Origin of the sequence: Streptomyces sp. NPDC005435, assembly GCF_040703155.1 — a bacterium.
In the GTDB taxonomy this organism is placed as follows: Bacteria; Actinomycetota; Actinomycetes; order Streptomycetales; family Streptomycetaceae; genus Streptomyces.
The window spans coordinates 337,567-395,237 of sequence record NZ_JBEXEQ010000002.1; the positions used below are offsets into that span (position 1 = coordinate 337,567).

Consider the following 57,671-nt stretch of genomic DNA (forward strand, 5'->3'; position numbering starts at 1 on the left):
GGGGCCGGGGCGGGGCTGACGCGGGCGCTGCCCCCGAGCGGAGCCCGGAGCTGGGAGTTGGGGCCGGGGGGGCGGGAGCTGGGCCCGGGAGCCGGGAGCCGGGAGCCGGGAGCTGGGGACCGAGAGCTGGGGCCGGGGCGGGCCTGACGCGGGCGCTGTCCCCCAGCCGGGCCCGGGACTGGGAGCGGGGTCGGGGGAGGGCTGACCCGGGAGCCGGGAGCCGGGAGCCGGGAGCCGGGGACCGAGAGCTGGGGGCTGGGGGTTGGTGTGGGAGTGACGTGGGCGTTGGCCCCGAGCGGTGGCTCAGGGCCGCTCCGGGAAAACCGGTACCGCCCCGCGACCCCCGCTGTTAGCTTGATCCACGTGTTCCTCCTCTTGGCATAGCGCGCGCCCCTGCCCGCGCGAGCGCCCGGCACACGGCCGGCACCTCGCGCGGCGCACCGTCGCGCCCTCGTCCCGCCTTCCGTGAGGAACCCCGCGCATGTCAGCGCCCGCTCCCGCGCGCCCCGCCGCGCCCTCGTACGCCGCTGTCCTCCGCGCCCCGCACGCGCGCCGCACCTTCGCCGCCGCGCTCACCGGCCGCTTCTCCTACGGCGTCGCCCCGCTCGCCATCCTGCTCTCCGTCAACCGCGCCACCGGGTCCTACGCCGTCTCCGGCGTGGTCATGTCCCTGTTCGGCGGCGCGGCGGTCTTCCTGATGCCGCTGCGGGCGTCCCTGGCCGACCGCTACGGCGCGCGCCGCGCCCTGCTGCCCATGGCCACGCTGTACGCCGTCCTGCTCTGCGTCCTCGCCGCGCTCGCCTGGCGCCCGGGCGCCCCGGCGGTGCTCATCGGCGCGGCCGCCGCGCTCGCGGGCGCCTGCGCGCCCCCGCTGGGGCCGGTCATGCGCGCGCTGTGGTCCGAGCTGGTCACCGACCGGCAGCTGCGCCACCGCGCCTACAGCCTCGACGGCGTCGCCGAGGAACTGCTCTTCGTCTCCGGCCCGGTCCTGGTCGGCGTCCTGGTCACCTGGGCGCCCCCGGCCTCCGGCATCCTGCTCGGCGCGCTGCTGGTGGTGGCCGGCACCGCCGCGTTCGTCACGTCCCCGGCGATGACGGGGCCGCGCCCCCGCTCGGGCCGGACGAGGCTGGGCGGGGTGCCCGGGCTGACGGCCCCGGTCGTGGTCGCCGCGGGTGCCGGGCTCGCGCTCAGCGGCGTGGACCTCCTGGTCACCGCCTACGTCGCACAGCGCTCCGACGACACCGCCCTCGTCCCCTGGATCCTGGGTGCGCTCTCGGTGGGCAGCGTCCTGGGCGGTCTCGCCAACGGCGCGATCGACTGGCGCCGGTCCGCCCGGGCCCGGCTGGCCTGGTTCGCGACGGGTCTGGGCCTCGTCAGCGCGGCAGCGGGCCTCGCCCCCGGCCTGTGGACCCTCACGGCCGCCATGCTCTGCACCGGCGCCTTCGTCGCCCCCACCCTGACGACGGCCTACCTCCTGGCAGACGAACTGTCCCCCGAGGCCACCCGCACCCGAGCCGGCGCATGGGTCAACATGGCGGTGAACGGCGGCAGTTCGACCGGCGCCCTACTGACCGGAGCCCTGATCGGCCACCTCCCCCTCCCCCTGTGCTTCGCCCTGACCGGCGCGGCATCCCTGACCACAGCGGGCGTCGCCGCAGCGGTACGCCCGGGCGGAGCGCCCGTCACCGGGGCCGGGGTGTCGGGCGCGCCCGCCGACGGGTCCGGGACGCCAGGCGAGCCCGCCGTGCGACAGCCGGAGGGGGTGTCCGTCACCGGGCCTCGGGCTTCAGGGGCGTCCGCCGACGGGGTCGGGGCGTAAGGGGGTGCCCGCCGGTGGGGCCCGGGGTGTCAGGGGCGCCCTCCGGCGGGGCCGGGTGTCCGGCGTGCCTGTCGTGCGACGGCCGGGTGGGGGGTCCGCCACCGAGCCCGGCCCCCGTCGACGCGGCCGCCAGCGAGGTCGGGTCCCGCCGGTGAGGCTGGGGCGTAAGGGGTGCCCTCCGGCGGGGCCGGGGCGCCGGGCGTGCCCGCTGGTTGGGCCGTGGTGTCACGTGCGTGCGCCGGTGGGGCCGGGTGTCGGGCGTGCTCGCCGTGCGGTGGACGGGCGGGGGTGCCCGTCACCGGGCCCGGGGCGTCAGGGGCGTCCGCCAACGAGGTCGGGCCCCGCCGGTGAGGCCGGGGTCGTAAGGGGTGTCCAGCGGTGGGGCCGGCGTGCCCGCCGTGCGACGGCCGCACGGGGTCTCCGTCGCCGAGCCCGGACCGTCAGGGATGCCCGCCAGAGAGGTCGGGCTGTCAGAGGTGCCCGCCGGTGGGGCCGTGGTGTCGGGTGCGCGCGCTGGTGGGGCCGGGGCGTCGGGCGTGCTCGTCGTGCGACGGCCGGGCGGGGTCTCCGTCACCGGGCCTGGGGCATCGGGGGCGTCCGCTGGTGAGGTCGGCCCGTAAGGGGTGCCCTCCGGCGGGGCCGGGCGTCGGGCGTGCTTGCCGTGCGACGGCCGGGCGGGGTGTCCGTCACCGGGCCGGGGCGTCAGAGGTGCCCGCCGGTGGGCCGGAGTCCTTCGGCGCGGCTGCGGGGCGACGGCTGAGGACGCCGGGGGGCGAGGCGCGGGCCGGTGGTTGGTCTGGGCCGCGCCTCGCCCTGGTCGCTCTGGGGGTGTCAGAGGCGGCCGCGTTGGGTGCGCAGGTGTTCCGCGACGGGCTTGAGGGCCTTGTTCAGGTCCTGGAGGGCGTCGGGGGAGAGCAGGTCGATGAAGTGGCGGCGCACCGAGGACACGTGGTGGGGCGCGACCTTCTTCATCAGCTCCAGGCCGTGGTCGGTCAGCACGGCGTAGAGGCCGCGCCGGTCCGACTCGCAGTTCTCCCGGCGCACCAGGTCCGCGTTCTCCATGCGGGTGATCTGGTGCGAGAGCCGGCTCTTGGACTGGAGGGTGGCGGTGGCGAGATCGCTCATCCGCATCCGCATGTCCTCGGACTCGGACAGATTGACGAGGATCTCGTAATCGTTCATCGTCAGTCCGAACGGTTGCAGATCCTTTTCGAGCTGGTACGTCAACAGCCTGTTGACCTCCAGGTGGGTGCGCCAGGCGCACTGCTCCGCATCGGTCAGCCAGTGCGTGGCCGTCTCGGTCTCCATGAATGAAGTCTACCTAAGATGTTGAATGGCGAACTACTCTGGGTGATGTGACTGTGCGCACGCGTTCGACGTCACACTCCGCAGACTACCGCTCACAGCCCGAAGCGACGCTGGAGGTCTCCCAGCTGTCCGGGAAGGCGCGGTACCCCTGAGGCCCCTGTGACGGGGCCGCCGGGCCCTGCTCCACCCCCTCCGGGTACCCCCGGTTCGGACGGAACCGCACCCGTCTCCCGCTCCGCCATCAGCGTCTCGGTGGACTGCAGCAGCACCGTCCCCGCGCCGACGAACTCGAACTGGTGCTCCTCCCCGGAGGCGCCCCCCAGACCCGTCATCGCACGTAGACCGCCCAGTACACCGGTCATGTAGCCGTGGTCGTAGTGATGGCAGGGGGACGGGCAGTCGGCCCAGCCGACCAGCGCCTGGGGGTCCACCCGGATCGGGGGCTCCATGAACACGACCGGCCCGTTGGACGCGGCCACGAACTTTCCCGTGCCGATCAGTGTCAGAAAGCCGGGCACGATCGACTGTTTGAGTGCCAAGCTTGGCTGGAAAGCGATCAAGTTGCCTGCGCGAACGGTCAGGTTGCCCTCGTCCAGGTCGTACGAGTTCACGTCGAACGCCCGGTCCGCGAGCAGCATCTTGCCCGAGCCCTCCGCCACGACCCAGTCGCTCGCGTGCAATGGCGAATGGAACGAGGAACGCACCAGCCGGTCCAGCCGCCCGTGCCCGATCCCGTTGAACTCGATCGCCCCGTAGTAGGCGATCATCTTCCCCTTCTGCAGGAACCACTGACTGCCCTTGAGCTCCACGCAGAACGTGTACGGGTTCACGTTGTCGTCGGCCGGCAGGGTCACGGGGTCGAACACCACCGGCCCGCCGGCGCCCGCGTACGCGCTCACAGCTTTTCCTCCGATGCCTGGACGTAGACCGTGCCGTTGCCGCTCAGCTCCAGCTGGAAGGCCTCGCCGGAGCCCCGCCCCACCATGTCGCGCCAGCCGAGCGCGCTGGAGAGCCGGTTGCGCACCTCGCCGTGATGGGCGACGTACGCCTGGGGGTCCACATGGACCGGGCGCTGCGGGGTGATCGGTATCGCGAAGACACCGCCGTGCGCCATCACGGCGACCGCGCCCTGGCCCTGGAGCGTGGTGGTGAACAGTCCCTGCCCGGTCGCCTGGCCCCGGACGATGCCCATGACACCGCCCTGCGAGCCCATGAACATCGTGCCCTGGCGCAGCGAGCCCTCGAAGGCCAGCAGCCGGTCCGCCTCCACGTAGAGCGTGTCGCCGGTCAGGCTGATCACCTGGACATGGTGGCCGCCGTGCCCGAAGAACACCGTGCCGCTGCCCTCGACCGACATCAGCGGGGCCGCCTCGCCCGCCACCCGGCGCCCGAGCATCGACATGATGCCGCCCTGGCCGCTCTGGACGCTGGGGGTGAACGACACGTCCCCCCGGTAGGCCAGCATCGCCCCGCGCTGGCTGAACAGCCGCGCGCCGGGCGAGACCGTCGCCTCGATCATCTTCGAGTTGATCTCCCGGAAGCCCATGTCACAGATCCCCCGCGATCGTGTTCCGCTCGCTCGGCTGGACGTACACCAGCCCGTCGCCCTCGAAACGGATCTGGAACGCCTCGCCGCCGCCCTCCCCGAGGAGCGTGCGGAACGTCACGCCCGACTGGAAGGACTGCCGGACATCACCCTGGTGGGCGATGTACGCCCCCGGGTCGACCGTCAGCGGGTACTGCGGGGAGACCCGGAGCACCACCGCCGGGCCGTCGGACAGCACCGCCGCCTGACCGCTGCCCTCGACGGTCGTGGTGAACAGGCCGTTGCCCTGCGAGGCGCCGCGCAGGCCCGTGAACGCCGTGCCCGTGCGCAGCCCCGCGTCCGTCGCCAGCAGATTGCTCGACTCCACCCAGAGCTTGTCGCCCCGCAGCGTCACGAGATTGATCTCGGACGCCCGGTCCGCGAACCAGCAGGTCCCCTGCCCCCTCACCTCCATCACCGTCATCTGCTCGCCGGTCAGCCGCCGGGTCACCATGCCGCGCAGACCCTCGCCACCGCCGCTCAGCTTCTTGAAGGCCATCTGCCCGTCGTACGCGACCATCGAGCCGTTCTTCGCCTTCACGGCATCCCCGGTCATGTCGACGGCGAGCACCTTGCCGCCCTGTAGTCGGAACGTCGCCACACCGCGAAAGTAGCCCGCCGCCGGGTGGAGAGAACAGGGCCCACGGGTGGAGAACGACCCTGAGCGCACCCCTAGGGGCACCGTTTGCCACAATGGGCGGCGCTTGTGCTTTCCTTCACAAAGGATCATGAGCCCGTAAAGGATCATGAGTCGCTCACCGAGCGGCCGCGACCGAGCCCCCAGCGACCTCCCCCACCGAAGGTGACCCGTGGACCTCAAGACAGCATCCGCCATCCGCCGCCTGCGACTGGTCTCGGCGCCCGAGGCCGTGTCCTTCCTGATCCTGCTCGTCTGCTCGGTGCTGAAGCGGACCACGGACTTCAACGCGGTCCCCGTGATGGGCGCCGTCCACGGCGTGCTGTTCATCCTCTACGTGCTCTTCTGGGCCGACGCCTGGAACCGCGCCAAGTGGGGCTTCGGCACCGCCGCGCTCTACTTCGTCCTCTCCGTCCTGCCCACCGGCGGCTTCTTCGCCGAGCGCAAATTGCGCCGCGAGTCCGAGGCCGCCGTCATCGCCGCCCGCGCCCGCCGCGAGGGAGTCGTGAACGCATGATCGTCGCCTTCTCCGTGACGCCCCTCGGCGTCGGCGAGGACGTGGGGGAGTACGTCGCCGACGCCGTCCGCGTGGTCCGCGAGTCGGGCCTGCCGAACCGTACCGACGCCATGTTCACCTCCATCGAGGGCGAGTGGGACGAGGTCATGGACGTTGTCCGGCGCGCCGTCGCCGCCGTCGAGGCCCGGGCGCCGCGCGTCTCGCTCGTCCTCAAGGCCGACATCCGCCCCGGTGTCACCGACGGCCTCACCTCGAAGGTGGAGACCGTGGAGCGTCACCTGCGCGGGTGACCTCCCAGGACGCACCCCCACGGAACCCCGGCCCCTCGCGGCCGGGGTTCCGTCGTCCCCGTACCCGGTGCGGTCGCCACGGCGGCGGGGACACCAAGATCCGCCCGGTAGTTTGAGCGTGAAACACCGCTCCGACGTGGGGGAACACCACATGGGTCTCTACATAGAGACGCACATCCGCACCGATCTGGACGACCTCTGGACCCGCACCCAGGACCCCGCCCACCGCCGGCGCTGGGACCTCCGGCTCACCCGGATCGAGTACCTCCCCCACCCCGACCCGGACACCGCGCCGCGCCCCTTCCGCTGCACCGCGCGCGTGCTGCCGTTCCTCACCGTCCACGGCACCGGCATGGCCGCCGCCGAACGCGAACGCCCCGACGGCACCCGCACCTCAGCCCTGCGCTTCACCTCCCCGCACCCCCTCTCCCCGCTCATCGGGGCCGGCGGCTACTGGCGCTACGTCCCCGACGCCCACGGCGTCCGCTTCCTCACCGGATGCGACCACCGCCTCCGCGGGGGCAGACCCGGCGCCCTCGCCGACCGGCTGCTGCTGCGCCCGCTCACCGTCTGGGCCACCGCCTGGTCCTTCGACCGGCTGCGGCTGTGGCTGGAGCGGGGCATCACCCCCGAGCGCGCCCTCGCCAACTGGCTGGCCGAACTCGCCGTACGCGCCCTCGTCCTCGCCGCCTGCCTCACCGGGCTCGGCCTGGAGCCCATGCTCCCGCTCCTCGGCCCCCTCGCCCCCGTGCTCGCCTTCCTGTGCCCGCTGCTGCTGGTGCTCGTCATCTCCGCCGCGCTGTTCAAGGCCCCGCTCGCCGGCACCCCGGCGGCCCGGCGCTGCCTGCGCTCACCCGTGGTCCAGCCCCGCGTCCCGGGCGTCCTGCGGACCCTGGAGCAGCAGGGGAGCCGACTCAGCCCGCCCCGGCCGCCAGTGCCGTCCCCAGCGGCGTGCGCGCGTACAGCACCTGATGGCCGTGCCGGGCCGCGGTGAGCAGGCCCGCCGCCCGCAGGACCGACAGATGGTCCGAGACCGAGGAGGGGGCGAGGCGGAGCCGGTGGGCCAGGGCCGTGGTCGTCGCGGGCTCCCCGAGCGCGGCCAGGACGGCGGCGCGGTTGCGCCCCAGGAGCCGTACCAGCGCCTGCGGAGTCCGCCCCGCGGGCTCGGCCCACAGACCGCCGATGCCCCGCGCCGGATACACCAGCATCGGCTGCCACGGCGCCTCGAAACCCGTGATCACGTCCGGCCAGCAGAACACGCTCGGCATCAGCAGCAGACCCCGGCCGCCGAGATCGCGCGCGTACCGCCCCTGCGGCAGCGTCAGCGTCCGGCCGTCCCAGGACAGCCGCGCGTCCAGCTCCGGCAGCAGCGCGCCCAGGCCCACCTCGGCCAGCCTGCGCGAATGGAAGGCCACGTCCGCCTCCAGGAGCGCCCGCAGCCGGGGCCACTCCGGCGCCACCAGCACCCGCCAGGCCGCCTCCAGGAGGTCCGCCAGCTCCCGCACCATCCGTACGGGGTCCGCGAGCCACGCCCGGCCGCGCGCCGACTCCAGGGCCCCCGGCGTACAGGCCAGCGAACGCGCCGTCTCCGCCCGCGCCGCCGCCGGATCGGCCGACCGCACCGCCGCGATCTCGTCCTCGAAGGCCGTCAGCGGCCCGAGCGGCGGCGGACTGAGCCAGTCCGGCGAACTGCCCCGGCGCGGCATCAGCAGCCACAGCGGCGCCAGATCGAGCCCGGCAGCCGCCGCGCGCACCCGCCGCAGCCAGGGCCCGTGATAGCCGTGCCGGTCCGGCCGGCGCAGCGTCCGCACCGCGTCCTGCGTCTCCCACAGCGGCGAGATCGCGAACCGGCAGCGCAGGAAGTCCTCCTCGCCGAAGCGGAGCTGCGAGGGCACGGCACCTCCGTCACTGTGGAGCGCGCGCGTTCATGGAGCGCGATTCGGCTGGAGCCGAAACTCTACGGCGCCCCGCCTCCGCCCCGGCACCCTGCCCGTCATGTCCGCACCACCCCAGAACACGGCGCCCCCGGCCCCCGCCGGCTACCGGGGCGTCCTCGCCGTCCCCGAGTTCCGCGCCGTCTTCGTCGCGCACGTCCTCTCGCTGCTCGGCATGATCGTCACCGAGATCGCCCTCTCCGTCCTCGTCTACGACCTCACCGGCTCCCCGCTGATGAGCGCCCTCGTCTTCGCGCTCGGCTTCCTGCCCTACGCCGTCGGCGGCACCCTTCTCGCCCCGGTCGCCGACCGCTTCCCGGCCCGGCGCGTGCTGGTCACCTGCGACCTGGTGTGCGCGGCGTGCGTGGCCGCCATGGTCGCGCCGGGCGCCGGCGTCGGCACCCTGCTCGTCCTGCGCTGCTGCCTCGCCGTCGTCGCGCCCGTCTTCAGCGGCACCCGCATGGCCACCCTCGCGGACGTGCTCGGCGACGGAGAACCGTTCGTGCTCGGCCGCTCCCTGCTGCGGATCGTCTCCCAGAGCGCGCTCCTCGTCGGCTACGGCCTCGGCGGCCTCCTGCTCACCGTCACCGCCCCGCGCCACGCCCTGCTCATCACGGTGGCCACCTTCCTCGCCTCCGCCCTGCTGCTGCGCCTGGGCACCCGCCACCGCCCCGCCCGGGCCCACGACCGGGGAACCGGTACCCAGGGAGGACTCCGCGCCCTCTTCGCGCACCCGCGCGTGCGCGTGCTGCTCCTCGTCTTCTGGGTGCCCGCGCTGTTCTGCGTCGTCCCCGAGGCCCTGGCCGCCCCCTACGCCCACGCCCTCGGCGCGGGCTCCCCGGGCCTCGGCCTGCTGATGTGCGCGCTGCCGGTCGGCACCGTCGCCGGCGAGCTGTACGCCGGAGCCCGGCTCGCCCCGGCCACCCGCGAACGGATCGTGCTGCCGCTGCTCTGCCTCACCCTGCTGCCCTACACCGCCTACGCCCTGCGCCCCGGCCTGTGGCCCTCGCTGCTGCTCCTGGCGCTCGCGGGCGCGGGCTCCGCGTACACCCTCGGCCTCGACCAGTGGTTCGTACGGGCCGTGCCCGAGGAGCTGCGCGGCCGGGCCATGACGGTGCTCAGCGCCGGGCTGATGACCGTCCAGGGCGCCGGGATGGCGCTCGCGGGCGTCGCCGCCGAGGTCACGGGCGTACGCACGGCCGTCGCGGGGGCCGGGGTGCTCGGCGCGCTGTGCTGCGCCGGGCTCGCGGTGGCCTGCCGGGCGACCGAAGGGCGAGACGGGGCTGACCGGCATATGACCGGCCGGTAGTGTCTGATGACGTGCCCAAGCCTCTCGGACTCCCCTTCGACCCCATCGCCCGCGCCGACGAACTCTGGAAGCAGCGCTGGGGAAGCGTGCCCTCCATGGCCGCCATCACCTCGATCATGCGGGCCCAGCAGATCCTGCTCGGCGAGGTCGACGCGGTGGTCAAGCCGTACGGACTGACCTTCGCGCGCTACGAGGCGCTGGTGCTGCTCACCTTCTCCAAGGCGGGCGAGCTGCCGATGTCCAAGATCGGCGAGCGGCTCATGGTGCATCCCACGTCCGTGACGAACACGGTGGACCGGCTGGTGAAGTCGGGTCTGGTGGCCAAGCGCCCCAACCCCAACGACGGCCGCGGCACCCTCGCCGTCATCACCGACAAGGGCCGCGAGGTGGTCGACGCGGCCACCCGCGACCTGATGGCGATGGACTTCGGGCTCGGCGCGTACGACGCGGAGGAGTGCGGGGAGATCTTCGCGCTGCTGCGGCCGCTGCGGGTCTCGGCGCACGACTTCGCAGAGGACTGACCGGCGCCGACAGGCGAGTGACCAGGGCCGATACGGCAGGGCGGACCCGGGGCAAGATCTCCCGGAACGGGTGGTTACGCTCGACGGCATGAAAAAGAGCGTGCTGACCCGCTACCGAGCCCTCGCCTACATCACCGGCGTGCTCCTGGTGCTCCTGTGCCTGGGCATGATCGCGAAGTACGTCTTCCACCTGGACGGCGCCGAGGACTTCACCCGGGTCGTCGCCATCGCGCACGGCTGGCTCTACGTCGTCTACCTGGTCTTCGCCTTCGACCTGGGCTCCAAGGCGAAGTGGCCGGTCGGTCGCCAGCTCTGGGTGCTGCTCGCGGGCACCATCCCGACCGCCGCGTTCTTCGTCGAGCGGAAGATCAGCCGCGAGCTGGAGTCCAAGGTCCAGGGCGCCGCTCCCGCCCCGGTCAAGGTCTGATTCGTACCGCCGTACGGGTGTCGTACGGCGGTCCCCCATCGACATTTACTAGGACGTCCAAGTAAATTCGAGGGTATGGACGCTCACGCGATCGACGAAGGCCGCCGCCGCTGGCAGGCCCGGTACGACGCCGCGCGCAAGCGCGACGCAGACTTCACCACGCTCTCCGGCGATCCGGTCGAGCCGGTGTACGGCCCCCGCCCCGGGGATGTGTACGACGGCTTCGAGCGGATCGGCTGGCCCGGCGAGTACCCCTTCACGCGCGGGCTCCATCCGACCGGCTACCGGGGCCGCACCTGGACGATCCGCCAGTTCGCCGGCTTCGGCAACGCCGAGCAGACCAACGAGCGGTACAAGATGATCCTGGCCGCGGGCGGCGGCGGTCTGTCCGTCGCCTTCGACATGCCGACGCTGATGGGCCGCGACTCCGACGACCCGCGCTCACTCGGCGAGGTCGGTCACTGCGGCGTGGCCATTGACTCGGCCGCCGACATGGAGGTCCTCTTCAAGGACATCCCGCTCGGCGACGTCACCACCTCGATGACGATCAGCGGCCCCGCCGTGCCCGTCTTCTGCATGTACCTGGTCGCCGCCGAGCGGCAGGGCGTGGACCCCGCGATCCTCAACGGCACGCTCCAGACCGACATATTCAAGGAGTACATCGCGCAGAAGGAGTGGCTCTTCCAGCCCGAGCCCCATCTGCGCCTGATCGGCGACCTGATGGAGCACTGCGCGGCGGGCATCCCGGCGTACAAGCCGCTGTCGGTCTCCGGCTACCACATCCGCGAGGCCGGGGCGACGGCCGCGCAGGAGCTGGCGTACACCCTCGCGGACGGCTTCGGGTATGTGGAGCTGGGCCTCTCGCGCGGCCTCGACGTGGACGTGTTCGCGCCGGGGCTCAGCTTCTTCTTCGACGCGCATTTGGACTTCTTCGAGGAGATCGCCAAGTTCCGCGCCGCGCGCCGCATCTGGGCCCGCTGGATGCGGGACGTGTACGGCGCGCAGAGCGACAAGGCGCAGTGGCTGCGCTTCCACACCCAGACGGCCGGGGTCTCGCTGACCGCGCAGCAGCCGTACAACAACGTGGTGCGCACGGCCGTGGAGGCGCTGGCGGCGGTGCTCGGCGGGACCAACTCGCTGCACACCAACGCTCTGGACGAGACCCTCGCGCTGCCGAGCGAGCAGGCGGCCGAGATCGCGCTGCGCACCCAGCAGGTGCTGATGGAGGAGACCGGCGTCGCCAACGTGGCCGACCCGCTGGGCGGTTCGTGGTTTATCGAGCAGCTCACCGACCGGATCGAGGCGGACGCGGAGAAGATCTTCGAGCAGATCAGGGAGCGGGGTCTGCGGGCCCACCCGGACGGCCGGCACCCCATCGGTCCGATCACCTCGGGCATTCTGCGCGGGATCGAGGACGGCTGGTTCACCGGTGAGATAGCCGAGTCCGCCTTCCGCTACCAGCAGTCGCTGGAGAAGGGGGAGAAGCGGGTCGTCGGCGTCAACGCCCACACCGGTTCGGTCACCGGGGACCTGGAGATCCTGCGGGTGAGCCACGAGGTGGAGCGCGAGCAGGTCAGGATGCTGGCCGAGCGGAAGGCCGGGCGGGACGAGGCCCGGGTGAAGACGTCGCTGGACGCGATGCTGGCCGCCGCGCGCGACGGCTCCAACATGATCGCGCCGATGCTGGACGCGGTCCGCGCGGAGGCGACCCTGGGCGAGATCTGCGGGGTGCTCCGGGACGAGTGGGGCATCTACACGGAGCCCGCCGGGTTCTGAACCCCGCCCGCGTGCGACGGGGCCCGCCCGGACGGCTGTCCGTCCCGGCGGGCCCCTGCGCTTCCGTGCCGTACGCGGGTTCCGTACTGCCTCAGAACTCCTGCACGAAGTACGGCTCGACGGTCATCCAGCCGTTGCCCCGGGCGCCGTAGTAGGTGCCGTTGTTGTTCTGCGCCAGGGTGTACCAGGAGTCGACGTAGTCGGGGTCGTCGGTCCACCAGGAGGTCGGGATGGCGTTGAGGATCGCGTCCACCAGCGGGATGTAGGCGCCCTGGTCGGTGATCGTCAGCAGGGCGCCGACGATGGCGACGGCGAGGTCGTGGTAGTTGGTGTCGCCGTCGTCCTCCATCATCACGGCGTCGGCGAGGTTGTACTTGTAGTTCGACCAGTTCACGAGGATCTGGTTGGGCCGGTAGACCGTGCCGTCGTAGTCCAGGTAGGGCATGTCGACGGGGTCGACGCGGACCTTGCCGTCCTGGCCGAAGCCGGAGACCAGGGTGTAGATCTCGGCGGCGCCCTTGATCCAGGGCTCCTCGTCGTCGGACAGCTCCACCGCGTCGATCTTCGTCGTCCAGAAGCCGCCGGCGGCGGCCGCGGAGCGACCCGAGGCCGCGGTGTTCACGGCGGCGGGCGCGGCGGAGCGCACCCCCTTCTTCGCCAGCTCGTCACGGAGCACGTCGAGTCCGGCCGCGAGCGCCTTGGTGCCGTCGATGTCGACGACGTAGACCGGGTGGTCCGGGGCCTTGCGGGCGTCCAGGGTGTGGGCGTCGCCCCGGCTGTCGTAGGCGGTGACGGTCGTGGCGTCGTCGTCGGAGGCGGCCGCGGCGACCCACGGGGTGGTGCCGTCGGCCAGCGCGGCGCGCATGGACGTCGCGCCGAGGCGGAGCTGGAGCAGGGAGCCGACCTTGCCGCTGAGGCCCTTGGCGTCCGCGATGGCGTGGTCGGCGGCGGTGAGGTCGGCGGTGAGGGCGGGGTCGGCCTCGGCGGCGAGCGGGGTGACGGCGACGTCCGGGGACGTGAGGACGGCCGTGCGCAGGCGGGTGCGCCAGCTCTGGTCGCCGAGCGAGCGGGCGATGGCGCGGGCGGCGCGTTCCTGGGCGCCGGTCACCTTCGTGGCGGTGGCGGAGTGGGGGTGGGCGGGAGCGGTGGGCGCGGCGGCGGCCGAGGGGGCGGTGATGAGGGCCTGGGCGGCGGCGAGGGCGAGCAGGGTGGCCGTGGTGACGGCCTGGGCGGCGCGGCGGCGGGGCTGACGGGGTCTCACGGGGATGATCCCTCCGGATGCGAGTGGCCAGGTGGGGGAGTGACGCACTGTCAGGGGGGTGGTGCCGGGACGAGCGCCGGACGTGGGTCCGGGCGAGGTTCTATGCGAGTAGACCTCGCAGCACATGGTGACCTGAACATGTCACGTCCGCAAGACCTTCACACCGTCAACGACCCGCACGTACAGGGGAGTTCGGATCCCGTTCAGCCCTCGGCCGCCGTGACCCCCGCGAGCAGGACCGCGATGAAGCTCCGTACCCACTCCGTGTCCGCCGGTTCCGCGCTCACCAGCATCCGGTGCACGACCGTGCCCGCCACGACGTCGTAGATGAGGTCGATGGCGCGGCACGCCGCCGCCGGGTCGGACTCCGGCGGTATCTCGCCGCGCTCCTGCGCCCGTTCGCGGCCGGTCACGACCAGGTGCTTCTGGCGCTCGACGATCGAGTGGCGGATGCGCTCGCGCAGCGCGTCGTCCCGGTTGGCCTCCGCCACCACCGCGATCAGGCCGTTCCTGGCCTCCGGGCGGGCCAGGATGGCCGCGAACTGGAGCACCACGCCCTCGATGTCGGCGGCGAGACTGCCCCGGTCGGGCACCTCCAGCTCGTTGAACAGCTCGGCGATCGCGTCGACCACCAGCTCGTTCTTGCCGGACCAGCGGCGATAGAGCGTCGTTTTCGCAACCCCGGCGCGCGTGGCCACGTCTCCCAGGGTGAGCCGGGACCAGCCCAGTTCCACCAGGGCCTCACGGGTGGCGGCCAGGATCGCGGTGTCCGCGGCGGCGCTGCGCGGTCGGCCCGTACGGCCTGCTGGGGTGCGGCTCTGCATGTCCCCGACCATAACCGGCCGTCCCGGGGCGGTCGTGAGGGAGATCACCGGAAAGGGGTGTCGCCGCGGCCCCTTCTGCCATTACGCTACGACCCGTAGCGAAAGCTCGCGATGGACGTACGCGGGCGGCGGCCATCAGCGCGGGGTGGGGACCCCGGTGCCGGCCGGCATCGCTTTTTTCCTTCATGCGCGGGAACGGGGGAGGATAGACCCATGCAGCCACGGAACATGTCCATGAGCGGCGTCGTCGACCTCGCCGCGGTGAAGGCGGCCCAGGAGGCCAAGGCCAAGGCGGAGCAGGCGCGCGCCGAGTCCGCCCGGCGCGGCGGCGCGGGGGCGATCTCCCCGGCCGATCTGGTCGTCGATGTCAACGAGGCGGACTTCGAGCGTGAAGTCCTCCAGCGCTCCGCCGAAGTCCCGGTCGTCATCGACTTCTGGGCCGAGTGGTGTCAGCCCTGCAAGCAGCTGAGCCCGGTCCTGGAGCGGCTGGCCGTCGAGTACGACGGCCGCTTCCTGCTGGCCAAGGTCGACGTGGACGCCAACCAGATGCTGATGCAGCAGTTCGGCGTCCAGGGAATCCCGGCGGTCTTCGCCGTGGTCGCGGGCCAGGCGCTGCCCCTCTTCCAGGGCGCCGCCGGCGAGCAGCAGATCCGCGAGACGCTGGACCAGTTGATCCAGGTCGCCGAGCAGCGCTTCGGGCTGACCGGTCTGACCGTCGACCCGGACGCGCAGCCGGGCGCCGCCCCGGCCGAGGAGCCGGAGGGGCCGTACGACGCGCTCCTGGAGGCGGCCGTACGGGCGCTGGACGAGGGTGACCTCGCCGGTGCCGTCCAGGCGTACAAGAACGTACTCGCCGACGACCCGGCGAACACAGAGGCGAAACTCGGCCTCGGCCAGGCGGAGTTGCTCCAGCGCGTGCAGGGTATGGATCCGCAGAAGGTGCGCAGGGACGCCGCCGAGAAGCCGGCCGACGCCGAGGCGCAGATCGCGGCCGCCGACCTGGATCTGGTGGGTGGTCATGTCGAGGACGCCCTCGGGCGGCTCATCGAGACGGTCGCCCGTACGGCCGGTGACGACCGGGACGCGGTGCGGCTGCGGCTGCTGGAGCTGTTCGAGGTCGTGGGTGCGGAGGACCCGAGAGTGGTGGCGGCCCGCAGGGCGCTCGCACGGGCGCTGTTCTGACGGGTCGTCGCCATGTGGCGCGGCGGTGAAGGATTGGCCGATGTGGCGTGGGAACCGCCGCGCTTTACCAAATCTTGGTAATCGACTCAGCTGTTACTGCGAGTAAATCAAGGTCGCTGGTCTGTCCGGCTTCGCCCGGGGATCAGCGACTTTGTTCTGCCCAGTGTTGGCACCGTGCGTCGCCCTTTGAGACCACTGAGTCGTCTTTCGGTTATCCCGCCGTTACTAGGCAGTAACGAAGCCCCTTGTGCGGGCGACGAGAATGCACCACGATCGGCCACGCTCGGTCCATTTCCGTACCCCGGCACCCGGCCGGGTCACGGCGAATGTGTCCCCACCGAGCAGAGCCGGCGGCAGTGGCGCCGGCTCTGGGACAGGGGGGTCTTCGCCGCCGAGGCGAAGCCTGTCCGGAAGGTTGTGCGTGATGTGTGTCAGGCGCGACCAGTGGTTGTCGCTCGGGGGTGAACGCCGGTTGTCCGGGCGCGGGTAGCGCCGTCGGGCGCGGGCGCTCTCCTTCCCGAGGACGTAGCACTTCTCCCATCCCTGTCCGGTCGCAACCCCCCTGGGGCGGTCCGGACCAGGAGATGTACGTCCGAGAAGGAGGAAATATGGAGTCCCAGGTGCGTGGCGGGACCAGATGGAAGCGGTTCGCTGTGGTCATGGTGCCCAGCGTCGCCGCCGCAGCATGTGTGGGTGTGGGCCTGGCGCAGGGTGCCCTCGCGGCGTCCTTCAGTGTCTCCGGCCAGTCGTTCAAGGTCTCGGCGGAGCACCTGCACGGTGACGGCTTCGCCCAGTACGGCGGTATCGACACCGGTTACACGACGACCGACGGTGACAAGAAGACGGTTCACCCCGTCGCCATCTCGTCGTTCGACAAGGCGAGCATCACCAAGATGTGCCAGTCGGTCGCCACCGACATCCCGCTCATAGGCAAGACGGCCTACCTCCGTCTTGACGCCGGCCCGAGCAAGGACCGTCAGGTCGAGGCCACCAACCTCTACATCGACGTCGCCCAGCTCGACGCCGACGCCGAGTTCCGGAACATCGACATCGGCGTCGCGCTGCAGGACAAGACGCGCGGCCCCGCGGTCAAGGACAAGCAGAGCACCATGCCGGGCGGCTTCTCCCAGCAGGCGGAGACGGCCGACCTCTACGGTGTGAAGCAGACGGCCTGGGCGACCACGGCCGGCACGTTCAAGCTGAGCGGTCTGTCGATGAAGCTCGGCTTCGACAAGAACCTGGAGTGCTACTGACGGCTCCGGTCACCGGGTGACCCGGGGCGGCCGAGCCGTCCCCGGGAGGCCGGGCCGGGGGGTGGGGGAGCCGTTGCTTCCCCGCCCCGCGGGCCCCGCCCGACCCCGCGTCGGGCACCCTCACCGACTTAAAGATTCTCCGGCTCCTTGGCGACGGCCGAGCCGGTACGTACTTCCACTGGACCCAGGGAGCTGTTTTCCATGAGTGCCGAGACTCCGGTCCAGAGCGCCGGGAACTTCGCCCGGCTGCGTCTGCGATTCCGTGAATGGCGGGGCACCAGGCCGTTCTGGGCGGGCCTGTTCACCCTGCTCGGCGGGGTGCCGATCGCCTACTTCCCCTACGCCACGCTCAAGCTCGGCACCATGTCGATCGCGATGTCGACCACCGCGGGTGCCGGATCGCTGATCATCGGGGCCCTGCTGATCACACTGGGTCTGACCATGTGGTTCCAGTCGGCCACCCGGATCTTCGCCGGAGTCGCCGCGATCATCCTGGCCCTGGTGTCCCTGGTGGTCTCCAACATCGGCGGATTCCTGATCGGCTTCCTGCTCGCCATGGTCGGCGGCGCGCTCGCCCTCTCCTGGGCGCCGGGCGGCCCCGCCGCGCAGGGAGTGGCGGCCAAGGGCGCCGGTACGTCGGGTCCCGCCGCCGGTGACGGCTTCACGGGCGCGCCGGGCGCCCCCGGTGTCCCGGCCCAGCCGCAGCCGGCGCACGACACCCCCGTACCGCACACGGCCGACGGCGGCGTGGACGGCGAGCGGGCCGAGGGCCCCCACGGGGGGTCCCGTGTCGGCTGACGAGGCGCGCGGCCAGAACCCGGCGCCCACCACCTCCGCGGAGAGAACGGGGCCGCGTCACGCGGCGCCGAGGAAGCCGCTGTTCACCAGGCTCCACATGCCGGCCGGCAAGGCGATAGCCTCCGTGGCGATGCCGACGGCCGTCATCATGGGCATGGGCTTCACGTCCTCGCTCGCCATCGCCGACAGCACCGGCACCAGCCCCGCGTCCAACAGCCAGAAGGCGGCGGACTACAAGGACTGCGTGAGCGCGCTGGACGGCTCCGGGGACGCGACGCCGTCGGCGGGCGCGACGGACACGCCGTCCGCGAGCGCGACGCCGTCCGCGACGGACTCCGCGGGTTCTTCCAACTCCTCCGATTCCTCCGGTACTTCGGACTCCGCGGGCGCCAAGGGATCCTCGGACAAGGGCTCCTCGGAGCAGGGCGGTGCGGACAAGGGCGGTGCGGACAAGGCCTCTTCGTCGGATTCAGGTTCCGACGGCAAGGCCGCGGCGCAGCCGAGCGCCCCGCAGTCCTCCGCCGCCGCCGAGACGCCCGCCGCCACCCCGGCCCCGTCCAAGAGCGAGGGCGGCGGACTGCTCGGTTCCCTCGGGGACACGATCGGTGACGTCCTCTCCGGCGGCAAGAAGTCCGGCGGCACGGCGACGACTCCGGCGCCCGCCGCGTCGTCCGCCACTCCCGCTCCCGCCGCCTCGGCGTCCTCCGCCCCGGCGACGGGCGCGGACCAGGGCGACGGGGACAAGGGCGACGGCGACAAGGCCGGCACGAGCGGCGGTACCGCGACGACGAAGAAGGCGCCGCGCACCGTCCAGGACACCCCGGACAAGGACGAAGCCGCCACGGCCACGCCGTCCGCCACGCAGTCCGCCACACCGGACGCGTCCGCGAGCCCCTCCACGAGCGCGTCGGCCACGCCGGACGACTGCAAGGCGGCCACCGACCACGTGGGCGGTGTGGACAACAAGATCCAGGTGGCGGACGACCCCTGGTACCTGAGCGCCAGCACCCTGCACCTCAAGGGCGCCGACTACCAGGGCATCGTCGAGGTCCGCACGGCGAGCGGCACCACCAAGAAGGTGCTGAAGTACGTCATCTCCGGCGGCACCGACATCGGGGACCTGCACCAGACCGTCAAGGACAAGCAGTCGGGCAAGACCTACCACGTCCAGGCGGCCAGGGGTTCGCACTCCATCATCGACGGCGGCGACACCGTGATGTACACCGAGAAGATCTCCGGAAACCTTCTCGGCCTGCTCCCGGTGACCTTCACCCCCGACAGCCCGCCTCCGCTGAACATCCCCGACATCTTCTTCACCAACGCCAAGGTGACGCAGGCCGGCCAGTTCGGCGGCAACCTGCACATCCCCGGTATGCGGGTCTACACCACGGACTGACCCCTCGGACCATCCCGGGAGCCGCACGACAGTGGCCCGGTCCCCCACACCGCGTGGGGAACCGGGCCACTGTCGATCACCGGGAGCGCGCCGTCAGCCGGCGTCTCCGCCGCCCACGTGGTGCACCCGGACCATGTTGGTGGTGCCGGGGACGCCGGGGGGCGAGCCCGCGGTGATGATGACGGTGTCGCCCGCGCTGAAGCGGTTGAGGCCGGCCAGCTCCTGGTCCACCATGTCGACCATCTCGTCCGTGGTGTTCACGAACGGGACGACGTGCGACTCCACGCCCCAGCTCAGGGTCAGCTGGTTGCGGGTGCCCTCGTCGGTGGTGAAGGCGAGGATCGGCTGGGCGGCGCGGTAGCGGGACAGCCGGCGGGCGGTGTCACCGGACTTGGTGAACGCGATCAGGCCCTTGGCGCCGAGGAAGTCGGCGATCTCGGCCGCCGCACGGGCCACCGAACCACCCTGCGTACGCGGCTTCTTGCCCGGCACCAGCGGCTGGAGGCCCTTGGAGAGCAGCTCCTCCTCGGCCGCCTTGACGATCTTCGACATCGTCTTGACCGTCTCGACCGGGTACGCGCCCACGCTCGACTCGGCGGACAGCATGACCGCGTCGGCGCCGTCCAGGATCGCGTTGGCCACGTCGGAGGCCTCGGCGCGGGTCGGCCGGGAGTTGGTGATCATCGACTCCATCATCTGGGTCGCGACGATCACCGGCTTGGCGTTGCGCCGGCACAGCTCGATCAGGCGCTTCTGCACCATCGGGACCTTCTCGAGCGGGTACTCGACGGCGAGGTCACCACGGGCGACCATCACACCGTCGAACGCCATCACGACGTCCTCCATGTTCTCGACCGCCTGCGGCTTCTCCACCTTGGCGATCACCGGAACACGGCGGCCCTCCTCGTCCATCACCTTGTGGACGTCCTGCACGTCCTTGGCGTCCCGGACGAAGGACAGCGCGACCATGTCGCAGCCCATGCGGAGCGCGAAGCGCAGGTCCTCGACGTCCTTCTCGGACAGCGCGGGCACGTTCACGGCCGCGCCGGGCAGGTTGATGCCCTTGTGGTCGGAGACCACACCGCCCTCGATGACGATCGTCCGCACCCGCGGGCCCTCGACGTCGACGACCTTCAGCTCGACGTTGCCGTCGTTGATGAGGATCTGGTCGCCGCGCGAGACGTCACCCGGCAGGCCCTTGTACGTCGTGCCGCAGATCTGCTTGTCGCCCGGCACGTCCTCGGTCGTGATGACGAACTCGTCACCGCGCTCCAGCTCCACCGGACCCTCGGCGAAGGTCTCCAGGCGGATCTTCGGGCCCTGGAGGTCGGCCAGCACACCGATGGGGCGGCCGGTCTCCTTGGAGGCGGCACGGACGCGGTCGTACCGCGCCTGGTGCTCGGCGTGGGTGCCGTGGCTGAAGTTGAAGCGGGCCACATTCATGCCCGCCTCGATCATGGCGACGAGCATCTCGTGGGAGTCGACCGCGGGGCCGAGAGTACAGACGATTTTCGAACGGCGCATGAGGCGATCCTATCGGTTTGTTTCACTGCGGAATATTCCGCCCTGCGGAGATACAAATGGGCGGACATGCGCTCAGGCGTGTTACTGCGGTGTAATGCTCAGCTGTTCTTTCCGACCAGCGCATAGGTCTGCGTGGCGATCTCCAGTTCCTCGTCGGTCGGCACCACGGCGACGGCCACCCGCGCGGACGCGGGCGAGATCAGCCGGGCCCCGTCGGCCCGTACGGCGTTCAGCTCCTCGTCCACCGCCAGGCCAAGGCCCTCAAGGCCCGCGACCGCCGCGGACCGCACCGCCGCCGCGTTCTCCCCGACCCCGGCGGTGAACGCCACCGCGTCCACCTGCCCGAGTACGGCGTAATAGGCGCCGATGTACTTCTTGATGCGGTGAATGTAAATGTCGAAGGCGAGCGACGCCTCTTCGTCGCCCTCCTCGATGCGGCGGCGGATCTCCCGCATGTCATTGTCCCCGCACAGTCCGAACAGACCGCTCCTCTTGTTCAGAAGAGTGTCGATCTCGTCCATGGACATTCCGCCGACACGGGCCAAATGGAAGATGACGGCCGGGTCCAGATCACCCGAGCGCGTGCCCATGACCAGACCCTCCAGCGGCGTCAGCCCCATCGAGGTCTCCACGCACCGCCCGCGCTCCACCGCCGACGCCGAGGCGCCGTTGCCCAGGTGCAGCACGATCACGTTGACCTCGTCGGGCGCCTTGCCGAGCAGGCGCGCGGTCTCGCGGGAGACGTACGCGTGCGAGGTGCCGTGGAAGCCGTAGCGGCGGATGCGGTGCCGGTCGGCGATCTTCGGGTCGATCGCGTAGCGCGCCGCCGACTCCGGCATCGTCGTGTGGAAGGCGGTGTCGAACACGGCGACCTGGGGCAGGTCCGGGCGCAGCGCCTGGGCGGTGCGGATGCCGGTGAGGTTGGCCGGGTTGTGCAGCGGCGCGACCGGGATCAGCCGCTCGATCTCGGTGAGCACCGCGTCGTCGACGACCGTCGGCTCGGTGAAGAACATGCCGCCGTGCACCACCCGGTGGCCGATCGCGGCCAGTTCGGGCGAGTCGAGGCCGAGCCCGTCGCGGGCCAGCTCCTCGGCGACCGCCTTCAGCGCGGTCTCGTGGTCGGCGATCGGGCCGTTCTGCTCACGGCTCTCGCCGGTGGCGACCAGGGTGTGGACCAGGCGCGAGGTCTGCTCGCCGATCCGCTCGACCAGGCCCACCGCGAGCCGGCTGCTGTCCCGCATGTCCAGGAGCTGGTACTTCAGCGAGGACGAGCCGGAGTTGAGGACGAGGACACGGGTGGGGGTCACTGCTCGGGGGACCTTTCGGAGGCGGTCGGCTGCTGTGCCTGGATCGCCGTGATGGCGACGGTGTTGACGATGTCCTGCACGAGCGCGCCCCGCGACAGGTCGTTGACCGGCTTGCGCAGGCCCTGGAGGACCGGGCCGACCGCGATGGCGTTCGCGGAGCGCTGCACGGCCTTGTAGGTGTTGTTGCCGGTGTTCAGGTCCGGGAAGATCAGCACGCTGGCCTGGCCCGCGACCTCCGAGCCGGGCAGCTTGGTCGCGGCCACGGAGGCGTCCACGGCCGCGTCGTACTGGATCGGGCCCTCGATCTTCAGGTCGGGCCGCCGCGAGCGGGCCAGCTCGGTCGCCGTGCGCACCTTCTCCACGTCGGCGCCCGAACCGGAGGTGCCGGTGGAGTACGACAGCATCGCGATCCTCGGCTCCACGCCGAACTGCGCCGCCGTCGCCGCCGACTGCACGGCGATGTCCGCGAGCTGCTCGGCGTCCGGGTCGGGGTTGACCGCGCAGTCGCCGTAGACCAGCACCTTGTCGGCCAGGCACATGAAGAAGACGGACGAGACGATCGAGGTGTCCGGCTTGGTCTTGATGATCTCGAAGGCGGGGCGGATCGTCGCGGCCGTGGAGTGCACCGAGCCCGAGACCATGCCGTCGGCCAGGCCCTCCTGGACCATCAGGGTGCCGAAGTAGTTCACGTCGGTGACCACGTCGTACGCCAGCTCCACGGTGACGCCCTTGTGGGCGCGCAGGGCGGCGTACTTCTCCGCGAAGGAGTCGCGCAGCGCGGAGGTCGCCGGATCGATCAGCCGGCTCTCGCCGAGGTCGATGCCGAGGTCGGCGGCCTTCTTGCGGATCTGGTCCTCGGGGCCGAGCAGGGTGAGGTCGCACACGTCCCGGCGCAGCAGCACCTCGGCCGCGTGCAGCACCCGCTCCTCGGTGCCCTCGGGCAGGACGACCCGGCGCTTGTCGGCGCGGGCGCGCTCCAGGAGCTTGTGCTCGAACATCATCGGGGTGACCCGGTCGCCGCTCGGCGCCGAGACCCGGCTCGCCAGGCCCGCGGTGTCGGCGTACCGCTCGAACAGGCCGAGGGCCGTCTCCGCCTTGCGCGGGGTGGCGGCCGTCATGCGGCCCTCCAGGGAGAAGAGCTGCTCGGCGGTGGGGAAGCTGGTCCCGGGCACCGAGAGCACCGGGGTGCCGGGGGCGAGGCGGGCGGCGAGGGTGAGGATCTCCTCGCTGGGCACCTCGTTGATGGTGAGCAGCACACCGGCGATCGGCGGGGTGCCCGCACTGTGCGCGGCGAGCGAGCCCACGACCAGGTCGGCGCGGTCGCCCGGGGTCACGACCAGACAGCCGGGGGTCAGGGCGGCGAGGAAGTTGGGCAGCATGGCGCCGCCGAAGACGAAGTCGAGGGCGTCGCGGGACATCCCGGCGTCGTCGCCGAGCAGCACCTTGGCGCCCAGGGCGTGCGCGATCTGGGAGACGGTCGGCGCGGAGAGGGCGGGCTCGTCGGGGAGGACGTAGCAGGGCACGGGCAGCCGGTCGGCCAGGCGCTCGGCGATCTCGTCGCGGTCCTCGCGGTCGACCCGGTTGGCGACCATGGCGAGCACGTCGCAGCCGAGTCCGGCGTAGGCGCGGAAGGCGTTGCGGGTCTCGGCGAGCACGGAGCCGGTGGTCTGCTTGCGGCCGCCGACGACCGGGATCACGGAGGCGCCGAACTCGTTCGCGAGGCGCGCGTTGAGCGCCAGCTCGTCGGGGAGCTGGGTGGCGGCGAAGTCGGTGCCGAGGACGAGGACGACGTCGTAGTCGCGGGCCACCCGGTGGAAGCGGTCGACCAGGACGGAGACCAGCTCGTCGGTGCCGCGCTCGGCCTGGAGGGTGGACGCCTCCTCGTAGTCCATGCCGTAGACCGTCGCCGGGTCCTGGGTGAGGCGGTAGCGCGAGCGCAGCAGCTCGAACATCCGGTCCGGCCCGTCGTGCACCAGGGGGCGGAACACCCCGACGCGGTCGACCTGCCGCGTCAGCAGTTCCATCACTCCCAGTTCGACGACCTGGCGGCCGTCGCTCCGGTCGATCCCGGTCACGTACACGCTGCGCGTCACGCGTGCTCTCCGATCCTTGCTCGTACGGCCGCCACCTGGGGGTCTCGCCGTACGCCGGCACAAAAATCGCCCACCGAGGTGAGCACAACCCTCTTGACAATACTCTGGGCCGTCGATAAGGCGCGTGTCAGCCCCGGGGGCCGCGCGGGGTGCCCGGAGCGCCCGTGGACGGGGGCCGGGGAGGGGGCCGGACGGGGGCTGGCGGGGGGCCGGGAGGGTGGTGGTCGTCGGCCCTTCGGCGGCCGTGAAAGAATCGAAGCGGCTCACCGGTACCCACAGCGAGCAGGAGACACAGCACGATGCGCATCGGAGTTCTCACCGCAGGCGGCGACTGCCCGGGCCTGAACGCCGTGATCCGGTCCGTCGTGCACCGCGCGGTGGCGCACTACGGCGACGAGGTCATCGGCTTCGAGGACGGCTACCGAGGTCTGCTCGACGGCCACTACCGCACCCTCGACCTGGACGACGTCAGCGGCATCCTCGCCCTCGGCGGCACCATCCTCGGCTCCTCCCGCCTGGAGCGGGACCGGCTGCGCGAGGCGTGCGAGCGGGCCACCGACATGGCCGAGGAGTTCGGCATCGACGCGCTGATCCCGATCGGCGGCGAGGGCACGCTGACCGCGGCCCGGATGCTGTCGGACGCGGGCCTGCCGGTCGTCGGCGTGCCGAAGACCATCGACAACGACATCTCCGGCACCGACCGCACCTTCGGCTTCGACACCGCCGTCGGCGTGGCCACGGAGGCCATGGACCGCCTGAAGACCACGGCCGAGTCCCACCAGCGCGTGATGGTCGTCGAGGTCATGGGCCGCCACGCGGGCTGGATCGCCCTGGAGTCCGGCATGGCCGCCGGCGCCCACGCCATCTGCCTGCCCGAACGCCCCTTCGACCCGGCCGACCTGATGAAGATGGTCGAGGAGCGGTTCGCGCGCGGCAAGAAGTTCGCCGTGATCTGCGTCGCCGAGGGCGCCCACCCGCTCGACGGCACCATGGACTACGGCAAGGGCGAGATCGACCAGTTCGGCCACGAGCGCTTCCAGGGCATCGGCACCGCTCTCGCCTACGAGCTGGAGCGCCGCCTCGGCAAGGAGGCCCGCCCGGTCATCCTCGGCCACATCCAGCGCGGCGGCACCCCCACCGCCTACGACCGCGTCCTCGCCACCCGCTTCGGCTGGCACGCCGTGGAGGCCGCCCACCGAGGCGACTTCGGCGGCATGACGGCCCTGCGCGGCACCGACATCGCCCTGGTCCCGCTCGCGGAGGCGGTCACCGAGCTGAAGACGGTGCCGGTGTCGCGGATGGACGAGGCGGAGTCGGTCTTCTAGAGCGCGGTTCTCCCGCCGGCTGTCCGGTCCCCGTCCGCAAGGGCCGCGGCGCTCATCGACTCCGGTGAGTGACGGTGGCCGAGGCGGCGGGGCGGCAGCTCAGCCCGTGACGTCCACCCCGTAGCCGCGCGCCAGGCCGGCCAGGCCGTGGTCGTGGCCCTGGCCGACCGCGCGGAAGCGCCAGAGGGGTCCTCGGCGGTAGATCTCGGAACGCGGGCGGGAGGGCGGCGAGGCCGAGGACGACGGTCTGTTCGGCCGGGCCGTCGGCGAGCAGGCGTACCGTGCCACCCGGGTTCTCGGGAGCGCCGTAGAACACGAAGTCCTCGTCGAAGGTGACCTGTTCGTCCTCGTCGAGCACGAAGGCGACGACGTCCACCTCGCAGTCGGTCCTCGGCGCCCAGGTCGCGGTCACGTGCCACGGTGAGGCGGGCGGCAGGTCGGTGACGCCGCCGCGGGGGAGGACCAGCGGGACCTTCCCGGTGCCGCTGTCCGGCTCCTCCCCGGCGGGGACCGCCGTCCCGGTGAGCCAGCGCGCGTCGCGCAGGGGCAGCACCAGCTCGGCGATCCGGCCATGCGGCCACGCGGACGGCCTCAGCGCCGCCGCTCCACCCCCGGCACCCATCGGTACACCAGCTCCGGACGCCCGACCTGGCCGTACAGCGGGCTGCGGCCCGCGCGGCCCGCCGTCACCAGGTGCTCCAGATAACGGCGTGCCGTGATCCGCGAGATGCCGACCGCCTCCGCCGCGCCCGTCGCCGTCAGGCCGTCGGGGCAGTCGCGCAGGGTCTCGGTGACCCGCTCCAGCGTCGGCGCGCTCAGACCCTTCGGCAGGGCCGCCGGGGCGGGGGCGCGGAGGGCGGCGAGGGCGCGGTCCACGTCTTCCTGGCCGGCCGCCTCGCCGGCGGAGGCGTGGTACTCGGCGTAGCGCAGGAGGCGGTCGCGCAGGGTGGCGAAGGTGAAGGGCTTCAGGACGTACTGGACGACGCCGAGCGAGACGCCCTCGCGGACCACGGCCAGGTCGCGGGCCGAGGTGACCGCGATGACGTCGGCCTGATGGCCCGCCGCGCGCAGGGAGCGGGCCAGCTGGAGGCCGTGGACGTCGGGGAGGTGGAGGTCCAGGAGGATCAGGTCGACCGGGACGCGGTCCAGGAGGCGGAGGGCGTGGGCGCCGGTGGGGGCGCTGCCGACCGCCGTGAAGCCGGGGACGCGGCCTACGTAGAGGACGTGCGCGTCGGCGGCGACCGGGTCGTCCTCCACGACCAGGACCCGGATCGGCCCGCCGGTGTCCGTCATGCCCCGCCTCCCGCCGGGACCGCGCCCCGCAGCGGCAGCCGGGCCTCGAACAGCGCGCCGCCCTCCGCCGCCCGGGTCACCGTCAGGGTGCCGCCGAGCCGGGTCACCGCCTGGCGGACCAGGGCCAGCCCGAGGCCGTGCCCGCCGCCCGGCTTCGTCGACCAGCCCCGCTGGAACACCAGCCCCGCGTGCGCCGGATCGACCCCCGGCCCGGTGTCCGAGACCCGCAGCACCAGGGAGTGCGCGTCGGCGGACGCGTACGCCGTCACCGTGACCCGCGCGCCCGCGCCGCCCCGGGCCGCGTCCACCGCGTTGTCGATGAGGTTGCCGAGGACCGTCACCAGGTCCCGGGCGGTCAGGCCCGGCGGCAGCACCCCGTCGTCCAGACGGCTGTCGGGGGAGACGACCAGCTCCACGCCCCGCTCGTTGGCCTGCGCGGTCTTGCCCAGCAGCAGGGCCGCGAGCACCGGTTCGCCCACCGCCGCCACCACCCGGTCGGTGAGCGCCTGGGCCAGCTCCAGTTCGGCCGTGGCGAACTCCACCGCCTCCCCGGCCCGGTCCAGCTCGATCAGCGAGACCACGGTGTGCAGCCGGTTCGCCGCCTCGTGCGCCTGCGCGCGCAGCGCCTGACTGAAGCCCCGCTCGGAGTCCAACTCGCCCATCAGCGACTGGAGTTCGGTCACGTCCCGGAGCGTCACCACCGTGCCCCGGCGCTCCCCGCCGGACACCGGCGAGGTGTTCAGCACCAGGACGCGGGAGGCGGTCAGGTGCACCTCGTCGACGCGCGGGGACGCGGACAGCAGCGCCTCCGTCAGCGGTTCCGGGAGGCCCAGCTCCGTCACCGGGCGCCCGACCGCGTCCTCGGCAAGGCCCAGCAGCTCGCGTCCGCCGTCGTTCGCCAGCGCCACCCGCCCCTGCCCGTCCAGCATCAGCAGACCCTCGCGCACCGCGTGCAGCGCGGCCTGGTGGTAGTCGTGCATCCGGCTCAGCTCGGCCGCGTTCATGCCGTGGGTGTGGCGGCGCAGCCGGGCGTTGACGACGTACGTGCCCACCGCGCCGAGCAGCAGCGCCGCGCCCGCCACCGCGAGCAGCGCCGTCACCTGGTCCTGGACCCGCGCGCTGATCGCCTCCACCGTGATGCCCGCGCTGACCAGGCCGACGATGCGGCCGCCGTCCCGTACCGGCGTCACCGCGCGCACCGAGGGCCCGAGCGTGCCGGTGTACGTCTCGGTGAACGTACGCCCCTCCCGCGCGGGCCCGATGCGGCCCAGGAACGGCTTGCCGATCTCCCCGGTGTGCGGGTGGGTCCAGCGGATGCCGTCCGGGTTCATGATCGTGACGAAGTCGACGCCGGCGTCCCGGGTGACCTTCAGGGCGTACGGCTCCAGGTCGGCCGTGGGGTCCGGGGTGCGGATCGCCGCGCGCACCGAGGGCGCGTCCGCGACGGTCCGCGCGACCGCCCGCACCTGCCGTACGGCCGCGTCCTCGGCCTGCCGCCGGTCGCCGACGTAGGTGAAGAGCGCGTACCCCGCGACCACGACCGCTATCAGCACGGCCTGCATGGCGAACAGCTGCCCCGCGAGGCTGCGGGGCAGGGGAAGGGCGGGCGGACGCATCCCAGCAGTGTGCCCCGCGTGGGCGGCGTGAACTAAATGAACGCAAGGGTGACCGCCGTCACACGGCGGGAGATAGTACGGCGATCCCCCGCACCGCCCCGGACGTGAGCCGCACGCCGGAAGGTGCCGACGAAGACGTCAAGGAGGGCAGCCGTGGCCGCCAGCACCCCCGATACGGCACCTGCCGCACCCGCCGTGAAGCGGGACCGCACCCACTATCTCTACATCGCCGTCATCGTGGCGGTCGCCCTCGGCATCGCCGTGGGCCTCATCTGGCCCGATGCCGGGGTCGAGCTGAAGCCGCTGGGCACCGGCTTCGTGAACCTCATCAAGATGATGATCTCGCCCATCATCTTCTGCACGATCGTGCTCGGCATCGGCTCGGTGCGCAAGGCCGCCAAGGTCGGCGCGGTCGGCGGCATCGCGCTCGGCTACTTCACCGTGATGTCCCTGGTGGCGCTCGCCATCGGCCTCGTCGTCGGCAACGTCCTGCACCCCGGCGAGGGCCTGCATCTGACCGACGCCCTCCGCCAGAGCGGGCACGCCCAGGTCTCCAGCGACGCGCTGCCGCCCGTCGACTTCGTGCTGTCGATCATCCCCGTCACCTTCGTGTCCGCCTTCACCGAGGGCCAGGTCCTCCAGACGCTGCTGATCGCGCTGCTCGCCGGGTTCGCGCTCCAGGCGATGGGCGCGGCCGGGCAGCCGGTGCTGCGCGGCATCGAGCACGTCCAGCGGCTGGTCTTCCGCATCCTCGCCATGGTCATGTGGGCCGCGCCGATCGGCGCGTTCGGCGCCATCGCGGCCGTCGTCGGCTCCGCGGGACTCGACGCGCTCAAGAGCCTGGCCGTGCTGATGCTCGGGTTCTACGTCACCTGTGTGCTGTTCGTCTTCGTGGTGCTCGGCGCGCTGCTGCGGATCGTCTCCGGGCTCAACGTCTTCTCGCTGTTCAAGTACCTCGCCCGCGAGTTCCTGCTGATCCTGTCGACCTCGTCCTCGGAGTCCGCGCTGCCCCGGCTCATCGCCAAGCTGGAGCACCTCGGCGTCAGCAAGGCGGTCGTCGGCATCACCGTGCCGACCGGGTACTCCTTCAACCTCGACGGCACCATGATCTACATGACCATGGCGTCCCTGTACATCGCGGACGCGCTGGGCACCCCGATGTCGATCGGCGAGCAGATCCCGCTGCTGCTCTTCCTGCTGCTCGCCTCCAAGGGCGCGGCGGGCGTCAGCGGCGCCGGTCTGGCCACGCTGGCCGGCGGACTCCAGTCGCACAAGCCCGCGCTGGTGGACGGCATCGGTCTGGTCGTCGGCATCGACCGCTTCATGAGCGAGGCGCGGGCGCTGACCAACTTCGCGGGCAACTCCGTCGCGACGGTGCTCATCGGCACCTGGACGAAGGAGATCGACGCGGAGCGGGTGAAGCGGGTGCTCTCCGGTGAACTGCCCTTCGACGAGACGACGTTGCTCGACGACGGCGATGACGCTTCGCGGGAGCCGCAGGAGCGTGAGGGCGGGGAGAAGGAGCTGGCCTCCGCGTGAGGGCCGGTTCGCCAACTCCCTGAACGGGCAGGCTCGTTGACCAAGTCCGTTACCCGGCCCGCCCGTTCGTGAACTCCGGACGCCCGGCCCCGCCTGAACCGGGGCCGGGCGTCCGGCTGTCGAGACACCGGGGCCGGGCGTCCGGCCGTCAAGGCGCCGGGGCTACGCCTCGCCCCGCGCCCGTTCGACCAGTTCCGCCGCCCGCTCCGCCGGCACCCCCGCCGCCGTCAGCATCGTCACCGCCGCCGCGCTCCCCGCCTCCTCGGCCGGGAGCGCGCCCACGTTCACGGCCTCCATCACGGCGAACAGCATCTGCTCGTGGACGAGCGCGAGTGCCGGGGCGGGTAGAGGTGAGGTGAACGTGCCGTCGTCCAGGCCCTGTTGGAGCAGCCGCGTCTTCTCCGCGCGCAGCGGGCCGAGCCGGTCGCGGATGCCCTGCACGGTGACCGTGCGCTGGGCGAGGGCCACCAGCAGCCGGTAGCGGTCGGCGATCTCCCAGACCGTGAGCACCGAACGGGCCACCGCCTCCGCCGGGTCCGGCACATCCGTACGGGCGCACGCGTCGGTCTCCGTCAGCACCTGCACCGCCTCGTCCACGAGCGTGCCGATCAGCGCCTCGCGGCTCGGGAAGTGCCCGTACACCGTGCGCCGTACGACACCCGCCGCGCGCGCGATCTGGTCCATCGAGGCCTCGGGGTCGCGCAGCAGTTCGGCGAGCGCGACATCGAGGATGCGGCGCCGGTTGGTGTCGGCGCGGCTGGGGTTACCCGTGGTCATGGCAGTCATTGTGCACATCCTCTCGACTTGCACAGCGCTGTGCAACGACGTACATTGCACATCGTTGTGCAATTGCACGCCCCTGTGCAAATCCATTTCGCGCAGGTTGTCCCGTCGCGCACGCTGTTGAGGAAGGCCACCCCTGCCATGCGACTCGTCATGAACGAACCGGTCGACGGAATGGAGCGCCCGTACGCCCGGCGCTGGTGGGCACTGCTCGTGCTGTGCCTCAGCCTGCTGATCATCGTGATGGCGAACACCGCCCTCACGGTCGCCGCCCCCGACATGACCCGTGACCTGGGCCTGTCCAGCGCCGACCTCCAGTGGGTCATCGACGGCTACACCGTCCCGTACGCCGCGCTGATGCTGCTGCTCGGCGCGATCGGCGACAAGTACAGCCGCCGCGGGGCGCTGATCCTCGGCCTCACCGTCTTCGGCGGGGGCGCGGTCTTCGGCTACTTCGCCGACAGCTCCACCACCGTCATCGCGGCGCGTGCCGTGATGGGCTTCGGCGCCGCGCTGATCATGCCGGCGACCCTCTCGCTGCTCGCGGCGACCTTCCCGCGCGCCGAGCGCGCCAAGGCCATCACCCTGTGGACCGCCACGGCGGGCCTCGCCATCGCCGCCGGACCGGTCGTCGCGGGCGCGCTGCTGCGCGACCACGGCTGGTCCTCCACCTTCCTGATCAACGTGCCGATCGCGGCCGTCGCGATCGTCGCCGCCCTGGTCCTCGTCCCGCCGTCCAAGTCGGGCCACCGCGAGCGGATCGACTACGTCGGCGGACTGCTGTCCGTGATCTGGGTCGGCGCGCTCGTCTACATGATCATCGAGGGCCCGCACTTCGGCTGGGGCACCAAGGCCGTCACCGCCGCGGTCGTCGCCGGGCTCGGCCTGATCGCCTTCGCCGGCTGGGAGCTGCGGCACCCGCGCCCGGTCCTCGACGTACGCCGCTTCGCCGACCGCCGCTTCGCGGGCTCCAACCTCGCCGTCGCCCTCTTCTTCCTGGCCGTCTTCGGCGCCTTCTACTACCTGACCCAGCACCTGCAGTTCGTGCTCGGCTACAACGCCCTGGAGACCGGCGTCCGCATGCTGCCGCTGGCCGGCGCGGTCTTCGTCGGCTCGGCGCTGACCGGCTGGCTCACCCCGCGCGTCGGCATGCGCTGGACGGTCGGCGCGGGCATGCTCGGCGGCACGGTGGCGCTCGCGCTGCTGACCCGGGTGGACGCGGGTTCGACGTACGGCGACTTCGTGGCGCCCCTCGTCGTCCTGGGCCTCGCCATCGGCCTCGCGCTCTCGCCCTGCACCGACGCGATCATGGGCTCCTTCCCGGAGTCCGAGCTGGGCGTGGGCGGCGCGGTCAACGACACCTCGCTGGAGCTGGGCGGCTCGCTCGGCATCGCGATCCTCGGCTCGCTCCTCGCGACGTCCTACGGCGACCACCTGACCTCGGCGACTCGCGGGTCCGGTCTCCCGGCGAGCGCGCTGGACACCGCGCGGGACTCGGTCGGCGCGGGCTACGCCGTCGCGCAGGGCATCGGTGACAAGGCGCACGCCCTGGCCGCGAAGGCGGCGGCCGCGACCGACCCGCAGCAGGCGGCCCAGCTCAAGGCCCAGGCCGGCCAGCTGGCCTCCGGCGCGCACCGGATGGCCGAGGCGGTCGGCGCGTCGTTCTCCGACGCGGTGGCGCACACCAGCCTGATCGGGGCGGTGATCCTGGCGGTGGGCACGGTGGTGGTGACGGTGCTGCTGCCGGGGCGGGGGAAGGCGGGGGTGGCTGAGACGGCTGGGGTTGGCGAGGCCATTGAGGTCAACGGGGGTGCCGAGGCCGGCGAGCCCGCCGGGGGTGCTGAGATTGGCGAGTCCGCCGAGGCTGCCGGCGAGGTGAAGGAGACGGCGGCGGCGGAGTCGAAGCCGGCATCGGAATCGGAATCGGCACCCGCACCCGAATCGGCCCCGGAACCCGCCATGGAACCGGCCGAAACCGCGGCCAAGTGACCGCCCCGACCGACTGACGCACCACGATCCACTAACGTGCCGTGCCGGAACCGCGTATCCGCGGGACCGGCACGGCACGGCACGTCATACGGAGGCACGGGGGATGAAGATCGACTGGAACCGGCGGACCTGCGCGCGCAAGGGCCATGTGACCTACGCGCCGGACGACCCCAGGCTCCGTATACGCCTGCACGCCCGCACCGAACTGGGCGAGATCTGGCGCTGCCTGCGCTGCGGCGACTTCACCCCGGGCGAGCCGCACGGCTCGGGCCCGGCGTCCGAGGCCCCGCTCGTCCCGCGCGGGAAGGTGCTGCGGGACCTGTTCGTCCTGCGCTTCCTCGCGGTGGAACGGGCCCTGCGCGGCGTGTTCATCGTGCTCGTCGCGGTCGCGGTGTGGAAGTTCAGCAACAGCCAGGACGCGGTGCGCCGCCTGTTCGACGAGTACCTCGACGTCTTCCGCCCCGTCTTCCGCCACTTCCACTACGACCTCGACCACTCCCCGGTCATCGGCTCGATCCAGAAGGCGTTCGGCTACCACCACTCCACCCTCCTGGTGGTGGCGGGCGTGCTCCTCGCCTACGCCCTGATCGAACTCATCGAAGCGGTCGGCCTCTGGTACGCCAAACGCTGGGCGGAGTACCTGACCGTCGTCGCCACGGCCGCCTTCCTCCCCCTGGAGATCTACGAACTCACCGAACACATCAGCTGGGTCAAGATCGCCACCCTCACCCTCAACATCCTCGCCGTCCTCTACATCCTCCTGACCAAGCGGCTGTTCGGCCTCCGCGGCGGCCGGAAGAAGTTCGACGAGGAACGCCGGAGCGCTTCGCTGCTGGAGGTGGAGGAGTCGGCGGGGGTGGCCGCGCGGCCGTGAACACCCCTTGCCCTGACCCCCACGTCAACCCCTACCGTCCCTGACATGCGAATCGGCGAGCTGGCCGCGCGGGCCGGTACGAGTACCCGGGCTCTGCGGTACTACGAGGCGCGGGGGCTGTTGCCCGCGCGGCGGGACGCGCTCGGGTACCGGGAGTACGACGAGGGGGATCTGCGGGTGTTGCGGCAGATCCGGACGCTCAGGGACTTCGGGTTCGAGCTGGAGGAGACGCGGCCGTTCGTGGAGTGTCTGCGGGCGGGGCATCCCGAGGGGGACTCGTGTCCGGCGTCGCTCGTGGTCTACCGGCGCAAGCTGGGCGAGCTGGACGAGTTGATCGGGCAGCTGGCGGCGGTGCGGGAGTCGGTCGCGGGGCAGTTGCGGCGGGCCGAGGAGGCGCGGGCGGAGCTGGCCGCCGAGTCGCTGGTTCCGGGGGGTCCGGGACCTTCGTGTGAGCTGGGAGGGCCGCGATGAGCGTGGCGAGCGGACTGGTCGAGGTGACGGACGCGGATTTCGCGGCGGAGGTGGTCGGCTCCGACCTGCCGGTGCTGGTGGAATTCACGGCCGACTGGTGCGGGCCGTGCCGGCAGATGGCGCCGGTGCTGAAGGACATCGCGTTCAGCGAGGGCGACCGGCTGAAGGTCGTCCAGGTGGATGTGGACCGCAATCCGGCGACGGCCCTCGCGCACGGGGTGCTCTCCGCGCCGACGCTGGTCGTCTACCGCGACGGTGAGCCGGTGAAGTCGATGGTGGGGGCGCGCTCCAGGCGGCGGCTGCTGGAGGAGCTGGCCGACGTGCTGTGAGCCCCCGGCGGACGCCCCGCAGCCGCGCGGTCCCGCCGGCATAAGGAAATCCCCCGAGCAATTGCGCTCGGGGGATTTCCTTATGTATATTTGTTGATTCGCGACTTCCATAAGGATGATCGCGGAGAAGTTCAGTGAGCACAGTATATCCGGGCGGGAGCGGAATTGTCAAACACCGAATTTCCGGACGATGAATTGCGGCACGAGCAGGAATTCATCGACGGACTGTACGCACGCGTGGACATGCTGCGCGGCGAGGCCGAGACCTCGGTCAAGGACGCCCTCGCGCAGGGCGACAAGCCCCAGCAGGCGCGGCTGGAGCGGGACATCCTGGTCGCCGAGCGCTCCGGGCTGCTCGCCGCGCTCAACGCCGTCGACGGCTCCCTCTGCTTCGGCCGGATCGACCTGTCCGACGGCACCACGCACCACATCGGCCGCATCGGACTGCGCGAGGAGGACGCCGAGCGCACCCCGGTCCTCATCGACTGGCGCGCCGACGTCGCCCGCCCCTTCTACCTCGCCACCGGCCACACCCCGATGGGCCTGCGCCGCCGCCGGCACATCACCACCGAGGGCCGCGCGGTCACCTCGCTGCACGACGAGATCCTCGACCTCGGCGACCGGGAACGCACCGGACACGAGGACCCCACCGGCGACGCCGTCCTGCTCGCCGCGCTGAACTCGGCCCGCACCGGACGCATGGGCGACATCGTGCGCACCATCCAGGCCGAGCAGGACGAGATCATCCGGGCCCCGCACCGGGGCGTGCTCGTGGTCGAGGGCGGCCCCGGCACCGGCAAGACCGCGGTCGCGCTGCACCGCGCCGCCTACCTCCTCTACGAGCACCGCGAGCTGCTGGCCCGCCGCGCCGTACTGATCGTCGGCCCCAACCCGGCCTTCCTCGGCTACATCGGCGAGGTGCTGCCCTCGCTCGGCGAGACCGGGGTGCTGCTCGCCACCGTCGGCGAGCTGTTCCCCGGGGTCAAGGCCACCGCCACGGACACCCCCGAGGCGGCCGCGGTGAAGGGTGCCGCGGAGATGGCCGACGTGGTCGCCGCCCTCGTACGCGACCGGCAGGCACTGCCCGACCCGGTGATCGCCGTCGAGCACGACCGCGAGGTCCTGATGCTCGACCAGGGCCTCGTAGGCGTCGCCCGCGAACGCACCCGCGCGACCGGGCTGCCGCACAACGTGGCCCGCGAGCACTTCGAGGGGCACATCCTCAACGCGCTCACCGAGCTGTACGCCGAGCGCGTGGGCACCGACCCCTACGACGGCACCAGCCTGCTGGACCCCTCGGACGTCACGCAGATCCGCGACGAACTCGCGGAGAACCCCGAAGTCTGGGCGGCCATCGACCAGTTGTGGCCCCGCGTCACCCCGCGCCGGCTGATCGCGGACTTCCTCGCCGAACCCGACGGATACCTCCCCGAGGCCGACGCCGACGCGGTCCGCCGCCCGGAGACCCGCGCCTGGACCGTCGCGGACGTGCCGCTGCTCGACGAGGCCGCCGAACTCCTCGGCGAGGACGACCGGATGGCCCGCGCCCGCGCGGAACGCGAGCGGGAGAACCAGATTGCCTTCGCGCAGGGCGTGCTCGACGTGTCGTACGCCTCGCGCACCTACGAGTTCGACGACAAGGAGGAGAGGGACGCCGACGCCTCCGAGGTGCTCTCGGCGCACGACATCATCGACGCCGAGCGCTTCGCCGAGCGCCACGAGGAGACCGACCACCGCAGCGCCGCCGAGCGCGCGGCCGCCGACCGCACCTGGGCGTTCGGGCACATCATCGTGGACGAGGCGCAGGAACTCTCCCCGATGGCCTGGCGGTTGCTGATGCGGCGCAGCCCGACCCGCTCCATGACCCTGGTCGGCGACCCCGCGCAGACCGCCGAGGCGGCGGGCGTCGGCTCCTGGTCCGAGATCCTCGCGCCCTACGTCGAGGACCGCTGGGAACACACCCGCCTCGGCGTCAACTACCGCACCCCGTCCGAGATCATGGACCTGGCCGCGGGCGTGGTCCGCGCCACCGACCCGGACTTCGAGCCGCCGGCCTCCGTCCGCTCGACCGGCGTACGGCCCTGGGTGCGCGAGGCGGGCGACGACCTCCCCGGCGCCGTCGCCGAGGCGGCCGCCGAACTCACCCCGGACGAGGGCCGCTTGGCGATCATCGCCCCGCGCGCCCTCCACCCGGCCCTCGCCGCCCGCCTCGACGGCGTCACCGCCGGAGCCGAACCCGACCTGACCCGGCGCGTGGTCCTCCTCGACCCCCGCCAGGCCAAGGGCCTCGAATTCGACTCCGTCCTGGTGGTGGAACCCGGCGACTACGGCACGAGCGACCTCTACGTCGCCCTCACCCGCGCCACCCAGCGCCTGGGCGTCCTGCACAGCGAGAAACTCCCGGCGGGCCTGGTGAGCGCCTGACACACGAGGGGCCCCTGTCCCACCGCCTCCACGGCCGGACAGGGGCCCCGCCCGTCGTCCTACGAGTGCGCCGCCACCAGCACGTACACACACCAGACGGCCATGCCCACCACCCCGATCAGCGCACACCCGAGCGCCCCCACGGTCACGCCGATCGCCCCCCAGCCGAACCGCGTCACCCGCCGGGCCCGCCGGACGGCCCGGTCGTAGTCACCGTCGTCGTTCCAGTCCCGGTCGTCCATGACCCACCCCCTGGCGGGATCCTACGGCCGGGCGCCGGAGCCCCGGTCACGCAGGGCGTAGCCACACCGTCGACAGTGGTGGCAGCGTCAGCCGGACGCTTGCCGGGTAGCCGTGCCAGGGTTGCGGCTCCGGTTTGATGATGTCCGGGTTGGTGACGTCGCTGCCGCCGTAGCGGGCGGTGTCGGTGTTGAGGGTCTCGTGCCAGGCGGGGACGTCGTCGGGGACGCCGAGGCGGTAGTCGTGGCGGACGACCGGGGCGAAGTGGGAGACGGCGAGGAGGGGGGTGCCGTCGGCGTCGCGGCGCAGGAAGGCGAGGACGTTGTCGTCGGCCGCGTCCCCCACCACCCAGGCGAAGCCCGAGGGGTCGGTGTCCCGCTGCCACAGGGCCGGAGTCGCGCGGTACTGGGTGTTGAGGTCGCGCACCAGGTCGCGTACGCCCCGGTGACCGGCGGCGGCGCCGTACGACGGGTCGAGCAGCCACCAGTCCGGGCCGTGCGCCTCGGACCACTCCGCACCCTGCGCGAACTCCTGCCCCATGAAGAGCAGTTGCTTGCCCGGGTGGGCCCACATGAAGGCCAGATAGGCGCGCAGGTTCGCCCGCTGCTGCCACCAGTCGCCCGGCATCTTCGACACCAACGACCGCTTGCCGTGGACCACTTCGTCGTGCGAGATCGGCAGGACGTAGTTCTCGCTGTACGCGTACACCATCGAGAACGTCATCTCGTGGTGGTGGTACTTGCGGTGCACGGGGTCGTGGCTCATGTACTCCAGCGAGTCGTGCATCCAGCCCATGTTCCACTTCAGCCCGAACCCCAGGCCGCCGAAGCCGCTCGGACCCCGGTGATGGGTGGGCCGGGTCACGCCGTCCCAGGCGGTGGACTCCTCGGCGATGGTCACCACGCCCGGACACCGGCGGTACACCGTGGCGTTCATCTCCTGGAGGAACGCCACCGCGTCCAGGTTCTCCCGCCCGCCCCGCTCGTTCGGCGTCCACTGACCGGGCTCGCGCGAGTAGTCGAGGTAGAGCATCGAGGCGACCGCGTCCACGCGCAGCCCGTCGATGTGGAACTCCTCGCACCAGTACACCGCGTTCGCCACAAGGAAGTTGCGCACCTCACGGCGGCCGAAGTCGAACTCCAGCGTCCCCCAGTCCGGATGCGCGGCCCGCAGCGGATCGTGGTGCTCGTACAGCGGGCGCCCGTCGAACTCCGCCAACGCCCACTCGTCACGCGGGAAATGCGCCGGCACCCAGTCCATCAGCACCCCGATGCCCGCCTGATGCAGCTTGTCCACCAGGTACTTGAAGTCGTCCGGGGTGCCGAGGCGGGCGGTCGGGGCGTAGAAACCGGTGACCTGATAGCCCCAGGAACCGCCGAAGGGATGCTCCGCGACCGGCATCAACTCCACGTGGGTGAAGCCGAGATCCTTCACGTACGCGGTGAGCTGGTCGGCCAGTTGCCGATAGGTCAACCCGGGCCGCCAGGACGGCAGATGGACCTCGTACACCGAGAACGGCGCCTCGTGCACCGCCCGTTCACCGCGCCGCGCCAGCCACTCCGCGTCGCCCCACTCGTGGTGCGAGACCTCCACCACCGAGGAGGTCGCGGGCGGCACCTCGGTGCGCCGGGCCATCGGGTCGGCGCGCAGGGTGTGCGAACCGTCGGGCCGGGTGATCTCGAACTTGTACAGCTCGCCCTCCCCGACCCCGGGCACGAACAGCTCCCACACCCCGCTGGAACCCAGCGAGCGCATCGGATACCCGGTCGCGTCCCAGTAGTCGAAGCCCCCCGCGACCCGCACACCCCGCGCGTTCGGCGCCCACACCGAGAAACGGGTGCCGGTCACGCCCTGGTGGGTCATGACCCGCGCGCCGAGCGCCTTCCACAGCTCCTCGTGCCGGCCCTCCCCGATCAGATGCAGGTCCAGGTCACCGAGGGTGGGCCAGAAGCGGTAGGGGTCCTCGGTCTCGTGCACGGTGCCGTCGTAGGTGACCAGCAGCCGGTAGACCGGCGCGTCGGGCAGCGGGAGCAGGGCGGAGAAGAACCCGTCGCCGTCGTCGTGCAGCGGGGCGCGGACCTCCCCTATGGCCACGGTCACCGCCTGGGCGTACGGGCGGAAGACGCGGAAGGCGATCCCGCCGGGGACCGCGTGGGCGCCGAGGACGGCGTGCGGGTCGTGGTGGGTACCGAGCAGCAGCCGCGCGCGGTCGTCCGGGCCCAGGGCGGGGGAGACGGCGGGCGGGGCGGGCGGGGGAGCGGTTTCGGTGCGCGGCGCGGGCACCCGGGGGGCGTCCTGGGGCGCGCGGGCCCTGGGGACGGTCCGGGCGGTCTCCGGCGCCTTCGGCTCGACACGCTCAACCTGCTCGACAGCCTCAACCGGCTTGACAGCCTTGGCAGGTTTCGCGGACTTGGCCGGCTTCGCGGACTTCGCCGCCCCACCGGTCTGGTTCTTGGCGGACTTGTTCTTCGACGTGGCTCGCTTCTTGGGCGTCACGGACGGTTCTCCCGGGCGGGTCGGGTGAGGGGGAGGTCGGTCGGGGCCGGTCAGGTCGGGTCCGGTGCGGCCAGGCGGTGGACGGCCGAGAGCGGGACCGGCAGCCACTCGGGGCGGTGCCGGGCCTCGTAGACGACCTCGTAGACCGCCTTGTCGGTCTCGTAGGCGCGCAGCAGCACCGGATCGGTGCGCGGATCGCGGCCCGCGACCTCGGCGTAGCCGGAGCAGTAGGCGGACCGGCAGGTGTGCGCCCAGCCGGGCGCGGGCGGACGGGCCGAGTGGGCGGCGTAGTCGAAGGAGCGCAGCATCCCCGCGACATCGCGCACCACCGGCTGCGGCAGCCGCCGTTCGGCCAGCGGCCGGGACGGCTCGCCCTCGAAGTCGATCAGCGACCAGGACCCGGACGGCGAGCGCAGGCACTGGCCCAGATGCAGATCGCCGTGCACCCGCTGCGCGGTCCAGGTACGGCCCTCGGCGGCCAGCGCGGCCAGCGCCGCGTAGGCCGAGCGCAGCCCCGGCTCGTACGGCCGCAGCACGGGCACCGCCTGTACGGCCGCCGTCAGCCGCTCGGTCATGCCGTCCACCAGCTGCCGCAGCTGGGCCTGGCCGAGGGTGACCGTGGGCAGCGCGCGGGCGAGCGCGGTGTGCACCTCGGCGGTGGCCCGGCCCAGCGCCCGCGCCTCGGCGGCGAAGTCCTCGCCCTTGGCCAGCTCGCGCAGGGCCAGCTCCCAGCCGTCGGCCGCGCCGCTGACGTAGGGCTGGAGGACGGCCAGGACGTACGGCTCCGCCTCCAGCTCGGTGTGCAGCCAGGCCACCGGCGCGGGCACCCGGGCGCAGCCCTCGCGGGCCAGGGCGAGCGGTAACTCCAGATCGGGGTTGACGCCAGGGGTGACCCGGCGCAGCAGCTTCAGGATGAACGTATCGCCGTACACCACCGAGGAGTTGGACTGTTCGGAGGTCAGCAGCCGGGCCACCAGACCGTCCCGGATCTCCTGCCCCTCCGCCCGCTCGAAGGCGAGGGCGCCCACGCGGGCCCGGGTGCGCAGGGCCTCCAGGAGCACTTCGGCGGGCCGGGGGTCGTGCAGGGCCTCGTACACCGTGCGTCCGGCGAGCGGACCCGAGGCCACATGGCCGATCAGCGCGGGCGCGAGCCTCGGCGGCAGCGCCTCGCGCACGCCTATCAGGAGCTGGTAGCAGTCGCCGGGCTGCGGCGGGGCGCCGGGCGCGGCGGGCTGGTGGACGCGCAGCAGCAGGTGGTACAGGCCCAACCGGCCCTCGGGGGGCAGTAGTTCGGTGGCCGATACGAGGGTGAACCCGGTGACCGGGCGCCCCTTCCCGGCGAACCACCGCTGCCGGGGCAGCCATTCGCGCAGCAGGGGGTCGAGCGAGGCGAGGAGGGGGGCGGTGGTGCCGTGGGGGATGGTGCCGGACGGGGTGGTGCCGGAGGGGGTGGTGCTGGACGGGGTGGTGCCGGAGGGGGTGACCGTTTCCGCCATGGGCGTCACGTCCTTTCCCCGTTCGTCGTCGGGGTGTTACTCAACCGTGCCCCGGGTGGGGCGACGGAAACCGCCCGCCGCCCCACTCCGGCCGCACTACGCGGCGTCCTCGCGGAGCCGGAACCAGTAGAAGCCGTGGCCCGCGAGGGTCAGCAGATAGGGCAGTTCACCGATCGCCGGGAAGCGCACCCCGCCGATCAGCTCGACCGGGTGACGCCCGGCGTAGGCCCGCAGATCGAGCTCGGTGGGCTGCGCGAACCGCGAGAAGTTGTGCACGCAGACCACGAGGTCGTCCTCGTACTCCCGCAGGAACGCGAGGACCGCCGGGTTGGACGACTGCAACTCCGTGTAGGTGCCCAGTCCGAAGGCGAGATTCTGCTTGCGGATCTCGATCATCCGCCGGGTCCAGTGCAGCAGGCTCGACGGCGAGGACATGGACGCCTCGACGTTGGCGACCTGGTAGCCGTAGACCGGGTCCATGATCGTGGGCAGATAGAGCCGGCCCGGATCGCAGGAGGAGAAGCCCGCGTTGCGGTCCGGGGTCCACTGCATCGGCGTGCGCACCGCGTCGCGGTCGCCGAGCCAGATGTTGTCGCCCATGCCGATCTCGTCGCCGTAGTAGAGGATCGGCGAGCCGGGCAGGGAGAGCAACAGGGCGGTGAACAGCTCGATTTGGTTGCGGTCGTTGTCGAGGAGGGGTGCGAGGCGGCGGCGGATGCCGATGTTGGCGCGCATACGCGGGTCCTTCGCGTACTCCGCCCACATGTAGTCGCGTTCCTCGTCGGTGACCATCTCCAGGGTCAGCTCGTCGTGGTTGCGCAGGAAGATGCCCCACTGGCAACTCGACGGGATCGAGGGCGTCTTGGCGAGGATCTCGGAGACCGGGTAGCGCGACTCACGCCTGACCGCCATGAAGATCCGTGGCATGACGGGGAAGTGGAACGCCATGTGGCATTCGTCGCCGCCCGCCTGGTAGTCGCCGAAGTAGTCGACGACGTCCTCCGGCCACTGATTGGCCTCCGCCAGCAGGACCTTGTCGGGATACTGCGCGTCGATCTCCTTGCGCACGCGCTTCAGGAAGTCGTGCGTGGCCGGGAGGTTCTCGCAGTTGGTGCCCTCCTGTTGGTACAGATACGGCACCGCGTCAAGGCGGAACCCGTCGATGCCGAGGTCCAGCCAGAACTTCAGCGCCGAGATCATCTCCTCCTGGACGGCCGGGTTCTCGTAGTTGAGGTCCGGCTGGTGCGAGAAGAAGCGGTGCCAGTAGTACTGCTTGCGTACCGGGTCGTACGTCCAGTTCGACGCCTCGGTGTCGACGAAGATGATCCGGGCGTCCTGGTACTGCTTGTCGTCGTCGGCCCAGACGTAGTAGTCGCCGTAGGGGCCGTCGGGGTTCTCGCGGGACTCCTGGAACCACGGGTGCTGGTCACTGGTGTGGTTCATGACGAAGTCGATGACGACGCGCATCCCACGCTGGTGGGCGGCGTCCACGAAGTCCACGAAGTCCGCGAGGTCGCCGAACTCGGGGAGTACGGCGGTGTAGTCCGAGACGTCGTAACCGCCGTCACGCAGCGGGGACTTGAAGAACGGTGGCAGCCAGAGGCAGTCGACGCCCAGCCATTGCAGGTAGTCGAGCTTGGCGGTGAGGCCCTTGAGGTCCCCGATGCCGTCGCCATTGCTGTCCTGGAAGGAACGGACCAGGACCTCGTAGAAGACGGCGCGTTTGAACCACTCCGGGTCGCGGTCCCGGGCTGGAGTGTCCTCGAACGTGTCCGGGACGGGCTCGTTGACGATCATATGGTGGGTGACCCTCCGATCTGCGGGTTGGACGGTCGCAGAACCGAGAACACATGCGCGGGTCGACGACCCGGTTCGAGTCGCACATAGTTGGCCCTGCCCCAGTGATAGGACTCGCCGGTGAGCAGGTCGCGCACCGGCACCGACTCGTGCCAGTCGAGGCCGAGTTGCGGCATGTCCAACGAGATGGTGGCCTCCTGGGTGTGGTGCGGGTCTAGGTTCGCGACCACCAGAACCGTGTTCGAACCGCTGCGTTTCGAATAGGCGATCACCGATTCCTTGTCCGTCCCGTGGAAGCGGAGGCCGCGCAGCCGGTGCAGCGCCGGGTTCTGCCTGCGGATCTCGTTGAGGCGGGCGACGAGAGGCGCGATGGTGCGGCCCTCACGGGCGGCGGCCTCCCAGTCGCGGGGCTTGAGCTGGTACTTCTCCGAGTCGAGGTACTCCTCGCCGCCCGGCTTCAACGCCTGGTTCTCACACAGCTCGTAGCCGCTGTAGATGCCCCAGGAGGGGGAGAGGGTGGCGGCGAGGACGGCCCGGACCTCGAAGGCGGGGCGGCCGCCGTGCTGGAGGTAGGCGTGCAGGATGTCCGGGGTGTTGGGGAAGAAGTTGGGCCGCATGTAGGCGGCCGCGTCCCCCGAGAGTTCGGTCAGATACTCCGTCAGTTCCTGCTTGCTGTTCCGCCAGGTGAAGTACGTGTACGACTGCTGGAAGCCGATCTGGGCGAGGGTGTGCATCATCGCGGGGCGGGTGAAGGCCTCGGCCAGGAAGAGGACGTCGGGGTCGGCGCGGTTGATCTCGCCGATGACGCGCTCCCAGAAGACGACGGGTTTGGTGTGCGGGTTGTCCACGCGGAAGATCCGTACGCCGTGGTCCATCCAGTGCCGCAGGACACGCACGGTCTCGGTGACCAGGCCGTCCATGTCGGCGTCGAAGGCGATCGGATAGATGTCCTGGTACTTCTTCGGCGGGTTCTCGGCGTAGGCGATCGTGCCGTCGGGGCGGTGGTGGAACCACTGGGGGTGCTTGTCCACCCACGGGTGGTCCGGGGAGCACTGAAGGGCGAAGTCCAGGGCGATTTCGAGGCCCAACTCCCGTGCCCGGCCCACGAAATGATCGAAGTCCTCCAGCGTGCCGAGCTGGGGGTGGACGCTGTCGTGACCGCCCTCCGGCGACCCGATCGCCCACGGCACGCCCACGTCGTCCGGGGTCGCGTTGAGGGTGTTGTTGCGGCCCTTGCGGTGGGTGGTGCCGATGGGGTGGACCGGGGGGAGGTAGACCACGTCGAAGCCCATCTCGGCGATGGCTTCCAGCCGGCGTTCTGCGGTGCGGAAGGTGCCGTGGGGTTGTGCGGGGGTGCCCTCCGAGCGGGGGAAGAACTCGTACCACGACCCGTACAGCGCGCGCTCCCGCTCCACCAGCAGCGGCATCGGATCGGACGCGGTGACCAACTCCCTTACGGGATAACGCTCCAGGACCTCCACGACCTCGGGCTCCAGCGCCGCCGCCAGCCGCCACGACGCGGGGCGGTCCTCAGCGCGAAGCCCCGCCACCGCCTCCAGCACGGCCTTCCGCCACTCCTCCGGCACCCCGGCCGCGGCCCGCTCGTACAGCCGGGCGCCCTCGTCCAGCACGAGGCCGGTGTCGATACCGGCGGGAATTTTGATCCCGGCCGTGTGCCGCCAGGTGGCGATCGGGTCCGACCACGCCTCCACGGTGTACGTCCAGCGCCCCGTCGCGTCCGCGCTCACGTCGGCGCCCCACCGGTCCGTCCCGGGAGCCAGCTCCCGCATCGGCGTCCAGGGGCCGGTACGCCCGTCTGGGCCGCGCAGGACGACGTTGGCGTTCACGGCGTCGTGCCCCTCCCGGAACACGGTGGCACTGACCTGGAACACCTCCCCGACGACGGCTTTGGCGGGCCGCCGCCCGTGCTGCACGACGGGGCGTACGTCCAGGACGGGGATGCGGCCTACGACGGTCGGGGGTTCCTCCGGGTGGGCTTGGGCATCGAAGGCGGGAGGCGGGGCGACTACGGGTTCCGCGTGCGGGGTCGGGGGCTGCGTGGCTACGGGGCCGGTGGGTGAGGCCGGGGGGAGCGTGGTGAGGCTCTCGGCGGACGGGGTCGGGGGGCGCGCGGATACGGGTTCGGCAGGTGAGGCCGAAGGCTGGGCGGCGTCGGTCCCGACGGGCGGGGTCGGGGGGCGCGCGGCAACGGCTTCAGCGTGTGAGTCCGAGGGGCGCGCGGCGACGGATTCGGCACGCGGGGACGAGGGGCGTGCATGCCCGGCCCCCCCTGCCCCCGCCTGCGCGGCGGCGCCGGCCCGTGTCGTCTCCGGCGATCCGGGCTGGGCTCGCGTGGCCTCGGTGCGAGCGGTTGCCGGTCCGCCCCGTCCGGACTCGCTGCGCGTCGTCTCCGGCTCTGCGGGCACCGTCCCCGGCTCCCCGGGCTCAGCCCGCGTCGCCTTCGCCGGTGTGGCCTCCGCGCTCGGCCGCTTGGGCAGCGCGCGTGGCGTTATCGCCTGGTCGGCCTCCGTCATCGGCTGTCCGGCCCCCGCTCCCTCCGACTTCAGACGCCCGGCCGTAGCGCGCTTCAAGCCTGACCGTCCGGCCCCGGCGTGTTCGCTGCCCGGCGGTCCCGGCTGCGCCCGGGTGGCCTTCGGGAGGGCGGTCGTCGGGTCCAGCCGGCCGGGATCGCGGCGCGTCGTCTTCGACTGCGCGGGTCCTGCCTCCGGCTGTCCGGGCTTGGTGCGCGGTGCTTCTGTCTCCCGCCGGGCGGCTCCGGCCCGTTCCGCTTCCGGGTGTCCGGTCTCGGCGCGCTCCGCCGCGGGCGGTTCGGGCCGGCCCCGCCTCGCCTCCGGCCCCAGCCGTTCGCGGTCGGTTCGGGGGGCCTTCTTCGGCGCGGCTTTCGTCTTCGGCCGGGCGGGCGGCGCCGGCTGGGCGGTCTCCGGTTCCGGATGTCCGGCTCCGGAGGGTCCGGCTCCGGAGGGTCCGGGCTCGGTGTGCTCCGCCCTCGGCGGGCCGGGCTCGGGGCGCTTGGGCTCCGCTCGTTCCGTCCCCCTCGCCCCGGCGCGCTGCGGCATCTCCCGTCCGGGCTCGGTGTGCTCCGCGGGCGGCGATTCGTGGGGCCTCGGGTCGTTTCTGGCGGGGGGCTGGGGCGATGGCGTGTGGTGCTTGGCGGGCATGACCGCTCCTGTCCGCGTCAACGTGGCTATGGGCGGATGGACATGGGGAGGTGGGTCCTGCGGTGGTGCTGTGGTGCGCCTGTGGGGTCGTACCGGAGGAGCCTTCCCACCCGGTTCGGGTGGGCAATCCGGCACTTTGTTAACTACTCGCGCGTATGTCTACGTCCAAGACCGGCCCCTTTTCCCCATTCCCGCCCGGCGTGCCTTGACTCCCCAAGAGCTGGTCATCAACCGGCCCTGGCCGCAACAGGGTTGACTCCTGCCCAGGACGCCCCGTCAGACACGCCCACCGGCGGCGCCGCCCGCGTATTCGGCCGGAAGCCGCCGGTGCCCCCGGGTAAAGCCATGTCACCGTTTGCGCCACGTTCCGACCGCTTCACCCGGATGCGTCCCCACCGACCCCCCGGTAACCACTACCGTCGAGGATGACGACGAGACGCACAGCGCTGTGCGTCTCACCTAGCGACGCGTCCGAGGTGGAATGTGAAGGCCATCCGTCGGTTCACCGTCCGTCCCGTTCTCCCCGAACCCCTGCGCCCGCTGAGCGATCTGGCGCGCAATCTGCGCTGGTCCTGGCATGTGGAAACGCGCGATCTGTTCCAGGCGGTGGACCCCGAGCACTGGGCGGCCGCCGGAGGCGACCCGGTGCGGCTGCTGGGGCGGGTGAGTCCCGTGCGGCTCGCCGAGCTGGCCGAGGACCGGAGGTTTCTGCGCCGGCTCGCGGCGGTGGCCGGGGACCTCGGGGACTATGTGAGCGGCGACCGCTGGTACCAGCACCAGGGCGACGGGCTGCCCGCAGCCGTCGCGTACTTCTCGCCCGAGTTCGGCATCACCGCCGCGCTGCCCCAGTACTCCGGCGGCCTCGGCATCCTCGCCGGCGACCACCTCAAGGCCGCCAGCGACCTCGGTGTCCCGCTGATCGGGGTCGGGCTGCTCTACCGGCACGGCTACTTCCGCCAGACCCTCTCCCGCGACGGCTGGCAGCAGGAGCACTACCCGGTGCTGGACCCCAACGAGCTGCCCGTCACCCTGCTGAAGGAGGCCGACGGCACCCCCGCGGGCGTCCGGCTCGCGCTGCCCGGCGGCCGCGCCCTGCACGCCCGGATCTGGGTGGCACAGGTCGGCAGGGTCCCCCTCCTGATGCTCGACTCCGACGTGGAGGAGAACGACCTCGGCGAACGCGGCGTCACCGACCGGCTCTACGGCGGCGGCAGCGAGCACCGGCTGCTCCAGGAGATGCTGCTCGGCATAGGGGGTGTACGGGCGGTGCGGACGTACTGCCGGCTCACCGGACACCCCGAGCCCGAGGTGTTCCACACCAACGAGGGGCACGCCGGATTCCTCGGCCTGGAGCGGATCGCCGAGCTGTGCGAGGGCGGGCTCGACTTCGACGCGGCGCTGGAGACCGTGCGCTCCGGCACGGTGTTCACGACGCACACCCCCGTCCCGGCCGGGATCGACCGCTTCACCCAGGAGCTGGTCGCGCGGTTCTTCGGGCCGGACGGGGAGCTGCCCGGTCTCGATGTACGGCGGATTCTCGCGCTCGGCACCGAGACGTACCCCGGCGGCGAGCCGAACCTGTTCAACATGGCCGTGATGGGGCTGCGCCTGGCCCAGCGGGCCAACGGCGTGTCCCTGCTGCACGGTCAGGTGAGCCGGGAGATGTTCGCCGGGCTGTGGCCCGGGTTCGACACCGAGGAGGTGCCGATCACCTCCGTCACCAACGGGGTGCACGGGCCGACCTGGGTGGCGCCCGAGGTGCTGCGGCTCGGCGTACGGCAGCTCGGCGCGCAGCGGGCCGAGGACGCGCTGGCCACCGGCGGTTCCGAGCGGTGGGACGCGGTGGCCGACATCTCCGCGCAGGAGATCTGGGACCTGCGCCGCATCCTGCGCGAGCAGCTCGTGTTCGAGGTGCGGGACCGGCTGCGGGCCTCCTGGCGGCAGCGCGGGGCGGCCGGGGCGGAGCTGGGCTGGATCGACGGGGTGCTCGACCCGGACGTGCTCACGATCGGGTTCGCGCGGCGCGTGCCGTCGTACAAACGGCTCACGCTGATGCTGCGGGACAAGGTGCGGCTGACCGAGCTGCTGCTGCATCCGGAGCGGCCGGTGCAGATCGTCGTCGCGGGCAAGGCGCATCCGGCGGACGACGGCGGCAAGCGGCTGGTGCAGGAGCTGGTGCGGTTCGCGGACGATCCGCGGGTGCGGCACCGGATCGTGTTCCTGCCGGACTACGGCATGGCGATGGCGCAGAAGCTCTACCCGGGCTGTGACGTCTGGCTGAACAACCCGCTGCGCCCGCTGGAGGCGTGCGGCACCTCCGGGATGAAGGCCGCGCTCAACGGCTGTCTCAATCTCTCGGTGCTGGACGGCTGGTGGGACGAATGGTTCCAGCCGGACTTCGGCTGGGCCATCCCGACGGCGGACGGCGCGGCCACCGACCCCGACCGGCGGGACGACATCGAGGCGGCGGCCCTCTACGAGCTGCTGGAACAGCGGGTCACCCCGCGCTTCTACGAGCAGGGGCGGGGCGGGCTGCCCGACCGCTGGATCGAGATGGTGCGCCAGACCCTGACGCTGCTGGGTCCGAAGGTGCTGGCCGGGCGCATGGTCCGGGAGTACGTCGAGCGGCTCTACGCCCCCGCCGCCCAGGCCCATCGCGCCCTCGACCCCGGTACGGCGCGGGACCTGGCCGGCTGGAAGTCCCGGGTGCGGGCCGCGTGGCCCGGGGTCAGCGTGGACCATGTGGAGACGACGGCGCCCGTGGCGACGGCCGAGCTGGGCACGAGCGTCGGACTGCGGGTGCGGGTCGGCCTCGGCGATCTCACCCCGGACGACGTGGAGGTCCAGGTGGTCTCGGGGCGCGTGGACTCCGGCGACCGCATCACGGACGCGAGCGCGGTTCCGCTGAAGCCGGTCGGCAACCCCGACCTGGAGGGCCGCTGGCTCTACGAGGGCCCCCTCTTCCTCGACCGCACCGGCCCCTTCGGCTACACGGTCCGCATCCTCCCGGCCCACCGCCTTCTCGCCTCCCCGGCGGAGACGGGCCTGGTGACGGTGCCGCCGGAGGACGTGGTGGAGACGACGGGAGTGGTGCTGCGGTAACGGGGTGGGCAGGGAGGGCAGCCGCCGCTAGAGTGTAAAGAACACGTCAAGTAGGCGGCTGCCGTGCGCTGTTCGGCCGGCGGCCCCGGGGGAGGGCGAGCGGCCCATGAGGCGCCTGCGGAACGGGGTGGTGTGGCTGTGGCGGCTCGTGGCGTCGCCCGCCGTCTTCATGACGGTGCCGCTCGTCCTGTGCCTGTGGCTGGCGGCCAAGCCGCTGGGGATGTCCCTCCCTCTCCGTGAGGTTCTGCTGCCCGCGCTGCTGGTCTCCGTGGGCGCGGAACTCGGTGGGCGGCGCCGGGAGCGCGGGGCCGCCCGCGAGAGCCGTGCCGCCCGTCCTTCGCCCGACCCCGCCACGCCCACCTCGGAGCCGCGCACCCCATGACCTGGCAGTGGATCTTCCTCGTCGCGTTCTCGCTCACCGTGCTGCCCCTGGGGCTCGCCCTCGTCACGGACAAGGTGCCGGAGCGCCTGCGGTCCCGGCTCGCGCCGGTGCGACCGCGTGGCTGGGCGTTTCTCGCCCTCTACGCCGGGGTGCTGATCAACTCCGTTCCCCGGCTGGCCGGTGCCCCGTCGTCCGTCCTGATGGCGGCGACGGTCGCCGGGGGGCTTGCGACGCTGAGCGGGCTCGCCCTGATCGCCGTCGCCGGCCGGCGCACCCGAGGGGCGGGCGCGTGAACCGGGCCGTGTGGCCCGCGCTGTCCATGGTCGTCTGGTGGTCGGCGGCCGGGGTGGTGCTGTGGCTGGTGGGGCCGGTGTTCGGGTGGTCCCCGCCCTTCCTCGGCTGTGTGCTCTCCGGGCTGTTCCTCGGCGGGATCGGTGAAGTCGCCGACCGGCTGCGGCGGCTGTGGAAGGGGCGCCGGGCCGCGCGGACGTGAGGGTCTACGCCTCGTCCTCGTCCGTGCACAGCCGCTTGAGGGTCTTGCCACAGCGGCGGGCGTAGGCGTGCTGGAGGGCGCGGGTGGCCGGGCCGGCCGCGTGGGCGTACCACTTGGCGGGGCGGCTGTAGGCGGCGACGGTGAGCCAGACGGTGCCGTCGCCGGTGCGGGAGACGACGAAGGCCTCCTCGCCGTGTTCGGGGTGGCCGGGGAGGGTGCCGTAGGCCCAGCCGACGCGGCGGGGTTCGTCCGTGGTCCAGACGATCCGGCAGGGGGCCTTGATCAGGCCCGCGAGGCCGACCGTGACGTCCACGCCGGGGGCCGCGCGGTCGGCGTCGGTGTCGATGGTGACGCCCATCGCGCGGTGCATCTCCCAGGTGAGCACCGCCTGCGCGGCCCGGTGGAAGAGGGCCGTGCCCTCGCCGATGCGGGTGCGGACGTAGAGGTGGTGGAAGCCGGGCGGGCAGACGGTGAGGTCGTCGCGCGTCGCGCCGACGGGTTCGTACGTGTAGGGCGCCGAGGACATGGGTCACAAGAGTAGGGCGCCCACCGGAAGAGCTCCTTCCCGGGGGCGCCCTGGCTCAAGTGGCCCTGGACTAGCTGACGTTGACCGCCGACCAGGCCGCCGCCACCGCGTTGTACTCGGCGCTGCCGGAGCCGTAGAGGGCCGAGGCGGCGCTCAGGGTGCCGGTGCGGGCCGACTTGTAGTTGGTGGTCGACGTGAAGTACGTCGTGAGCGCCTTGTACCAGATCTGCAGCGCCTTGGCGCGGCCGATGCCGGTGACGGTGGAGCCGTTGGAGGTCGGGGAGTTGTAGGACACCCCGTTGATCGTCTTCGCGCCGCTGCCCTCGGCGAGCAGGTAGAAGAAGTGGTTGGCGACGCCGGAGGAGTAGTGGACGTCCTTGCCGCCGACCGAGGAGGACCAGTAGTCGGCGGAGCCGCCGTCCTTGCTGGGCTTGTCCATGTAGCGCAGCGGGGTGCCGTCGCCGTTGATGTTGATCTTCTCGCCGATGAGGTAGTCACCGGGGTCCGAGGCGCTGTTGGCGTAGAACTCCACGCCGGTGCCGAAGATGTCGGAGGTGGCCTCGTTCAGGCCGCCGGACTCGCCGCTGTAGTTGAGGCCCGCGGTGTTGGCGGTGACGCCGTGGCTCATCTCGTGGCCCGCGACGTCGAGCGAGGTCAGCGGGTGGTTGTTGCCCGAGCCGTCGCCGTAGGTCATGCAGAAGCAGCTGTCGTCCCAGAAGGCGTTGACGTACGAGCTGCCGTAGTGGACCCGGGAGTAGGCGCCGACGCCGTTGTTCTTGATGCCGTTGCGGCCGAAGGTGTTCTTGTAGAAGTCCCAGGTCTCCTGCGCGCCGTAGGCGGCGTCGGCGGCGGCCGTCTCGTCGGTGGTGGAGCTGGAGGCGGTGCCGGTTCCCCACGTGTTCGTGGTGTTGGTGAACAGGGTGCCGGTGCCGGAGCTGGTGGTGTGCTTCAGGTTGTACGTCTTGTGGTTGCCGCGCGAGGCGTCGGTCAGCGAGTACGTCGAGCCCGACAGCGAGGTGGTGAGGCTGACGGTGCCGGAGTACAGCGTCTTGCCGGTGCCGGTGGCGTTCTCGATGCCCTGGTACTCGAAGAGCTTCTTGCCGGTGGCCGCGTCGGTGATGACGTGCAGCTGGTTGGGGGTGCCGTCGTCCTGGAGGCCGCCGACGACGGTCTCGTAGGCGAGGACGGGCTTGCCGGAGCCGGCCCAGATCACCTTGCGGGCGCCGTCGGCCGCGGACTTGGCGGAGCCGAGCGTCCTGGCGGCGCCGACGGCCTGCTTCTCCGCCTTGGCGGGGGTGATCTGCGGCTTGAGCGAGGCCACCTTGATGGTGGTCTTGGTGGCGCGGGTGACGCCCTCGGCCTTGCCGGACTTCGCGGTGTGGACGACGAGGTCGCCGCCGAGCACGGGGAGGCCCGCGTAGGTGCGCTCGTAGCGGGTGTGGACGGTGCCGTCCGCGTCCTTCACGACGTCTCTGACGACCAGCTTCTCCTTGGCGCCGAGGCCTATCCGCTGGGCGGTCTCGGGGGCGTCGGTCTGCGCCTGCTGGATGAGGCCCGTGCGGGCGGAGGCCGACAGGAGGGTGGGGGCGCCGGCCAGGGGCTTGACGGCGGCCACCTCGGTGGGCTGGGCGCTGGCGGTGGTGGCCAGGCCGGTGGAGATGAGGGCACCGGCGGCGACGGCCGTGGCGATGGCGAGGGTGGTGCGCTTGTGACGCGCGTAGAGGGGGCTCACAGTAGCTCCTTCACGTGGGGGAGTCCGGCCGGCGTGGGGTCACCGTCCGGGGTGGTGCGTAGGGAAGTTGCTGTGCTGCTGCGGCGGGTGGGGGAAGCGTGGCACCACGGACGCGTACATGTCAGGACCCCGAGGTGATGTTGGCTGAAAACAGGCGTCCGATAGTTGTTGCGGCCGTGTGAACGGGTGCCGTCCGGGGCGTCGAAACCCCGGACGGCACCGGGTTCACCGGGCCGTCGGCCACGGCCCGGCCGCTGTTTACGGGAAGGTCACCTTCCAGCCGTTGATCCGGCCGGTGTCCTGGGCCGCCTTGTCCTGGACCTTCAACGTCCAGGTGCCGTCGGCCGGTTCGGCGGAGGCGTTCACCACGTAGGTGTCGTCCACGTCGTCCGCCGAGTCGGAGGGACTGGTGTCCTTCAGGCGGTAGGAGGTGCCCGAGGGGCCGAGCAGGTCGATCACCAGGTCACCGCGCCAGGTGTGGGTGATGTCCACCGTGACCCGCAGGTTGGCCGGCGCGTTCCCGCCCCGGCCCGCGACCGTGATGGCCGAGGTGACGGCGGGCCCGTTGTCCGGGATCGCCACCTGCGTGGTGCTCTCGTACGACGTGCCGGTCTCGCCGCCGGGCCGGGTGCCGACCCCGACGCCCGCCCACGCGTCCTGCACCGCCGTGTACTCCGGGCTGTCCGTGCCGTACAGCTCCCCGGCGGCGGCCAGGGTGCCGGTGCGGGCGGCCTTGTAGTTGGTGGTGGAGGTCCACTTGGTGGTCAGCGCCCGGTACCAGATCTGGAGCGCCTTGTCCCGGCCGATGCCGGTGACCGGGAGGCCGTCGGCGGTGGGGGAGTCGTAGCTCACGCCGTCGACGACCTTGGCGCCGCTGCCCTCGCTCAGCAGGTAGAAGAAGTGGTTCGCCGGGCCCGACGAGTAGTGCACGTCGATCCCGCCGAGACCGGAGTACCAACTGTCCTTCGACGCACCGTCCTTGCTCGGCTTGTCCATGTAACGCAGCGGGGTGCCGTCGCCGTTGATGTCGATCTTCTCGCCGATGAGGTAGTCACCGGGGTCGGAGGCGTTGGCCGCGAAGAACTCCACACCCGTGCCGAAGATGTCGGAGGTCGCCTCGTTCAACCCGCCCGACTCACCGGAGTAGTTGAGCCCGGCCGTGTTCGACGTGACGCCGTGGCTCATCTCGTGACCGGCCACGTCGAGGGCGGTCAGCGGGTCGGCGTTGTTCGCGCCGTCGCCGTAGGTCATGCAGAAGCAGGAGTCGCTCCAGAAGGCGTTGATGTACGCATTCCCGTAGTGCACACGGGAGTAGGCGCCCACGCCGTCGTTCTTGATGCCGGTGCGGCCGAACGTGTCCTTGTAGAAGTCCCAGGTGACCGCCGCCCCGTAGTGCGCGTCCGCGCCCGCCGTCGCCGCGTCGGAGATCGTGCCGTTGCCCCAGGTGTCGGAGGACTGGGAGAACAGGGTGCCGGTGCCGGAGGAGCCCCGGTTCAGGTTGTACGTCTTGTGGCCGCCGCGCGCGCCGTCGGTGAGCGTGTACGACGAACCCGACTGGGTGGTGGTGAGCGGGACCTGGCCGCTGTACTGGGTGTTGCCGACGCCGGTCTCTATGCCCTGGTACTCGTACAGCTTCTTGCCGGTGGCCGCGTCGGTGATCACGTGCAGCTCGTTGGGGGTGCCGTCGTCCTGAAGGCCGCCGACGACCGTCTCGTAGGCGAGCACGGGCTTGCCGGAGGCGGCCCAGATCACCTTGCGCACGCGGTCGGCGGCGGACTTGGTGCCGCCCAGGGTCTTCGCGCGGCTCACGGCCTGCTTCTCGGCGGCGGCCTTCGTGATCTCGGGGGTGAGACCGGCGACCTTGAGGGTGGCGCCGGTGGCCCGGATGACGCGCTTCGTCGCGCCCGACTTCGTGGTGTCCACGATCAAGTCGCCGCCGAGCACGGGGAGTCCGGCGTAGGTGCGCTCGTAGCGGGTGTGCGTGGTGCCGTCGCCGTCCTTGATCACGTCGCGGACGGCCAGCTTCTCCTTGGCGCCGAGCCCGATGGAACGGGCGGTGGCGGCCGTGCCGGTGTCGGCGTGGCGGATCAGCTCGGTGCGCTGGGAGGGGGTGAGCCGTACCGCCGTGTGCGCGGGGTCGGCCTTGCGGGGATGCGGGGCGGCCGGGGCGGCGCTCGCCACACCCGACTGGACGGCGGCGGCCAGCAGGGCGGCGACACCGGCGAGGGCGACGACGGCGGTACGGCGGGGGGAGGGGGCGGGACGTCTGCGGGAGGAACTGCTGCTCAACACTGACTCCTTCTGCGCGGCCGCCGGTCGTGCGGCCAGGGGAGACCGGACGTTGGTCGAGCGCCCGGGCAGAACAGGGCTGTGCGCGGAACCTGTACGCGTGCGGGGGCCGGCCCACGTGGTGCGCCACGAGAGCTGTGGGGCTGCTGTGAGCCGGTGCGACAAGGTTGTCAGGCGAGCGGGACGGCTGTCATGACCGCATCGAAAACTTGGCCGGAATGGGCTTCGTGGCGGGGGGCTCGGGGTGGGGCGCTCGGGGTGGGGGCGGGTCGGCGGGTCGGCGAGCCGCGCCCGCGCCGGTCAGCGGTCCGCCAGGCTCTCCCGCCAGGCCCGGTGCAGGTCCGCGAACCTGCCCGTTCCCTCGATCAGCGACTTGGGCTCGCCGTCCTCCACGATGCGGCCGTTCTCCATCACCAGCACCCGGTCCGCGATCTCGACCGTGGAGAGCCGGTGGGCGATGACCACGGCGGTGCGGCCCTGGAGGACGGTCGCCATCGCCCGCTGCACCGCGCGCTCGCCGGGGATGTCCAGCGAGCTGGTCGCCTCGTCCAGGATCAGGACCGCCCGCGCGAAGGAGACCAGTTGGCGCTGCCCGGCCGAAATACGGCCCCCGCGCTTGCGGACGTCGGTGTCGTAGCCCTCGGGGAGGCTGCTGATGAACTCGTGGGCGCCGATCGCCTTCGCCGCGCGCTCGACGGCGGCGCGGTCGGCGTCGGGGCGGCCGATGGCGATGTTGTCCGCGATCGTGCCGGAGAACAGGAAGGACTCCTGGGTCACCATCACGACCGCGCACCGCAGTTCGGGCGTGGACAGCTCACGCAGGTCCACCCCGTCGAGCGAGACCCGGCCGCCGGAGGGGTCGTAGAAGCGGGCGACCAGCTTGGCGAGGGTGGACTTGCCCGCGCCGGTCGAGCCGACGACGGCCACCGTCTGGCCGGCCGGGATCGTGAGGTCGAAGCGGGGCAGCACCTCGCCGCCGGTGCGGTAGCCGAAGCCGACCCCCGCGAAGACGACCTCGCGGCCGGTGAACCCGTCCCGCACCGGCGGGAGTTCACGCGGCGACTCCGGCTCGGGCACCGACGGCGTCTGGGCCAGCAGTCCGGCGATCTTCTCCAGTGAAGCCGCCGCCGCCTGATAGGAGTTGAGGAACATGCCGAGCCGGTCGATCGGGTCGTACAGCCGCCGCAGATACAGCACCGCCGCCGCGAGCACCCCGAGCGCGAGCGAGCCGGTGGCCACCCGGTAGGCGCCCCACAGCACGATCGCCGCGACCGTGGTGTTGGCGACAAGCCGGGAGCCGGTCACGTAACGGGCCATCTCCAGCAGGGTGTCGCCGTTGCGCCGCTCGTAACTCCGGTTCAGCACACCGAAACCGGCGTCGTTCGCGTCCTCGCGGCGGAAGGCGCGCACCGGGCGGATGCCGTTCATCGTCTCCACGAACTTGACGATCACCGAGGCCATCGCCGTCGAACGCGCCCGGTACGCCCGCCCCGCGCGCCGCTGGTAGATCCGCACCAGCACGTACAGCGGGGCGAACGAGCCCACCGCGACCGCGCCGAGGCCGAGGTCCAGCCACAGCAGCAGGGCCGCGATGTAGACGAACGACAGCACCACGCTGACCAGTTCCTGCAAGCCCTCGTCGAGGAGTTCGCGCAAGGCCTCCACGTCCGCCGTGGCGCGGGAGATCAGCCGGCCTGAGGTGTACCGCTCGTGGAAGTCGACGCTCAGCGCCTGCGCATGCCGGAAGATACGGCCGCGCAGGTCCAGCAGCCCCTCCTGGCTGACCCGCGCGGACGCCTCCGTGAAGGCGAACTGGAAGCCGCCGGAGCCGAGCGCGCACAGCGCGTACCCCACCGCGACGGCGAGCAGCGGCCCGTGGTCGTGCCGCCCGAGCGCGGGGACGGCGGTGTCGATGGCGTACGCCACCAGCAGCGGGCCGGTCTGCGCGGCCGCCTGCTGGAGGAGCAGCAGGAGGACGGCGAGGGCGACGCGGCCCTTCATGGGGGCGAGGAGCGAGCGCAGCAGGGCGCCGGTGGCGCCGTCCGGGGCGGGCAGGACGTCACGGTCGAAGGGGTCGCCGGCCGGGGCGTCGGAGGGCGGACCGTCCGCGTGCGGGGCGGACCCGGGTTCCGGCAGGTCGTCGCCCGTGCCGGGCGCGGCGGACGCGGTCGTCGTCATCGGCGGTCCTCGGGGGCGTGGGGGGCATCAGGGGTGGACTCGCCCGACATCAGCCGGGCGTACTCGGCGTTCGTGCGCAGCAGTTCGCGGTGTGTGCCGACGGCGGTGATCCGGCCGCCGGAGAGCAGCGCGACCCGGTCGGCCAGCAGCACCGTGGAGGGGCGGTGGGCCACGATCAGCGCGGTGGTGTCCGCGAGGACCTGCCGCAGCGCCGCCTCCACGGCCGCCTCCGTGTGCACGTCCAGCGCGGAGAGCGGGTCGTCCAGGACCAGGAACTCCGGGCGCCCGACGACCGCGCGGGCCAGCGCCAGCCGCTGCCGCTGGCCGCCGGAGAGGCTCAGCCCCTGCTCGCCGACCCGGGTGCCGGGGCCCTCGGGCAGCTCGTAGGCGAAGTCGGCGCGGGCCACCGCGAGCGCCCGGTCCAGGTCCGTACGGTCCGCGTCCTTGCCCGCGCCCATCAGCACGTTCTCGGCGACGCTCGCGGAGAACAGCGTCGGCTCCTCGAAGGCGACGGCCACCCGGGCGCGCAGCTCCGCGCGGGACATCGCGGTGATGTCGGTGCCGTCCAGGGTGATCCGGCCGTGGGTCACCTCGTACAGCCTCGGGACGAGCGCCGTGAGCGTCGTCTTGCCGCTGCCGGTGGCCCCGACCAGCGCCATCGACTCGCCGCGCCGGATGTGCAGATCGACCCCGGCCAGGAGGGGAGGGGAGCCGGGCGGCACGTCGGGGTGCCGGAAGCAGACGCCCTCGAACCGCAGGCCGTCCGCCGCCAAGTCCGAGCGGAGAGCGTGGGGTTGGGGCGCGTCCGCGGCGTCCTCCGGCGACTCGTCCATCACCTCGAAGTACCGCTCCGTCGCCGTCGCCGCCTCCTGGGTCATCGCCAGCAGGAAGCCGATGGACTCCACCGGCCAGCGCAGCGCCAGCGCGGTGCTGAGGAACGCCACCAGCGTGCCCGCCGACAGGCCGCCGTCCGCCACCCGCAGCGCGCCCAGGACCAGCGCCGCGCCGATCGCCAGCTCGGGCAGCGTCATGATGACCGCCCAGATGGCCGCGAGCAGCCGCGCCTTGCGCAGCTCGGTGTCGCGCAGCGCGACCGCCAGCTCCCGGAAGGCGCGGGCCTGGCTGTGGTGGCGCCCGAAGCCCTTGACCACCCGGATGCCGAGCACGCTCTCCTCGACCAGCGTCGTCAGATCGCCCACCTGGTCCTGGGCGCGCCGCGACGCCAGCGCGTACCGCCGCTCCACGACCACACAGGTGGCCAGCACCGGCACGGCCGGCCCGAGGACGACCAGGCCCAGCTGCCAGTCCTGCACCAGCATGATCACCACACCGGCGGTGATGGTCACCGAGTTGACGA

General features: G+C 72.1%; 46 protein-coding genes and 1 pseudogene (1 of these 47 running past the window's edge). 23 read left to right on the forward strand and 24 right to left on the reverse strand.

Features of this window, described 5'->3' with window-relative positions:
* Positions 1-481: 481 nt before the first annotated feature.
* Positions 482-1,819, forward strand: a complete 1,338-nt coding sequence (locus AB0898_RS04580; RefSeq protein ID WP_366801315.1) for an MFS transporter — start codon at positions 482-484, stop codon at positions 1,817-1,819.
* 831 nt (positions 1,820-2,650) lie between these two features.
* Here AB0898_RS04580 and AB0898_RS04585 read toward each other — a convergent pair.
* The 4 genes from AB0898_RS04585 to AB0898_RS04600 form a co-directional block, all read right to left on the reverse strand.
* Complete coding sequence (locus AB0898_RS04585) at positions 2,651-3,127, reverse strand: MarR family transcriptional regulator (RefSeq protein WP_366801316.1); 477 nt, start codon at positions 3,125-3,127, stop codon at positions 2,651-2,653.
* Positions 3,128-3,219: 92 nt separating this feature from the next.
* Positions 3,220-4,026, reverse strand: coding sequence for an AIM24 family protein (locus tag AB0898_RS04590; protein ID WP_366801317.1), 807 nt, complete (start codon positions 4,024-4,026; stop codon positions 3,220-3,222).
* Positions 4,023-4,673: an AIM24 family protein gene (locus tag AB0898_RS04595; RefSeq protein WP_366801318.1), complete on the reverse strand. Its 651-nt coding sequence runs from the start codon at positions 4,671-4,673 to the stop codon at positions 4,023-4,025. Before AB0898_RS04595 ends, AB0898_RS04590 begins: the two co-directional genes overlap by 4 nt.
* 1 nt (position 4,674) lies before the next feature.
* Positions 4,675-5,313, reverse strand: coding sequence for an AIM24 family protein (locus AB0898_RS04600; RefSeq protein ID WP_366801319.1), 639 nt, complete (start codon positions 5,311-5,313; stop codon positions 4,675-4,677).
* Positions 5,314-5,521: 208 nt separating this feature from the next.
* On the opposite strand from AB0898_RS04600, the gene AB0898_RS04605 reads away from it, so the two are divergent.
* The 3 genes from AB0898_RS04605 (at position 5,522) to AB0898_RS04615 (ending at position 7,150) form a co-directional block, all read left to right on the forward strand.
* Positions 5,522-5,866 carry a DUF3817 domain-containing protein gene (locus tag AB0898_RS04605; RefSeq protein WP_366801320.1) on the forward strand — a complete coding sequence of 115 codons (345 nt, stop codon included), beginning with the start codon at positions 5,522-5,524 and terminating at the stop codon, positions 5,864-5,866.
* Positions 5,863-6,156 (forward strand): MTH1187 family thiamine-binding protein, encoded by a 294-nt coding sequence (locus AB0898_RS04610; protein ID WP_366801321.1) that lies wholly within the window; start codon positions 5,863-5,865, stop codon positions 6,154-6,156. The genes AB0898_RS04605 and AB0898_RS04610 overlap by 4 nt, the downstream gene beginning before the upstream one ends.
* Positions 6,157-6,307: 151 nt before the next feature.
* Positions 6,308-7,150, forward strand: coding sequence for a hypothetical protein (locus AB0898_RS04615; protein WP_366801322.1), 843 nt, complete (start codon positions 6,308-6,310; stop codon positions 7,148-7,150).
* Here the strand turns inward: AB0898_RS04615 and AB0898_RS04620 are convergent.
* Positions 7,071-8,051, reverse strand: a complete 981-nt coding sequence (locus AB0898_RS04620) for a DUF5937 family protein (RefSeq protein WP_366801323.1) — start codon at positions 8,049-8,051, stop codon at positions 7,071-7,073. The genes AB0898_RS04615 and AB0898_RS04620 overlap by 80 nt on opposite strands.
* 100 nt (positions 8,052-8,151) lie before the next feature.
* On the opposite strand from AB0898_RS04620, the gene AB0898_RS04625 reads away from it, so the two are divergent.
* The 4 genes from AB0898_RS04625 to AB0898_RS04640 all read left to right on the forward strand — a co-directional run bounded on the left by AB0898_RS04625 (position 8,152) and on the right by AB0898_RS04640 (position 12,123).
* Entirely contained in the window at positions 8,152-9,399 is a 1,248-nt protein-coding gene (locus AB0898_RS04625; RefSeq protein ID WP_366801324.1) for an MFS transporter, read from the forward strand.
* An 11-nt stretch (positions 9,400-9,410) separates the two neighbouring features.
* Positions 9,411-9,920, forward strand: coding sequence for a MarR family transcriptional regulator (locus AB0898_RS04630; protein WP_366801325.1), 510 nt, complete (start codon positions 9,411-9,413; stop codon positions 9,918-9,920).
* 88 nt (positions 9,921-10,008) lie between these two features.
* Positions 10,009-10,347 (forward strand): DUF3817 domain-containing protein, encoded by a 339-nt coding sequence (locus AB0898_RS04635; protein ID WP_366801326.1) that lies wholly within the window; start codon positions 10,009-10,011, stop codon positions 10,345-10,347.
* Between the two features lie 75 nt (positions 10,348-10,422).
* On the forward strand, positions 10,423-12,123 hold the full coding sequence (locus AB0898_RS04640) for a methylmalonyl-CoA mutase family protein (RefSeq protein ID WP_366801328.1): 1,701 nt from the start codon (positions 10,423-10,425) through the stop codon (positions 12,121-12,123).
* Positions 12,124-12,214: 91 nt separating this feature from the next.
* Here AB0898_RS04640 and AB0898_RS04645 read toward each other — a convergent pair whose 3' ends face one another.
* The gene (locus AB0898_RS04645; RefSeq protein ID WP_366801329.1) at positions 12,215-13,384 is read right to left on the reverse strand and encodes a DUF3103 family protein; all 1,170 of its coding nucleotides are present in this window, start codon (positions 13,382-13,384) and stop codon (positions 12,215-12,217) included.
* Positions 13,385-13,587: 203 nt separating this feature from the next.
* A complete protein-coding gene (locus AB0898_RS04650) occupies positions 13,588-14,208 on the reverse strand; it encodes a TetR/AcrR family transcriptional regulator (protein ID WP_366801330.1) in 621 nt (206 codons plus the stop codon).
* Positions 14,209-14,421: 213 nt separating this feature from the next.
* Between AB0898_RS04650 and AB0898_RS04655 the strand changes: the two genes are divergently transcribed.
* From AB0898_RS04655 to AB0898_RS04670, 4 genes are all read left to right on the forward strand, one after another.
* Positions 14,422-15,390 carry a tetratricopeptide repeat protein gene (locus AB0898_RS04655; protein ID WP_366801331.1) on the forward strand — a complete coding sequence of 323 codons (969 nt, stop codon included), beginning with the start codon at positions 14,422-14,424 and terminating at the stop codon, positions 15,388-15,390.
* Positions 15,391-15,998: 608 nt separating this feature from the next.
* Positions 15,999-16,643, forward strand: coding sequence for a DUF6230 family protein (locus tag AB0898_RS04660; protein WP_366801332.1), 645 nt, complete (start codon positions 15,999-16,001; stop codon positions 16,641-16,643).
* A gap of 201 nt (positions 16,644-16,844) precedes the next feature.
* Positions 16,845-17,441 carry a DUF6114 domain-containing protein gene (locus tag AB0898_RS04665; protein ID WP_366801333.1) on the forward strand — a complete coding sequence of 199 codons (597 nt, stop codon included), beginning with the start codon at positions 16,845-16,847 and terminating at the stop codon, positions 17,439-17,441.
* Positions 17,431-18,837: a hypothetical protein gene (locus AB0898_RS04670; protein ID WP_407078287.1), complete on the forward strand. Its 1,407-nt coding sequence runs from the start codon at positions 17,431-17,433 to the stop codon at positions 18,835-18,837. Before AB0898_RS04665 ends, AB0898_RS04670 begins: the two co-directional genes overlap by 11 nt.
* Positions 18,838-18,930: 93 nt before the next feature.
* Here AB0898_RS04670 and pyk read toward each other — a convergent pair whose 3' ends face one another.
* The 3 genes from pyk to pta all read right to left on the reverse strand — a co-directional run bounded on the left by pyk (position 18,931) and on the right by pta (position 23,761).
* Positions 18,931-20,361 (reverse strand): pyruvate kinase, encoded by a 1,431-nt coding sequence (pyk, locus tag AB0898_RS04675; protein ID WP_366801334.1) that lies wholly within the window; start codon positions 20,359-20,361, stop codon positions 18,931-18,933.
* 98 nt (positions 20,362-20,459) lie between these two features.
* Positions 20,460-21,668, reverse strand: coding sequence for an acetate kinase (locus AB0898_RS04680; protein WP_366801335.1), 1,209 nt, complete (start codon positions 21,666-21,668; stop codon positions 20,460-20,462).
* On the reverse strand, positions 21,665-23,761 hold the full coding sequence (gene pta / locus AB0898_RS04685) for a phosphate acetyltransferase (RefSeq protein ID WP_366801336.1): 2,097 nt from the start codon (positions 23,759-23,761) through the stop codon (positions 21,665-21,667). The genes AB0898_RS04680 and pta overlap by 4 nt, the downstream gene beginning before the upstream one ends.
* Before the next feature lie 299 nt (positions 23,762-24,060).
* Here pta and AB0898_RS04690 point away from each other — a divergent pair, with 299 nt between their 5' ends.
* A complete protein-coding gene (locus tag AB0898_RS04690) occupies positions 24,061-25,086 on the forward strand; it encodes an ATP-dependent 6-phosphofructokinase (RefSeq protein ID WP_018544567.1) in 1,026 nt (341 codons plus the stop codon).
* A gap of 99 nt (positions 25,087-25,185) precedes the next feature.
* Here the strand turns inward: AB0898_RS04690 and AB0898_RS04695 are convergent.
* The 3 genes and pseudogenes from AB0898_RS04695 to AB0898_RS04705 all read right to left on the reverse strand — a co-directional run.
* Positions 25,186-25,654, reverse strand: a pseudogene (locus tag AB0898_RS04695) (TerD family protein); the annotation flags it as partial.
* A 23-nt stretch (positions 25,655-25,677) separates the two neighbouring features.
* The gene (locus AB0898_RS04700; protein WP_366801337.1) at positions 25,678-26,379 is read right to left on the reverse strand and encodes a response regulator; all 702 of its coding nucleotides are present in this window, start codon (positions 26,377-26,379) and stop codon (positions 25,678-25,680) included.
* Positions 26,376-27,995: a sensor histidine kinase gene (locus AB0898_RS04705; protein ID WP_366801338.1), complete on the reverse strand. Its 1,620-nt coding sequence runs from the start codon at positions 27,993-27,995 to the stop codon at positions 26,376-26,378. Before AB0898_RS04705 ends, AB0898_RS04700 begins: the two co-directional genes overlap by 4 nt.
* Positions 27,996-28,148: 153 nt before the next feature.
* On the opposite strand from AB0898_RS04705, the gene AB0898_RS04710 reads away from it, so the two are divergent.
* On the forward strand, positions 28,149-29,534 hold the full coding sequence (locus AB0898_RS04710; RefSeq protein WP_366801339.1) for a cation:dicarboxylate symporter family transporter: 1,386 nt from the start codon (positions 28,149-28,151) through the stop codon (positions 29,532-29,534).
* Positions 29,535-29,696: 162 nt separating this feature from the next.
* Here AB0898_RS04710 and AB0898_RS04715 read toward each other — a convergent pair whose 3' ends face one another.
* Entirely contained in the window at positions 29,697-30,311 is a 615-nt protein-coding gene (locus tag AB0898_RS04715) for a TetR/AcrR family transcriptional regulator (protein ID WP_366801340.1), read from the reverse strand.
* Between the two features lie 147 nt (positions 30,312-30,458).
* Here AB0898_RS04715 and AB0898_RS04720 point away from each other — a divergent pair, with 147 nt between their 5' ends.
* From AB0898_RS04720 to AB0898_RS04740, 5 genes are all read left to right on the forward strand, one after another.
* Positions 30,459-32,306 carry an MFS transporter gene (locus AB0898_RS04720; protein WP_366801341.1) on the forward strand — a complete coding sequence of 616 codons (1,848 nt, stop codon included), beginning with the start codon at positions 30,459-30,461 and terminating at the stop codon, positions 32,304-32,306.
* A 103-nt stretch (positions 32,307-32,409) separates the two neighbouring features.
* Positions 32,410-33,180, forward strand: coding sequence for a DUF2127 domain-containing protein (locus tag AB0898_RS04725; protein ID WP_366801342.1), 771 nt, complete (start codon positions 32,410-32,412; stop codon positions 33,178-33,180).
* 45 nt (positions 33,181-33,225) lie between these two features.
* Positions 33,226-33,651, forward strand: coding sequence for a MerR family transcriptional regulator (locus tag AB0898_RS04730; RefSeq protein WP_366801343.1), 426 nt, complete (start codon positions 33,226-33,228; stop codon positions 33,649-33,651).
* Complete coding sequence (locus tag AB0898_RS04735; RefSeq protein ID WP_366801344.1) at positions 33,648-33,980, forward strand: thioredoxin domain-containing protein; 333 nt, start codon at positions 33,648-33,650, stop codon at positions 33,978-33,980. Before AB0898_RS04730 ends, AB0898_RS04735 begins: the two co-directional genes overlap by 4 nt.
* Positions 33,981-34,127: 147 nt before the next feature.
* On the forward strand, positions 34,128-36,404 hold the full coding sequence (locus AB0898_RS04740; RefSeq protein ID WP_366801385.1) for a UvrD-helicase domain-containing protein: 2,277 nt from the start codon (positions 34,128-34,130) through the stop codon (positions 36,402-36,404).
* A 59-nt stretch (positions 36,405-36,463) separates the two neighbouring features.
* On the opposite strand, the gene AB0898_RS04745 is transcribed toward AB0898_RS04740, so the two are convergent.
* The 5 genes from AB0898_RS04745 to AB0898_RS04765 form a co-directional block, all read right to left on the reverse strand.
* Complete coding sequence (locus tag AB0898_RS04745) at positions 36,464-36,646, reverse strand: hypothetical protein (protein ID WP_366801345.1); 183 nt, start codon at positions 36,644-36,646, stop codon at positions 36,464-36,466.
* 46 nt (positions 36,647-36,692) lie between these two features.
* Positions 36,693-39,140: a 1,4-alpha-glucan branching enzyme gene (gene glgB / locus AB0898_RS04750; protein WP_366801346.1), complete on the reverse strand. Its 2,448-nt coding sequence runs from the start codon at positions 39,138-39,140 to the stop codon at positions 36,693-36,695.
* Between the two features lie 50 nt (positions 39,141-39,190).
* The gene (locus AB0898_RS04755; protein ID WP_366801347.1) at positions 39,191-40,636 is read right to left on the reverse strand and encodes a maltokinase N-terminal cap-like domain-containing protein; all 1,446 of its coding nucleotides are present in this window, start codon (positions 40,634-40,636) and stop codon (positions 39,191-39,193) included.
* 96 nt (positions 40,637-40,732) lie between these two features.
* A complete protein-coding gene (gene treS, locus AB0898_RS04760; protein ID WP_366801348.1) occupies positions 40,733-42,433 on the reverse strand; it encodes a maltose alpha-D-glucosyltransferase in 1,701 nt (566 codons plus the stop codon).
* A complete protein-coding gene (locus AB0898_RS04765; protein ID WP_366801386.1) occupies positions 42,430-44,394 on the reverse strand; it encodes an alpha-1,4-glucan--maltose-1-phosphate maltosyltransferase in 1,965 nt (654 codons plus the stop codon). The genes treS and AB0898_RS04765 overlap by 4 nt, the downstream gene beginning before the upstream one ends.
* 1,701 nt (positions 44,395-46,095) lie before the next feature.
* On the opposite strand from AB0898_RS04765, the gene AB0898_RS04770 reads away from it, so the two are divergent.
* From AB0898_RS04770 to AB0898_RS04785, 4 genes are all read left to right on the forward strand, one after another.
* A complete protein-coding gene (locus tag AB0898_RS04770; protein ID WP_366801349.1) occupies positions 46,096-48,714 on the forward strand; it encodes a glycosyltransferase family 1 protein in 2,619 nt (872 codons plus the stop codon).
* A gap of 106 nt (positions 48,715-48,820) precedes the next feature.
* Positions 48,821-49,096: a hypothetical protein gene (locus AB0898_RS04775; RefSeq protein ID WP_366801350.1), complete on the forward strand. Its 276-nt coding sequence runs from the start codon at positions 48,821-48,823 to the stop codon at positions 49,094-49,096.
* Positions 49,093-49,389 (forward strand): hypothetical protein, encoded by a 297-nt coding sequence (locus tag AB0898_RS04780; protein WP_366801351.1) that lies wholly within the window; start codon positions 49,093-49,095, stop codon positions 49,387-49,389. The genes AB0898_RS04775 and AB0898_RS04780 overlap by 4 nt, the downstream gene beginning before the upstream one ends.
* Positions 49,386-49,589: a hypothetical protein gene (locus AB0898_RS04785; RefSeq protein ID WP_366801352.1), complete on the forward strand. Its 204-nt coding sequence runs from the start codon at positions 49,386-49,388 to the stop codon at positions 49,587-49,589. The genes AB0898_RS04780 and AB0898_RS04785 overlap by 4 nt, the downstream gene beginning before the upstream one ends.
* 4 nt (positions 49,590-49,593) lie before the next feature.
* Here AB0898_RS04785 and AB0898_RS04790 read toward each other — a convergent pair whose 3' ends face one another.
* The 5 genes from AB0898_RS04790 to AB0898_RS04810 form a co-directional block, all read right to left on the reverse strand.
* The gene (locus AB0898_RS04790) at positions 49,594-50,115 is read right to left on the reverse strand and encodes a DUF1990 domain-containing protein (RefSeq protein ID WP_366801353.1); all 522 of its coding nucleotides are present in this window, start codon (positions 50,113-50,115) and stop codon (positions 49,594-49,596) included.
* 70 nt (positions 50,116-50,185) lie between these two features.
* Positions 50,186-51,847, reverse strand: a complete 1,662-nt coding sequence (locus AB0898_RS04795; protein WP_366801354.1) for a M4 family metallopeptidase — start codon at positions 51,845-51,847, stop codon at positions 50,186-50,188.
* Positions 51,848-52,105: 258 nt separating this feature from the next.
* Positions 52,106-54,136, reverse strand: coding sequence for a M4 family metallopeptidase (locus AB0898_RS04800; protein ID WP_366801355.1), 2,031 nt, complete (start codon positions 54,134-54,136; stop codon positions 52,106-52,108).
* Positions 54,137-54,436: 300 nt separating this feature from the next.
* The gene (locus AB0898_RS04805; RefSeq protein ID WP_366801356.1) at positions 54,437-56,314 is read right to left on the reverse strand and encodes an ABC transporter ATP-binding protein; all 1,878 of its coding nucleotides are present in this window, start codon (positions 56,312-56,314) and stop codon (positions 54,437-54,439) included.
* A protein-coding gene (locus AB0898_RS04810; protein WP_366801357.1) for an ABC transporter ATP-binding protein crosses the window boundary here: on the reverse strand, positions 56,311-57,671 show its 3' portion. 454 nt of this gene lie beyond the right edge of the window; 1,361 of the gene's 1,815 nt are visible here — the last part of the coding sequence; the start codon falls outside the window, past its right edge; the stop codon is at positions 56,311-56,313. The genes AB0898_RS04805 and AB0898_RS04810 overlap by 4 nt, the downstream gene beginning before the upstream one ends.

Bases quoted from the DNA above. Each gene is read 5' to 3' on its own strand.
- AB0898_RS04700 (WP_366801337.1), bottom strand. From the start codon at position 26,379: ATGACGGACACCGGCGGGCCGATCCGGGTCCTGGTCGTGGAGGACGAC.
- AB0898_RS04715 (WP_366801340.1), bottom strand. From the start codon at position 30,311: ATGACCACGGGTAACCCCAGCCGCGCCGACACCAACCGGCGCCGCATC.
- AB0898_RS04735 (WP_366801344.1), top strand. From the start codon at position 33,648: ATGAGCGTGGCGAGCGGACTGGTCGAGGTGACGGACGCGGATTTCGCG.
- AB0898_RS04725 (WP_366801342.1), top strand. From the start codon at position 32,410: ATGAAGATCGACTGGAACCGGCGGACCTGCGCGCGCAAGGGCCATGTG.
- AB0898_RS04690 (WP_018544567.1), top strand. From the start codon at position 24,061: ATGCGCATCGGAGTTCTCACCGCAGGCGGCGACTGCCCGGGCCTGAAC.
- AB0898_RS04790 (WP_366801353.1), bottom strand. From the start codon at position 50,115: ATGTCCTCGGCGCCCTACACGTACGAACCCGTCGGCGCGACGCGCGAC.
- AB0898_RS04775 (WP_366801350.1), top strand. From the start codon at position 48,821: ATGAGGCGCCTGCGGAACGGGGTGGTGTGGCTGTGGCGGCTCGTGGCG.
- AB0898_RS04780 (WP_366801351.1), top strand. From the start codon at position 49,093: ATGACCTGGCAGTGGATCTTCCTCGTCGCGTTCTCGCTCACCGTGCTG.
- AB0898_RS04660 (WP_366801332.1), top strand. From the start codon at position 15,999: ATGGAGTCCCAGGTGCGTGGCGGGACCAGATGGAAGCGGTTCGCTGTG.
- AB0898_RS04805 (WP_366801356.1), bottom strand. From the start codon at position 56,314: ATGACGACGACCGCGTCCGCCGCGCCCGGCACGGGCGACGACCTGCCG.
- AB0898_RS04610 (WP_366801321.1), top strand. From the start codon at position 5,863: ATGATCGTCGCCTTCTCCGTGACGCCCCTCGGCGTCGGCGAGGACGTG.
- AB0898_RS04585 (WP_366801316.1), bottom strand. From the start codon at position 3,127: ATGGAGACCGAGACGGCCACGCACTGGCTGACCGATGCGGAGCAGTGC.
- AB0898_RS04580 (WP_366801315.1), top strand. From the start codon at position 482: ATGTCAGCGCCCGCTCCCGCGCGCCCCGCCGCGCCCTCGTACGCCGCT.
- AB0898_RS04615 (WP_366801322.1), top strand. From the start codon at position 6,308: ATGGGTCTCTACATAGAGACGCACATCCGCACCGATCTGGACGACCTC.
- AB0898_RS04720 (WP_366801341.1), top strand. From the start codon at position 30,459: ATGCGACTCGTCATGAACGAACCGGTCGACGGAATGGAGCGCCCGTAC.
- AB0898_RS04705 (WP_366801338.1), bottom strand. From the start codon at position 27,995: ATGCGTCCGCCCGCCCTTCCCCTGCCCCGCAGCCTCGCGGGGCAGCTG.
- AB0898_RS04595 (WP_366801318.1), bottom strand. From the start codon at position 4,673: ATGGGCTTCCGGGAGATCAACTCGAAGATGATCGAGGCGACGGTCTCG.
- AB0898_RS04755 (WP_366801347.1), bottom strand. From the start codon at position 40,636: ATGGCGGAAACGGTCACCCCCTCCGGCACCACCCCGTCCAGCACCACC.
- AB0898_RS04655 (WP_366801331.1), top strand. From the start codon at position 14,422: ATGCAGCCACGGAACATGTCCATGAGCGGCGTCGTCGACCTCGCCGCG.
- treS (WP_366801348.1), bottom strand. From the start codon at position 42,433: ATGATCGTCAACGAGCCCGTCCCGGACACGTTCGAGGACACTCCAGCC.
- AB0898_RS04730 (WP_366801343.1), top strand. From the start codon at position 33,226: ATGCGAATCGGCGAGCTGGCCGCGCGGGCCGGTACGAGTACCCGGGCT.
- AB0898_RS04745 (WP_366801345.1), bottom strand. From the start codon at position 36,646: ATGGACGACCGGGACTGGAACGACGACGGTGACTACGACCGGGCCGTC.
- pyk (WP_366801334.1), bottom strand. From the start codon at position 20,361: ATGCGCCGTTCGAAAATCGTCTGTACTCTCGGCCCCGCGGTCGACTCC.
- AB0898_RS04650 (WP_366801330.1), bottom strand. From the start codon at position 14,208: ATGCAGAGCCGCACCCCAGCAGGCCGTACGGGCCGACCGCGCAGCGCC.
- AB0898_RS04665 (WP_366801333.1), top strand. From the start codon at position 16,845: ATGAGTGCCGAGACTCCGGTCCAGAGCGCCGGGAACTTCGCCCGGCTG.
- AB0898_RS04635 (WP_366801326.1), top strand. From the start codon at position 10,009: ATGAAAAAGAGCGTGCTGACCCGCTACCGAGCCCTCGCCTACATCACC.
- AB0898_RS04640 (WP_366801328.1), top strand. From the start codon at position 10,423: ATGGACGCTCACGCGATCGACGAAGGCCGCCGCCGCTGGCAGGCCCGG.
- AB0898_RS04625 (WP_366801324.1), top strand. From the start codon at position 8,152: ATGTCCGCACCACCCCAGAACACGGCGCCCCCGGCCCCCGCCGGCTAC.